At 64.5% G+C, this 56792-nt stretch carries 53 protein-coding genes, 1 tRNA gene, 1 pseudogene and 1 riboswitch (1 of these 56 running past the window's edge); of the genes and pseudogenes, 39 read left to right on the top strand and 16 right to left on the bottom strand.

What is annotated here, in order from left to right:
- From hutH to AvAM_RS07745, 12 genes are all read left to right on the top strand, one after another.
- Positions 1–179, top strand: partial view of a histidine ammonia-lyase gene (gene hutH, locus AvAM_RS07690; RefSeq protein WP_137746510.1) — the 3' portion only. 1360 nt of this gene lie to the left of the window's left edge; only the last 179 of its 1539 coding nucleotides appear in the window; its start codon lies beyond the left edge, outside the window; its stop codon occupies positions 177–179.
- 40 nt (positions 180–219) lie between these two features.
- Positions 220–1944: a urocanate hydratase gene (gene hutU, locus AvAM_RS07695; RefSeq protein ID WP_137746511.1), complete on the top strand. Its 1725-nt coding sequence runs from the start codon at positions 220–222 to the stop codon at positions 1942–1944.
- 76 nt (positions 1945–2020) lie between these two features.
- Complete coding sequence (locus AvAM_RS07700; RefSeq protein ID WP_137746512.1) at positions 2021–2797, top strand: IclR family transcriptional regulator; 777 nt, start codon at positions 2021–2023, stop codon at positions 2795–2797.
- Between the two features lie 32 nt (positions 2798–2829).
- Positions 2830–3579, top strand: a complete 750-nt coding sequence (locus tag AvAM_RS07705; protein ID WP_137746513.1) for a glutamine ABC transporter substrate-binding protein — start codon at positions 2830–2832, stop codon at positions 3577–3579.
- Between the two features lie 26 nt (positions 3580–3605).
- The gene (locus AvAM_RS07710) at positions 3606–4274 is read left to right on the top strand and encodes an amino acid ABC transporter permease (RefSeq protein WP_137746514.1); all 669 of its coding nucleotides are present in this window, start codon (positions 3606–3608) and stop codon (positions 4272–4274) included.
- Positions 4271–5065 (top strand): amino acid ABC transporter ATP-binding protein, encoded by a 795-nt coding sequence (locus AvAM_RS07715; RefSeq protein WP_283202034.1) that lies wholly within the window; start codon positions 4271–4273, stop codon positions 5063–5065. The genes AvAM_RS07710 and AvAM_RS07715 overlap by 4 nt, the downstream gene beginning before the upstream one ends.
- A 61-nt stretch (positions 5066–5126) precedes the next feature.
- Positions 5127–6014, top strand: a complete 888-nt coding sequence (locus AvAM_RS07720) for a phytanoyl-CoA dioxygenase family protein (protein ID WP_137746515.1) — start codon at positions 5127–5129, stop codon at positions 6012–6014.
- A gap of 23 nt (positions 6015–6037) precedes the next feature.
- Positions 6038–6646 (top strand): HutD family protein, encoded by a 609-nt coding sequence (locus AvAM_RS07725; RefSeq protein ID WP_137746581.1) that lies wholly within the window; start codon positions 6038–6040, stop codon positions 6644–6646.
- A gap of 88 nt (positions 6647–6734) precedes the next feature.
- Positions 6735–8012, top strand: a complete 1278-nt coding sequence (hutI, locus tag AvAM_RS07730) for an imidazolonepropionase (protein WP_137746516.1) — start codon at positions 6735–6737, stop codon at positions 8010–8012.
- Positions 8009–9421, top strand: a complete 1413-nt coding sequence (locus AvAM_RS07735; protein WP_137746517.1) for a formimidoylglutamate deiminase — start codon at positions 8009–8011, stop codon at positions 9419–9421. The genes hutI and AvAM_RS07735 overlap by 4 nt, the downstream gene beginning before the upstream one ends.
- A 25-nt stretch (positions 9422–9446) precedes the next feature.
- Positions 9447–10262 carry an N-formylglutamate deformylase gene (hutG, locus tag AvAM_RS07740; RefSeq protein ID WP_137746518.1) on the top strand — a complete coding sequence of 272 codons (816 nt, stop codon included), beginning with the start codon at positions 9447–9449 and terminating at the stop codon, positions 10260–10262.
- Between the two features lie 193 nt (positions 10263–10455).
- A complete protein-coding gene (locus AvAM_RS07745) occupies positions 10456–10659 on the top strand; it encodes a hypothetical protein (RefSeq protein WP_137746519.1) in 204 nt (67 codons plus the stop codon).
- Between the two features lie 125 nt (positions 10660–10784).
- On the opposite strand, the gene asd is transcribed toward AvAM_RS07745, so the two are convergent.
- Positions 10785–11636: an archaetidylserine decarboxylase gene (gene asd / locus AvAM_RS07750; RefSeq protein WP_137746520.1), complete on the bottom strand. Its 852-nt coding sequence runs from the start codon at positions 11634–11636 to the stop codon at positions 10785–10787.
- A 179-nt stretch (positions 11637–11815) separates the two neighbouring features.
- Positions 11816–11905: riboswitch (cyclic di-GMP riboswitch) on the top strand.
- 120 nt (positions 11906–12025) lie between these two features.
- On the opposite strand from asd, the gene AvAM_RS07755 reads away from it, so the two are divergent.
- On the top strand, positions 12026–14398 hold the full coding sequence (locus AvAM_RS07755; RefSeq protein ID WP_137746521.1) for a putative Ig domain-containing protein: 2373 nt from the start codon (positions 12026–12028) through the stop codon (positions 14396–14398).
- Between the two features lie 67 nt (positions 14399–14465).
- On the opposite strand, the gene AvAM_RS07760 is transcribed toward AvAM_RS07755, so the two are convergent.
- The 5 genes from AvAM_RS07760 to AvAM_RS07785 all read right to left on the bottom strand — a co-directional run bounded on the left by AvAM_RS07760 (position 14466) and on the right by AvAM_RS07785 (position 19378).
- Positions 14466–15179, bottom strand: coding sequence for an ABC transporter ATP-binding protein (locus AvAM_RS07760; RefSeq protein ID WP_137746522.1), 714 nt, complete (start codon positions 15177–15179; stop codon positions 14466–14468).
- Positions 15180–15349: 170 nt separating this feature from the next.
- On the bottom strand, positions 15350–16123 hold the full coding sequence (locus tag AvAM_RS07765; protein ID WP_137746523.1) for an ABC transporter ATP-binding protein: 774 nt from the start codon (positions 16121–16123) through the stop codon (positions 15350–15352).
- Positions 16116–17114 (bottom strand): branched-chain amino acid ABC transporter permease, encoded by a 999-nt coding sequence (locus AvAM_RS07770; RefSeq protein WP_137746524.1) that lies wholly within the window; start codon positions 17112–17114, stop codon positions 16116–16118. Before AvAM_RS07770 ends, AvAM_RS07765 begins: the two co-directional genes overlap by 8 nt.
- Complete coding sequence (locus AvAM_RS07775) at positions 17111–17974, bottom strand: branched-chain amino acid ABC transporter permease (RefSeq protein WP_137746525.1); 864 nt, start codon at positions 17972–17974, stop codon at positions 17111–17113. Before AvAM_RS07775 ends, AvAM_RS07770 begins: the two co-directional genes overlap by 4 nt.
- A 216-nt stretch (positions 17975–18190) precedes the next feature.
- Positions 18191–19378, bottom strand: coding sequence for an ABC transporter substrate-binding protein (locus tag AvAM_RS07785; RefSeq protein WP_137746526.1), 1188 nt, complete (start codon positions 19376–19378; stop codon positions 18191–18193).
- A 495-nt stretch (positions 19379–19873) separates the two neighbouring features.
- On the opposite strand from AvAM_RS07785, the gene AvAM_RS07790 reads away from it, so the two are divergent.
- The 4 genes from AvAM_RS07790 (at position 19874) to AvAM_RS07805 (ending at position 22822) form a co-directional block, all read left to right on the top strand.
- Entirely contained in the window at positions 19874–21076 is a 1203-nt protein-coding gene (locus AvAM_RS07790; protein WP_137746527.1) for an HPP family protein, read from the top strand.
- Between the two features lie 229 nt (positions 21077–21305).
- Complete coding sequence (gene infA, locus AvAM_RS07795; protein WP_063460522.1) at positions 21306–21554, top strand: translation initiation factor IF-1; 249 nt, start codon at positions 21306–21308, stop codon at positions 21552–21554.
- Positions 21555–21770: 216 nt separating this feature from the next.
- Positions 21771–21847: transfer RNA gene (locus tag AvAM_RS07800), tRNA-Pro, on the top strand.
- Between the two features lie 162 nt (positions 21848–22009).
- Entirely contained in the window at positions 22010–22822 is an 813-nt protein-coding gene (locus AvAM_RS07805; RefSeq protein ID WP_137746582.1) for a DUF1624 domain-containing protein, read from the top strand.
- A gap of 138 nt (positions 22823–22960) precedes the next feature.
- On the opposite strand, the gene AvAM_RS07810 is transcribed toward AvAM_RS07805, so the two are convergent.
- From AvAM_RS07810 to AvAM_RS07835, 6 genes are all read right to left on the bottom strand, one after another.
- Positions 22961–23746, bottom strand: a complete 786-nt coding sequence (locus tag AvAM_RS07810; protein WP_137746528.1) for a peptidylprolyl isomerase — start codon at positions 23744–23746, stop codon at positions 22961–22963.
- A 69-nt stretch (positions 23747–23815) separates the two neighbouring features.
- Positions 23816–24082, bottom strand: a complete 267-nt coding sequence (locus AvAM_RS07815) for a BolA family transcriptional regulator (RefSeq protein WP_137746529.1) — start codon at positions 24080–24082, stop codon at positions 23816–23818.
- Between the two features lie 14 nt (positions 24083–24096).
- Positions 24097–24636, bottom strand: coding sequence for a septation protein A (locus AvAM_RS07820; RefSeq protein WP_137746530.1), 540 nt, complete (start codon positions 24634–24636; stop codon positions 24097–24099).
- A gap of 23 nt (positions 24637–24659) precedes the next feature.
- Positions 24660–25073, bottom strand: coding sequence for a peptide-methionine (R)-S-oxide reductase MsrB (gene msrB, locus AvAM_RS07825; protein WP_137746531.1), 414 nt, complete (start codon positions 25071–25073; stop codon positions 24660–24662).
- Complete coding sequence (locus AvAM_RS07830) at positions 25070–26554, bottom strand: YdiU family protein (RefSeq protein WP_137746532.1); 1485 nt, start codon at positions 26552–26554, stop codon at positions 25070–25072. The genes msrB and AvAM_RS07830 overlap by 4 nt, the downstream gene beginning before the upstream one ends.
- A 78-nt stretch (positions 26555–26632) precedes the next feature.
- Positions 26633–27685: an AraC family transcriptional regulator gene (locus tag AvAM_RS07835; RefSeq protein ID WP_249368001.1), complete on the bottom strand. Its 1053-nt coding sequence runs from the start codon at positions 27683–27685 to the stop codon at positions 26633–26635.
- 194 nt (positions 27686–27879) lie between these two features.
- Between AvAM_RS07835 and AvAM_RS07840 the strand changes: the two genes are divergently transcribed.
- Positions 27880–29586 carry a carboxylesterase/lipase family protein gene (locus AvAM_RS07840; protein ID WP_137746533.1) on the top strand — a complete coding sequence of 569 codons (1707 nt, stop codon included), beginning with the start codon at positions 27880–27882 and terminating at the stop codon, positions 29584–29586.
- A 34-nt stretch (positions 29587–29620) separates the two neighbouring features.
- Here AvAM_RS07840 and AvAM_RS07845 read toward each other — a convergent pair whose 3' ends face one another.
- Positions 29621–30307: a Crp/Fnr family transcriptional regulator gene (locus AvAM_RS07845; RefSeq protein WP_137746534.1), complete on the bottom strand. Its 687-nt coding sequence runs from the start codon at positions 30305–30307 to the stop codon at positions 29621–29623.
- A gap of 276 nt (positions 30308–30583) precedes the next feature.
- Between AvAM_RS07845 and AvAM_RS07850 the strand changes: the two genes are divergently transcribed.
- From AvAM_RS07850 to AvAM_RS07945, 20 genes are all read left to right on the top strand, one after another.
- Positions 30584–32227 carry a 3-(methylthio)propionyl-CoA ligase gene (locus tag AvAM_RS07850; protein WP_137746535.1) on the top strand — a complete coding sequence of 548 codons (1644 nt, stop codon included), beginning with the start codon at positions 30584–30586 and terminating at the stop codon, positions 32225–32227.
- A gap of 187 nt (positions 32228–32414) precedes the next feature.
- On the top strand, positions 32415–33647 hold the full coding sequence (locus AvAM_RS07855; protein WP_137746536.1) for a branched-chain amino acid ABC transporter substrate-binding protein: 1233 nt from the start codon (positions 32415–32417) through the stop codon (positions 33645–33647).
- A 70-nt stretch (positions 33648–33717) separates the two neighbouring features.
- Complete coding sequence (locus tag AvAM_RS07860) at positions 33718–34671, top strand: branched-chain amino acid ABC transporter permease (protein WP_137746537.1); 954 nt, start codon at positions 33718–33720, stop codon at positions 34669–34671.
- 4 nt (positions 34672–34675) lie between these two features.
- Positions 34676–35998 carry a branched-chain amino acid ABC transporter permease gene (locus AvAM_RS07865; protein ID WP_137746538.1) on the top strand — a complete coding sequence of 441 codons (1323 nt, stop codon included), beginning with the start codon at positions 34676–34678 and terminating at the stop codon, positions 35996–35998.
- A gap of 2 nt (positions 35999–36000) precedes the next feature.
- Positions 36001–36786, top strand: a complete 786-nt coding sequence (locus tag AvAM_RS07870; RefSeq protein ID WP_124514469.1) for an ABC transporter ATP-binding protein — start codon at positions 36001–36003, stop codon at positions 36784–36786.
- 1 nt (position 36787) lies between these two features.
- Positions 36788–37483, top strand: a complete 696-nt coding sequence (locus AvAM_RS07875) for an ABC transporter ATP-binding protein (protein WP_063460507.1) — start codon at positions 36788–36790, stop codon at positions 37481–37483.
- Positions 37484–37673: 190 nt separating this feature from the next.
- A complete protein-coding gene (locus tag AvAM_RS07880; RefSeq protein ID WP_137746539.1) occupies positions 37674–39773 on the top strand; it encodes a 3-hydroxyacyl-CoA dehydrogenase NAD-binding domain-containing protein in 2100 nt (699 codons plus the stop codon).
- Between the two features lie 35 nt (positions 39774–39808).
- Positions 39809–40984 (top strand): acetyl-CoA C-acyltransferase, encoded by a 1176-nt coding sequence (locus tag AvAM_RS07885; RefSeq protein WP_137746540.1) that lies wholly within the window; start codon positions 39809–39811, stop codon positions 40982–40984.
- A gap of 323 nt (positions 40985–41307) precedes the next feature.
- Complete coding sequence (locus AvAM_RS07890) at positions 41308–41781, top strand: hypothetical protein (RefSeq protein ID WP_137746541.1); 474 nt, start codon at positions 41308–41310, stop codon at positions 41779–41781.
- A 48-nt stretch (positions 41782–41829) separates the two neighbouring features.
- Positions 41830–43683: an acyl-CoA dehydrogenase gene (locus AvAM_RS07895; protein WP_137746542.1), complete on the top strand. Its 1854-nt coding sequence runs from the start codon at positions 41830–41832 to the stop codon at positions 43681–43683.
- 2 nt (positions 43684–43685) lie between these two features.
- Entirely contained in the window at positions 43686–43886 is a 201-nt protein-coding gene (locus tag AvAM_RS07900; protein WP_137746543.1) for a hypothetical protein, read from the top strand.
- Positions 43887–44020: 134 nt separating this feature from the next.
- Positions 44021–44812 carry an SDR family oxidoreductase gene (locus AvAM_RS07905; RefSeq protein ID WP_137746544.1) on the top strand — a complete coding sequence of 264 codons (792 nt, stop codon included), beginning with the start codon at positions 44021–44023 and terminating at the stop codon, positions 44810–44812.
- A 156-nt stretch (positions 44813–44968) separates the two neighbouring features.
- The gene (locus AvAM_RS07910; RefSeq protein WP_137746545.1) at positions 44969–45400 is read left to right on the top strand and encodes a PaaI family thioesterase; all 432 of its coding nucleotides are present in this window, start codon (positions 44969–44971) and stop codon (positions 45398–45400) included.
- 97 nt (positions 45401–45497) lie between these two features.
- Positions 45498–46514 (top strand): NADP-dependent oxidoreductase, encoded by a 1017-nt coding sequence (locus AvAM_RS07915; RefSeq protein WP_137746546.1) that lies wholly within the window; start codon positions 45498–45500, stop codon positions 46512–46514.
- Between the two features lie 142 nt (positions 46515–46656).
- A complete protein-coding gene (locus AvAM_RS07920; RefSeq protein WP_137746547.1) occupies positions 46657–47109 on the top strand; it encodes a GNAT family N-acetyltransferase in 453 nt (150 codons plus the stop codon).
- Positions 47110–47152: 43 nt separating this feature from the next.
- Entirely contained in the window at positions 47153–48829 is a 1677-nt protein-coding gene (locus tag AvAM_RS07925) for an isovaleryl-CoA dehydrogenase (protein WP_171012160.1), read from the top strand.
- Positions 48830–48852: 23 nt separating this feature from the next.
- The gene (locus AvAM_RS07930) at positions 48853–49788 is read left to right on the top strand and encodes a glutathione S-transferase family protein (RefSeq protein ID WP_137746548.1); all 936 of its coding nucleotides are present in this window, start codon (positions 48853–48855) and stop codon (positions 49786–49788) included.
- A 255-nt stretch (positions 49789–50043) separates the two neighbouring features.
- Positions 50044–50949 (top strand): SDR family oxidoreductase, encoded by a 906-nt coding sequence (locus tag AvAM_RS07935; RefSeq protein WP_137746549.1) that lies wholly within the window; start codon positions 50044–50046, stop codon positions 50947–50949.
- A 50-nt stretch (positions 50950–50999) separates the two neighbouring features.
- Entirely contained in the window at positions 51000–51590 is a 591-nt protein-coding gene (locus AvAM_RS07940) for a methylated-DNA--[protein]-cysteine S-methyltransferase (protein ID WP_137746550.1), read from the top strand.
- Positions 51591–51803: 213 nt separating this feature from the next.
- Entirely contained in the window at positions 51804–52844 is a 1041-nt protein-coding gene (locus tag AvAM_RS07945) for a diguanylate cyclase (protein WP_137746551.1), read from the top strand.
- 187 nt (positions 52845–53031) lie between these two features.
- On the opposite strand, the gene AvAM_RS07950 is transcribed toward AvAM_RS07945, so the two are convergent.
- Entirely contained in the window at positions 53032–54114 is a 1083-nt protein-coding gene (locus AvAM_RS07950) for a DUF72 domain-containing protein (RefSeq protein ID WP_171012161.1), read from the bottom strand.
- A 62-nt stretch (positions 54115–54176) separates the two neighbouring features.
- Positions 54177–54581, bottom strand: a complete 405-nt coding sequence (locus tag AvAM_RS07955; protein ID WP_137746552.1) for a hypothetical protein — start codon at positions 54579–54581, stop codon at positions 54177–54179.
- A 274-nt stretch (positions 54582–54855) separates the two neighbouring features.
- On the opposite strand from AvAM_RS07955, the gene AvAM_RS07960 reads away from it, so the two are divergent.
- Positions 54856–55896, top strand: a complete 1041-nt coding sequence (locus AvAM_RS07960) for an RHS repeat protein (protein ID WP_137746553.1) — start codon at positions 54856–54858, stop codon at positions 55894–55896.
- 269 nt (positions 55897–56165) lie between these two features.
- Here the strand turns inward: AvAM_RS07960 and AvAM_RS07965 are convergent.
- Positions 56166–56755: pseudogene (locus AvAM_RS07965) on the bottom strand (IS5 family transposase); the annotation flags it as partial.
- Positions 56756–56792: the final 37 nt, after the last annotated feature.

The following is a 56792-nucleotide window of genomic DNA, read 5'->3' on the forward strand; positions in this document are numbered from 1 at the left end:
TCGACCGCACACTGAAATCCTCTCCGCTGATCGAAGCGCAATTCGCCGCCATCCGCGAGCGCGTGGCCTACCTGGAGCAGGACCGTTACCTCGCCCCCGACATCGAAGCCATGCGCGCATGGGCCCAGCAGTCCACCTGGCCTGCAGCGCTCACGCAATGCCTGCCCAGCTTCGCCTGATTTTCTCTACGCATACCCCATTGATTCACAGGAGCCCACCATGAACGCCAACGACGCCATCATCGCCGCCGCCTCCAACACCGACCCCCGCCACGACGCCAGCCGCGTGATCCGCGCGCCGCGCGGCAGCCAGCTCACCTGCAAGAGCTGGCTCACCGAGGCCGCCTACCGCATGATCCAGAACAACCTCGACCCCGAGGTGGCAGAGCGCCCGCATGACCTGGTGGTGTACGGCGGCATCGGCCGCGCCGCACGCAACTGGGAGTGTTTTGACCAGATCCTCGCCTCGCTCAAGGACCTGAATGACGACGAGTCGCTGCTCATCCAGTCCGGTAAGCCCGTGGGCGTGTTCAAGACGCACGCCAACGCACCGCGCGTGCTGCTGGCCAACTCCAACCTTGTGCCCAAGTGGGCCAACTGGGAGCACTTTAGCGAACTGGACCAGAAGGGCCTGTTCATGTACGGCCAGATGACCGCCGGCAGCTGGATTTACATCGGCACGCAGGGCATCGTGCAAGGCACCTACGAGACCTTTGCAGAAGCCGGGCGCCAGCACTTTGGCGGCTCGCTGGCGGGCAAGTGGATTCTCACGGCTGGGCTGGGCGGCATGGGCGGCGCGCAGCCGCTGGCCGCCACCTTTGCGGGTGCGGTGTCGCTCAACATCGAATGCCAGCAAAGCAGCATCGACTTCCGCCTGCGCACGCGATATGTGGACAAGCAGGCGCGTGACATTGATCACGCCATCGAACTCATCCAGCAGCACACAGCCGCCAAGGAGGCCATCTCCATCGCGCTGCTGGGCAACGCGGCCGAGGTGTTGCCCGAGCTGGTCAAGCGTGCCAAGGCGGGTGGCCTGAAGCCCGACCTGGTCACCGACCAGACCTCCGCCCACGACCTCGTCAACGGCTACCTGCCCGCAGGCTGGACGGTGGCGCAGTGGCGCGCCGCGCAGCAGGACGTGGGCCAGCATGAAGTGCTGAAGAAGGCGGCAGCCAAATCCTGCGCCGTGCATGTGCAGGCCATGCTCGACTTCCAGGCCATGGGCATCCCCACGGTGGACTACGGCAACAACATCCGCCAGGTGGCGTTCGACGAAGGCGTGAAGAACGCATTCGACTTCCCCGGCTTTGTGCCCGCCTACATCCGCCCGCTGTTCTGCGAAGGCAAGGGCCCGTTCCGCTGGGTGGCGTTGTCTGGCGACCCAGAAGATATCCGCAAGACCGACGCCAAGATCAAGGAGCTGTTCCCCGAGAACAAACACGTGCACCGCTGGCTCGACATGGCGGGCGAGCGCATCGCTTTCCAGGGTCTGCCCGCACGCATCTGCTGGCTGGGCCTGGGCGAGCGCCACATCGCGGGCCTGGCCTTCAACGAGATGGTGAAAAACGGCGAGCTGAAGGCGCCCATCGTGATTGGCCGCGACCACCTGGACACCGGCAGCGTGTCCAGCCCCAACCGTGAGACCGAAGCCATGAAAGACGGCACCGACGCTGTGAGCGACTGGCCGCTGCTCAACGCGCTGCTCAACACCGCAGGCGGCGCCACCTGGGTCAGCCTGCACCACGGCGGCGGCGTGGGCATGGGCTACTCGCAGCACTCGGGCATGGTCATCGTGGCCGACGGTACGGATGCAGCGGCCGAGCGCCTGGCGCGCGTGCTGGTGAATGACTGCGGCAGCGGCGTGATGCGCCACGCCGACGCGGGTTACGAACTGGCCGTGGAGACGGCCAAGAAGCAGGGCCTGAAGCTGCCTATGGTGAAGTGAGCCGGTGAAAGTGAGGAAATGACAGGGATGTGAAAAAGGGAACTGCATTCCCATTCCGTGGGAATGCAGGGTTTGAATGCCGCAGCAATCCTTTGATACTGAGTCCATGCCCACCCGTGGACCGACCTCCGTTGCCGCCGCTGACCGTGTTCTGCACGTGCTGGCGGTACTGGCGCAGCACGGTCAGCCCATGTCGGCGGCCGAGCTGATGGAGGCCACGGGCCTGGCGCGCAGCACGCTGTACCGGCAACTCGCGCGGCTCAAGCTGTGGGGTTTTGTGCTGGAGAGCAACGGGCACTACGCGCCCGGCCCGCTCAGCCTGCAACTGGCCCTGGGCTTTGACATGGCGTCGCACCTGGTGCACCAGGCACGGCCGGACATGCAGGCGCTGGCCCGCCAGTCCCACGAGAGCGTGGGGCTGGTGGTGGCGGTGAACGACAGCGCGGTCTGCCTGGACATGGTGGACAGTACCCAGGCCCTGCGTTGTTCGTTTGAAAAAGGGCGCAGCGTGCCGCTGCGTGCGGGTGCTTCTGCCAAGTGCCTGCTGGCCCACGTGGCACCTGCTGCACGCAATGCCATTCTGGATCTGCATTACGGAGCAGGCACTGCCGCGCGCCAGGCTGCGCAGACCGAGCTGGAAGGTATTGCCAAGGCGGGCTACGCCGTCAGCTCTGGCGAGGTGGATGCCGGTGTCTGGGGCGTCAGCGTTCCCGTGTTCGGCTCTCCCCGGCAGGCTGCAGGGGCCATCACCCTGATGGCCCCGATCTTGCGAGCCCAAGGGCAAGAGGCCGCGCTCACCGGTATGGCGGTGGTTGCCGCAGCGCGCATCTCCCGCCAGCTCACCCCTCCCTGAATTCCCTCACCCCTCCCCAAGGAGCTTTCCCCATGAACCTTCGTCGCAACCTTCTTCTGGCCAGCCTGGCCGCCGCAGCTTTTTGCACCACGGGTGCACAGGCCCAGGACAACGTCCTGCGTGTGGGCACCGATGCCACGTTCCCACCCATGGAGTTTGTCGAGAACGGCAAGCGCACGGGCTTCGACATCGAGCTGGTGGAGGCGATTGCGAAGACGATGGGCAAGCAGGTCGAGTGGGTGGACATCGACTTCAAGGGCCTGATCCCCGGCCTGATCTCCAAGCGCTTCGACATGGCCGTATCGGCCATCTACATCACCGACGAGCGCAAGAAGGTGGTGGACTTTACCGATTCCTACTACGCCGGTGGCCTGGTGGTGATGGTGAAAGACAACAACACCAGCATTAAGAAGCTGACCGATCTGGACGGCAAGAAAGTCAGCGTGCAGGTAGGCACCAAGTCGGTGGGCTACCTGACCGAAAAATTCCCCAAGGTGCAACGCGTCGAGGTCGAAAAGAACCAGGAGATGTTCAACTTGGTGGACATCGGCCGCGCCGATGCCGCCGTGACCGGCAAACCCGCCGCCTTCCAGTATGTGCGCACCCGCCCAGGCCTGCGTGTGCTCGATGAACAGCTCACCACCGAGGAATACGGCATGGCCTTGCGCAAGGACACGCCCGAGCTGACGAAGGCCGTGAACGGTGCCATCACCAAGCTCAAGGCCGATGGCACCTACGCGGCCATCGTCAAGAAGTGGTTCAGCAACAGCGCTGCCAAGTAAGCCACCCACGGTTGCCGAACTGAGCCATGGAACTCGATTTTTCTCCTGTCTGGGCCGGGGTGCCGCAGCTGCTGGCGGGTGCGCTGGTGACTGTGGAAATCACGGCCGCCTCGCTGCTGCTGGGCTGCGTCATGGGCCTTTTGGTGGGCATTGGCCGCCTGAACCCCAAGCGCCGTGTGGTTTACGCCCTGTGCACTGCCTACGTGGCCGCAATCCGTGGCACGCCGCTGCTGGTGCAGCTGTTCATCCTGTTCTTTGGCCTGCCGCAGTTCGGCGTCTTGCTGCCCGCGTTTGTGTGCGGTGTGATCGGCCTGGGCATCTACTCGGGCGCCTATGTGTCCGAGGTGGTGCGTGGGGCCATCCAGTCCATCGACAAGGGGCAGATGGAGGCTGCGCGCTCTATCGGCATGTCGTCGGGTCTCGCCATGCGCACCGTGGTGCTGCCGCAGGCCGTGGTGCGCATGATTCCGCCGCTGGGCAATGAGTTCATTGCGCTCATCAAGAACTCGGCGCTGGTGTCGCTGCTCACCATCCACGACCTGATGCACGAGGGGCAGAAGATCATCAGCGTGTCATACCGTTCGCTGGAGGTGTACCTCGCGATTGCGGTCGTGTATTTCATCCTCACAGGTGCCACCACGCTGGTGCTGCGCCGGATCGAGTTGCGCCTGCGCGCCGGGGGGATGGTGCAATGAAGAAAGCGTCTGTGATGAATGCGGGGGATGCGTCCACCCAGCCCATGGTGCGGATTCGCGGGCTGCGCAAGGCGTTTGGCAGCCATGTGGTGCTGAACGGCATCGACTTTGACGTGCTGCCGTCGCAGGTGGTGGTGGTCATCGGGCCCAGCGGCTCGGGAAAAAGCACCTTCTTGCGTTGCTGCAACGGCCTGGAGCAGCCCGAGGGCGGCACGGTCGAGATCTGCGGCCGCACGCTGGTGCAGGACGGACGCATGCTGCCCGACCATGACCTCAACGCCCTGCGCGAAGAGGTGGGCATGGTGTTCCAGTCGTTCAACTTGTTTCCGCACCTGTCGGTGCTCGACAACGTCACGCTGGGCCCGCGCAAGCTGCGCGGCCTGTCGCGCAAGGACGCCGAGGAGCGTGCCCAGGCCCTGCTGGCCAAGGTGGGCCTGGCGCACAAGGCCACGGCCATGCCCGCCAGCCTGTCGGGTGGGCAAAAGCAGCGGGTGGCCATCGCCCGCGCGCTGGCCATGGAGCCGCGCGTGATGCTGTTCGACGAGCCCACGTCGGCGCTGGACCCGGAGCTGGTGGGCGAGGTGCTGCAGGTCATGAAGCTGCTGGCCAGCGAAGGCATGACCATGATGGTGGTCACGCACGAAATGGACTTTGCGCGCGAGGTGGGCGATGTGGTGGTCGTGATGGACGGCGGCGGCATCATCGAGGCCGGTGCACCGGCCACCATCTTCACCAACCCCACGCAGGAGCGCACGCGTTCTTTCCTGCAAGCCGTGCTCACGCGCGCCTGAGGCCCGAGGCTGGGAGCGGCGTGGTGCACCATGGTCAACAACTATCAAGGAGACAACCCCGATGCCCCAGCCTTCATCAGCCTTGGACACACCCTTGCAAGCACGCTTTCGGCAGCGTTTGCAGGAGCGCCTGACTGCAGACGACATTGCGCGTTTTGACCGCGATGGCGCCCTCTGCATCAAGCAGCTGCTCACGCCCGATGAAGTCGCACTGCTGCGCGAAGGTATCGACGCCAACCTGGCCGCGCCCAGCCCGCGTGCCAAGGTGGCCAGCCGCCCGGATGACCCGGGCCGGTTCTTCGAGGACTTCTGCAACTGGCAGGACATCCCGCAGTTTGGCCGTTTTGTGCGCGAGACGCCGCTGGCCCTGGCCGCGCAGCGCCTGATGCAGTCGCGCACCGTGCGGCTGTACCACGACCATGTGCTGGTCAAGGAGCCGGGCACGCGCCAGCGCACGCCCTGGCACCAGGACCAGCCCTACTACAACATCGACGGCAAACAGAACATCAGCATGTGGATTCCGGTCGATCCGGTATCCCGCGCTGCGACGCTGGAGTTTGTGGCCGGTTCGCACAAGGGCCCGTGGCTCATGCCGCGCACCTTCATGGACAACCAGGCGAAATGGTTCCCCGAAGGCAGCCTGCAGGACCTGCCCAACGTCGAGGCCGACCGCGATGCCTTCCCCATCGTGGGCTGGGAGATCGAGCCCGGCGACGTGGTGTGCTTCCATATGCTCACGCTGCACGCGGCCGGTGGGGTGGAGGGCCGCAACCGCCGCCGTGTGTTCTCAGTGCGCTTTCTCGGTGATGACACGCGCCATGCGCCCCGGCCCTGGAAGACCTCGCCCGAGTTCCCCGGCCTTGCCGATGAACTGCCCGCCGGGGCTGAGATGAACCACCTGCTGTTCCCGCTGCTGATTGCGGGCGCAGAGCAGACCACGGCCAACTGACGAGGGATACAACGACGATGGCGATGCACTTTTTTGACCTGGCCACCACGCCCAGCATGCCCTGGAAAAACGGCGGCGGCAGCACGCAGGAACTGGCCTGCTGGCCCCCGGGCGCGGACATGAACAGCTTTGAGTGGCGCGTGAGCCTGGCCACGGTGGACCGGCCCGGGCCGTTCTCCGTCTTCCCCGGGATTGACCGCCAGATCATGCTGCTTTCTGGCGACGGTCTGCACCTGCGCAGCCCTGGCTGGGAGCACCGGCTGGAGCCGCGCTGGCAGCCGTTTGCATTCTCGGGCGACGACGCGGTGGACGGCGCCATGCTGGGCGGCACCTCCAAGGACTTCAATCTCATGCAGCGGCGCGGCCAATGGCAGGGCCCGCTGCGGGTGGTGGCCGATGCGCAATCGCCCGGCGGTGCGCCTGCAGGTTTGTGTCTGGTGTTGCAGGGCGACTGGCAGTGGGGGGCACAAGGCGCGGAACCCCGTGCGTTGACAGCGGGGCAGGGCTTTTGGTGGGGGGGCGATGGCGCACCTGTGCCGGGGCGGCTGGAGCCTGTGCAGGCAGCGGGCGCGACCGATGCGCCCGCACTGGTCTGGATCGCTTTGCAGCCCGGTGTCGCTGCAAAAAATTGAATAAAAATGGCCGCTACCGCGCGATAGGTAATCGCTGATAGCTATCATTTGTATAGCATTTAACACGGAGCCCGTGGTGGGCAGGCAGATGCAAGACAAGGACAACAACGGTCACCCCCACGGGGGGGCCGCCAGCGAGAGTGCCGATGGTGTGTGGCTGAATCTGAAGCCCGTGCCCGGCCTCTGGGTGGTCGATGAACCTGTGCCTGAGTGCCAACTGGCCTGCGTGGTGGTGCAGGGCGGCCGCATGGCCTGGGTGGGGCCCGAGGCGCAATTGCCCGCCGCCTACCAGCCACTGCGCCGCCACGACGGACGGGGTGCGCTGGCCACCCCTGGCCTTGTGGACTGCCACACCCACCTGGTCTACGGCGGCCAGCGCGCCAACGAATTCGCCATGCGGCTGGCGGGTGCCACGTATGAAGAAGTGGCCAAGGCAGGTGGCGGCATCGTGTCGTCGGTGAAGGCTACGCGCGCGGCGTCGGAAGACGAACTGTTTGCCCAGGCCGCACCGCGCCTGCAAGCCTTGCTGGCCGAAGGCGTGTGCGCCATCGAGATCAAGTCCGGCTATGGTCTGGCGCTGGAGCATGAGCGCAAACAGCTGCGCGTGGCCCGCCGCCTGGGCGAAGCGTTTGGCGTGACGGTGCGCACCACCTTTTTGGGCGCGCACGCGCTGCCGCCCGAGTACGCAGGCCGCAGCCAAGCCTATGTCGATCTGGTCTGCAACGAGATGCTGCCCGCGCTGGCCGCTGAGGGCCTGGTGGATGCGGTGGACGTGTTCTGCGAACGCATCGCCTTCACGCTGGCCGAGACCGAGCAGGTCTTTCAGGCCGCGCAGAAGCTTGGCATCCCCGTCAAGCTGCATGCGGAGCAACTCTCGGACATGGGAGGCTCGGCACTGGCCGCGCGCTACGGCGCACTGTCGTGCGACCACATCGAACACCTGTCGGCCGACGGCATTGCCGCGATGAAGGCTGCAGGCACGGTGGCCGTGCTGCTGCCCGGCGCCTACTACACGCTGCGCGACACGCACCTGCCGCCCATCGCACAGCTGCGCGATGCGGGTGTGCCCATGGCGGTCTCCACCGACCACAACCCCGGCACCTCGCCCGCGCTCAGCCTGCTGCTCATGGCCAACATGGCCTGCACCTTGTTCCGCCTGACGGTGCCCGAGGCGCTGGCTGGCATCACCATCCATGCGGCACGTGCGCTGGGCCTGCAGGACACGCACGGCCTGATCGCGTCGGGGCGGCCCGCCAACCTTGTGCTGTGGCCGGTGGGCGAGGCAGCCGAGTTGGCCTACTGGTTTGGTCACAAGCCTGCCTGCACCATCGTGCGGCAAGGGCGCATTCACGGAGGCCGGGCATGAACCAGATTTTTGCTGCCGATGTGCTGCTGCCAACCGGCTGGGCGCGCGATGTGCTCATTGCGTGGGACGGGGCAGGGCGCATCACCGCCGTCACGCCCGGTGCGCAGCGGCCTGAAGGCGCAGCCATTGCGCCGGGCCCGGTGGTCCCCGGCATGCCCAACCTGCACTCGCACGCCTTCCAGCGCGCGTTTGCGGGCCTGACCGAATACCGGGGCGAAAGCCAGGACAGCTTCTGGAGCTGGCGCAACCTGATGTACCGCTTTGCCGCGCGCATCACCCCTGAGTCGCTGGAGGCGATTGCCACTTGGCTTTACGTGGAGATGCTGGAGGCGGGCTACACCAGCGTGTGCGAGTTCCACTACGTGCACCACGACCAGGATGGCCGTCCCTATGCCGACGACGCCACGCTGTCGCTGGCACTGCTGCGCGCGGCGCAGCGCGCGGGCATCGGCATCACGCTGCTGCCGGTGCTCTACCAGACCAGCGGCTTCGGCGCCAAGCCGCCGCGTGCCGACCAGGCCCGCTTTATCCGCAGCACGGACAACATGCTCTCTTTGTTGGAGCGCCTGGCGCCCGCTGCGCAGGCGCAAGCGGCCGTTCTGGGCCTGGCTCCGCACTCGCTGCGCGCTGTGCCGCCCGACAGCCTGGCCGCTGCGGTGCAAGGCCTCACGGCGCTGAACCCGCGTGCCCCTATCCACATCCACATCGCCGAGCAGACGCAGGAGGTGGAGGACTGCATTGCCTGGAGCGGCCAGCGCCCCGTGCAGTGGCTGCTGGAGCATGCCCCTGTGGACGAACGCTGGTGCCTGGTGCACGCCACGCACATGACGCAGCAGGAGTACCAGGACGCAGCCCGCACCGGTGCCGTGGCAGGCATCTGCCCCACCACCGAGGCCAATCTGGGTGACGGCATCTTCGACATGCCGCTGTGGCTGCAGCACGGCGGCCGCTGGGGTGTGGGCTCGGACAGCCATGCCTGCGTGAACGCTGCGGAGGAGTTGCTGATGCTGGAATACGGCCAGCGCCTGTCGCTGCGCCAGCGCAATGTGCTGGCCAGCGCCAGCCAGGCCGAGGTGGCCACGGCCATGACCTTGCAGGCGGTGCAGGGCGGGGCGCAGGCGTCCGGCCGTACGGTTGGTGGCCCGGCGGGCCTGGCCTGCTTGGCGGGCTTGGCCGTGGGCCAGCAGGCCGACATGGTGGCGCTCGATGCGCAGCATGTGGCGCTGGCAGGCCTGCCTGGGCCCAGCATGTTGTCGTCCCATGTGTTTGGCAGCCACCGCACGTCGGCCATTGACAGCCTGTGGGTGGGCGGTGTGCAACGCGTGGCAGCGGGGCGCCATGCCTTGCACGACACGGCCGCGCAGGCCTTTGTGGCGGCCCGGTCCACCACCATCGCTGCTGCTGATTGATTCTGTTCTTGCCAATTTTTTTGCCATGACCTACACCGCTCCCCCACCACCGTTCACCTTCCACCAGGGCACACAGCCGCTCCTGGTCTCCATGCCTCACGCGGGCACCTACGTGCCGCCCGCGCTGGCTGCGCGTTTCACCGACGAAGCCCGCCATGTGCCCGACACCGACTGGCACATGGAGCGCCTCTATGCGTTTGCGAAAGACATGGGCGCGTCCATCCTCGTGGCCACGCATTCGCGCTATGTGGTGGACCTGAACCGCCCGCCCGATGGCGCGAGCCTCTACCCTGGCCAGAGCGTCACCGGCCTGTGCCCCGTGGACACGTTTGACGACACGCCCATCTACGCGCAGGGCGATGTGCCCGATGACGCAGAAGTGGCCGCGCGCCGCGGCGCCGTCTGGGCCCCGTACCACGCGCAACTGCGCGCCGAGCTGGACAGCATCCGCGCGCAGCACGGCGTGGCGGTGCTGTGGGACGCACACTCCATCCGCTCGGTGCTGCCGCGCTTCTTTGAGGGCAAGCTGCCCGACCTGAACCTGGGCACGGCCGATGGCGCAAGCTGCGATCCGGCGCTGGCGCAGGAGTTGCTGGTGATTGCCCAATCGGCGCCGGGCTACACCGGCGTGCTCAATGGCCGCTTCAAGGGCGGGCACATCACGCGCCACTATGGCCAACCCGCGCAGAACATCCACGCCGTGCAGCTGGAGATGACCCAGTGCAGCTACATGCAGGAGGCTCTGCCTTTTGACTACCTGCCCGATGTGGCGGCTGGTGTGCAGCCGCACCTGAAGCGCTTGCTGACTGCGGCGCTGGCGTTTGCGGCGGCACGCACCTAAGAGCCTGCTCACGATTCTCTGCAAGGTCGTTACCAGGCTCTCCGGCTGCGCTGCGTGGGCTCCTGATCTTTTGAAGGCGCGGCAGCGCAGTGGGGTGTTTTGGCAGGATGCCGGTGCTAGGATGGTTCACCCGGCCTGACACAGGCCGTGGGGTGTGCCACCCGGCCACCTTTGCGGAAGGAGCCGCACCCTGATGGAATCTGCGGCCTATTACTACATGCCTTTGTTCCGGCCCGGTGCGGTCGTTCACCTGGGCCACCGGCGTGAAACGGTGAGCCACGTGATGCTGCGGCGCAGCGGCTTGATGGTGTACCTGGTGGGGCATGAGGCCCCAGTGCATCCCGACGCACTTCAGCTGGAGCCCAGTGCTTTCCAGCTCAGCCGTGTGCCGGACTAGTGCGGCACGGAATCAGTCCCTGTGCAGCGGTGCTGCATGTTCAACGCGGCTGACAACCCCACAACAGAGACAGATCGCACGCGAAGGGTTTGTGCACCACCCGCCTTTGGCACAAGGCGCCCTGGTCAGCCCGCCGCCCGCCGGGCCATGGCCTCGCCCAACTGGATGGGCCGTGCGGGTGCCCACTGCGGGTTGAACTGCAGCGGCCCTTGGGGGAAGAGCATCACCACGGTGGAGCCGAGCAAAAAGCGCCCCATCTCCTCACCTTTTTGCAGGCGCACCTGGCCGGGCGCGTAGTCCCACTGGCGCAAATTGCCGGGGCGGGGCGGGTTGACCTGGCCGTGCCACACGGTCGCCATGCTGCCCACGATGGTGGCGCCCACCAGCACCAGCACGAAGGGGCCCGTGTCCGATTCAAACACGCAGACCACGCGCTCGTTGCGCGCAAACAGGCCGGGCACGCCGCGCGCGGTGGTGGGGTTGACCGAGAACAGCTCGCCGGGCACATGGATCATGCGCGTCAGCTCCCCCGCGCAAGGCATGTGGATGCGGTGGTAGTCGCGCGGGCTCAGGTACAGCGTGGCGAAGTGGCCGTTTTCAAAGCGCGCACCCAGTGCGGCATCACCCCCCACCAGCGCGGTGGTTGAATACGAATGGCCCTTGGCCTGGAACACCTGGTCCTTGGCGATGGGCCCGAACTGGCTGATGGCACCGTCCACGGGGCAGATCAGGTCGGCATCGGCCAGCGGGCGGGCGCCGTCTTTCAGTGCGCGCGTAAAGAAGTCGTTGAAGCTGGCGTAGCTGGCAATGTCGGGGTTGGCGGCCTCGCCCATGTTCACGTTGTAGCGGCCCACAAACCAGCGGATCACCGAGGTGGTGAGGCCGCCGAGGCGGGCTGATGCGAACTTGCCCGCGAGGGTGGTCAGAGCACGTTTGGGAAGAGCGTATTGGGGCAGTACGGCAAGGCGATCGGACAAAACGTTCTTCCTGAGTCGATGGAGCGAACGATTCTAACGATGGGGGGACTGCGGGCAAACCGGGTTATCAAGGGGGAGTGCGCATGGCGGAGGTGGCTCAGATGGCTCTCGTTTATCAAATGATAAATTTGAAATTGTTATCAAATTTATTGATTTTTTCGTTTCAAACAATTACATTTCTCCCATCAAGGCACACCCGCACGAAAGTCGGGGTCGCAAAGCCACCGGTCTAACCCCTTCTGAATGGGTATGGCAGCGGGGTTGCCACAGTTCCCCGGGGTGTATTACCGGGGAGGCGCGAGAGCGTGCCGGCAATCCTTGCAGGTGTTTGCAGTCCAGGCGGTCTTCGGTGTGTGCGGTATCAATTTCCGCATGTCATGGAGAACAGAATGCCAACACACACTCGCCGTCACCTTTTCGCTCTCAGGCCCCCGCGTGCTCGCTGGGCGTTGCTTTCGGCCATTCCGTTGGTGGTCATGGGGTGCGGTGGCGCTGCCGACACCGAGGGCGCCAGCGACGTGGCCACCACCATCACCACACTGCAAGTGTCTGCCGACGTGTTGCCGCCAGAGGTGGAGGGCATGTGGGCACAGCCCACCTTCCACATTGCGCCAGTGGTGCTGGAGGCTCCTGACGACATGGATGCGCAGGATGCCAACCAGTCTGCGCGGAGTGCTCCCAAGTCGCAGCAGGTGCCGGATATGTTCAAGGCACTGTCCACCCGCCGTCTCACCCCTTCCAGCCTGGAAGAGGTGCAGCAGAGGTCTGCGAACACGTCCTTGGCTATGCCCAAGGCTGCGGCAGCAGCGCCTCTCGCAGGTACCGGCGCGGTCACCACCTATTCGGTCGCTCAGGTCCGGGCGGCCTATGGCTTTGGTGCGTTGCCCGCTGTGGGAGCCAAGCCTTCCGGTGTTCAGGCCGCCCAACTGGGTGCAGGGCAGACGGTGTATGTCGTCGGTGCGAAGCACAACCCTAACGTTGCAGCCGAACTGGCATCGTTCAATCAAAAGTTTGGGTTACCCGCCTGTACGGCAAAGGTTCTGCCGGTGGCCACAGGGTTGCCTTTGGCCGCTGCGTCCCCTGCAGTGGGTTGCGAATTGTGGGTGGCTTACAGCACAGCATCCGGGGGCATTTCTGCTGTGGCGCCTGCCTACGACGCTGGGTGGGCTACGGAAATCGCGTTGGATGTCCAGTGGGTGCATGCGATCGCACCGCTGGCGCGCATAGTTCTCGTTGAAGCGCCGGACGCATCGGTCAACAGCCTGCTGGGAGCCATACGGCTGGCCAACAGCATGGGACCAGGGGTGGTGTCCATGAGCTTTGGGGCGCAGGAGGGTGCGTGGACAGCCTCGGTGGACTCTGCCTTTGCTGCAGCCGGAATGACCTACCTTGCAGCAACGGGCGATTCTGGCGCAGGAGTGAACTGGCCTTCGGTTTCTTCCAATGTCATTGCGGTGGGCGGCACAACGCTGACCTATTCCGGCAGCGGGCCGCGCAGTGAGGTGAGCTGGTCGGGTACCGGTGGCGGTACCAGCGGCTTTGTTGCCGTTCCAGCGTACCAAAAGTCGTCTGTACCGGGTACTGGCTCGCTGGTGCGCCGCACCGTGGCCGATGTGGCCATGAATGCTGACCCTGCCACCGGCCAGTACGTGGCCGTCATGCAGCCAGGAAGCAGCGCAGTGCAATGGATCAGTGCTGGCGGCACCAGCCTGGCAGCGCCCATGTGGGCCGGGCTGGTGGCGGTTGCCAACGCAGGCCGGCAGCAAGCTGCGTTGCCATTAGTGGCTGGCGGGCACGCGTTGCTGTATGGGCAGATTGGCGCAGTGGCGTCGAACTATGCGAGCAGTTTTGCCGACATTCGCCTGGGCAGCCACGGCGTCTGCAGCACCTGCTCGGCGGGGCCTGGGTATGACCAGTTGACAGGTTTGGGCACTCCCAATGCCAGCACGCTGGTGAACTTGCTGGCCGGCGTTGCAGCACCTGCACCTGCGCCGGTAGTCACACCGGCCACCATCAGCGGCACCGTGGGTACGGCACTGACCTTCACCGCGTCGGTCAATGCCCCCAACCCCGTTGCCTTGAGCCTTTCCGGTGCGCCCACCGGAATGTCGATCAGCGCTGCCGGTGTAGTGTCGTGGCCAGCGCCGGTGGCAGGGGCCTACGCCGTCACCGTCGTGGCCAAGGACACCAAGACGGGGCTCACCGGGCAGGGGGTTTACAACATCAATGTGATCGCACCGGTGGCCCCCACTATCGAGAGCGCAAGCATTGCAGGCCGCCCTGGCGTTGCCCTGTCTTTCAAGGCCAATGTCAGCGCAGTCAACCCGGTGGCGTATTCCCTTGCAGGGGCTCCCTCAGGCATGGTCGTCACCGCAGATGGCGTGGTGAGCTGGCCCAAGCCGGTGGCCGGTACTTACAGTGTGACCTTGACCGCGAAGGACACCAAGACGGGCTTGTCGGGCAAGGGTGTCTTCACGGTCAAGATCGCCGCTGCAGGTCCGGTGATCACGGCCGCTGCCATGGTGGGCGTAGCCGGTCAGCCGCTGTCCGGCAGCATCAACATCACATCGCCAGGCGCCACCTCGCTCTCAGTCTCCATCACGGGCGTGCCATTGGGCATGGGCTTTGCTGTGTCTGGAAGCACCATCATGGCCATCTGGCCCAAGCCGGTGGCAGGCAGCTATCAACTGGTGGTCACAGCCAAGGACTCGGCCGGTTTATCCGCCCAACTGAATGTGCCGGTGACAATTCACCTGCGCTAGGAAGCTGAGCTTCCGGAGCCGTCGCAAGGCTCCCGTTTCCAACCCGGAATGCCTGCAACCGGTGCGCTCAAACCCCGAGGTACTGGTCCAGCAGCGCGGGCTGCGCGTGAAGTGCATCCGAGCTGCCTTCAAACACGATCTGCCCCTTCACCAGGATCACGTTGCGGTCGGTGATCTGTGTGACGTGTTTCCAGTTCTTGTCCACGATCACGCTGCTGATGCCGCTGTCCTTGATGAGGCTGCAGATGCGCCAGATCTCGCGTGCGATCAGCGGTGCCAGGCCTTCGGTGGCCTCGTCGAGGATGAGCACGTCGGGGTTGGTCATCAGCGCGCGGCCGATGGTCAGCATCTGCTGCTCGCCACCGCTGAGCTGCTGGCCGCCGTGACCCAGGCGTTCCTTCAGGCGCGGGAAGGTCTCCAGCACACGCTCGTAGGTCCAGTCGCGCTGGCCGCGTGTGCCTGCGCGGGCGGCCATCTGCAGGTTCTCGACCACGCTCAGGTTGCCGAAGATGCCCCGGCCTTCGGGCACATAGGCAATGCCCAGCCGGGCAACCTCGTAAGGCGGCTTGCCCGTCATATCGCGTCCGGCCACGGCCACGCTGCCCGAGCGGGGCTTGACCAGACCCATCAGCGACTTGAGCAGGGTGCTCTTGCCCATGCCGTTGCGGCCCATGAGACCGATGGTTTCGCCCTGGCCCACGGTGAAGTCAATGCCGTGCAGGATGTGGCTGCTGCCGTAGAAGGTGTGGATGCCCTTGGCATCGATCCATGGAGTAGTCATCTCAGTTATCCATAGCGCTGCGCGCCACCTGCAGCGGATGAAACTGGCGCGGCCAAGGCCAGCGCCCCCGTGCAAGGGCCGCCCCGCCGCACCGGGGGCGTCCCCCTCCCAGATTGCGAAGCAATTGGAGAGAGGGGGAAGGCGCGAAGCGACTCAGGGGGTGTTTCATTTCAGTGGTCCTCGCCCAGGTAGGCGGCTTGCACACCCTCGTCAGCGCGCACCTCGGGCGGTGTGCCGTGGGCAATCACCTCGCCGTTGACCATCACGGTGAGCCGGTCGGCCAGCGCAAACACCGCGTCCATGTCGTGCTCCACCAGCATGATGGCGTGCGCGGGCTTGAGGCGCTGCAGCAGGTCCACCATACGCTCGGCCTCGGCCACGCCCATGCCGGCCAGAGGCTCGTCGAGCAGCAGCACCCGGGGCTCGGTGGCCAGGGTCATCGCGATCTCCAGCTGGCGTTGTTCGCCGTGGCTCATGGCCCCGGCTATCGCCATGCGCCGGTCTTTCAAGCCAGATAGCTCGATAGCGCGCTCCAGACGTTCGGTGGTAGCTCTGTTTTTGATAGTGTTGGCGCGCGTGTCCTGCCACCAGCGCAACGGGTTCCAGGGCTGCTGCGCATCGCGCGACTGTGCGGCCAGGCGCACGTTTTCATGCACCGTGAGCGGCAGGAAGATATTGGTCTTTTGGTAGCTGCGGCCCAGGCCCTGGCGCGAGATGCGCTCCGGTGCCCAACCCGTCACATCGGTGCCGCCCAGCAGCACCTGGCCCGAGGTGGGGGGCAGGTCGCCCGAGAGCAGGTTGGTCAGCGTGGACTTGCCCGCGCCGTTGGGGCCGATCACGGCGTGGATCTGGCCGCGCCACAGGTCCACAGAGACGCCATTGACGGCAGCCAGGCCGCCAAAGCGCTTGGTGAGCTGGTGGGCGGAAAGCAGGGCGTCAGCCATGGTCAGAACCCTCCTGCGCCTTGTTTGCACTGCGCTGCCCCAGCATGCCCAGCAGCCCGCGCGGTGCGGCCACTACCACCAGCACGATGAAGCCGCCCATCAGCAGCTGCCAGTGTTTGGTGATGTCCTTGAATACATGCAGCAGATACTCGAAGGCGAAGGCGCCGACGATGGCTCCCGCAAAATTGCCCATGCCGCCCAGGATGATCATCATGATGGCGTGGGCGCTCATGTGAAAACCCATCAGCTCAGGGTTTACGTAGCCGGTCTGCGCCCCCCACAGGTAGCCCGCCAGCCCTGCCAGCGCACCCGCCACGGTAAATGCCGTGAGCTTGTAGCCCTGGGTGCCAAAACCCATGGCGCGCATGCGGTGCTCATTGATGCGGATGCCCGACAGCGCCCGGCCCAGCGGGCTCCAGAGCAGGCGGCGCAGCAACAGGTAAACGATGACCACCAGCGCGAGCGTGAAGTAGTAGAAGGTCTTGCGGCCTTCCAGGTCAAAGGGCAGCCAACCGAAGAGTGAGGCGTCGGGCCGGAAGTTGATGTAGAGCCCGTCTGAGCCGCCCAGCACCTTGTTGTCGAAGAACAGGTAGAACACCATCTGCGCGAACGCCATGGTGACCATGATGAAGTAGATGCCGTGCGTGCGCACCACAAAGAAGCCGATGACCAGTGCCACCAGTGCGGCGCCCGCCACCGCCAGCGGCAGCGTCCACCACAGGCTCACGGGCGCGTCGGCCGGTGTGAGGAAGGCGAGTGCATAGCCTGCCACGCCAAAGTAGGCGGCATGGCCCAGCGACACAAGGCCGGTCACGCCCTGCAGCAGATCCAGGCTCATCGCGAAGATGGCCATGATCATCATGCGCGTGACCATTTGCACGTAGAAGTCGCTGCCCACCACGGGGAACAGCAGCAACGCGGCCAGCCCCAGCGCAAGGGCAAACTGCACGCTGCGCGGCAGCACTTCGATATTGGCGCGAGGGGTGCTCATTGTTTGAAAAGACCTTCAGGTTTCCACAGCAGCACCGCCGCCATCAGCATGTAGACCAGCATCCCGGCCACCTGCGGCAAAAGCACCTTGCCAAATGTATCCACCAAGCCCACCAGCAGCGCCGAGATCAGTGCACCGCGCACCGAGCCGATGCCTCCGATCACCACCACCACAAAACACATGATGAGCACCGATGCGCCCATGTTGGGGTAGACGCTGGACACCGGCGCGGCCACCATGCCGGCGACTGCAGCCAGCCCCACGCCGAGCGCGAACACGATGGCATGGATGAGCTTGATGTTCACGCCCAGCGACTCGGCCATGTCGCGGTTGAATGCACCCGCGCGGATCTTCATGCCCAGGCGGGTCTTGGATATCAGCAGGTACAGGGCCACCGCCAGCGCAATGCACACGCCCGAGATGAACAACCGGTAGACCGGGTAGGAGAGGGTGTCGGTGAGCGGAATCGACCAGTCCAATACCTTGGGGATGGGCACGCCGTGCACATCGTCGCCCCACAGGATGGAGCGCAGTTCCTCGAAGATGTAGATGAGGCCGAAAGTCAGCAGGACCTGGTCCAGGTGGTCGCGGTGGTAGAAGTGGCGAAACAGAAGCCACTCCAGCGCCAGCCCGAACACCACCGACAGCAGCGCGCCACCCACAATGGCCAACGCCAGACTGCCGAAATGCCCCGACAGCGAATACGCGAGGTAAGCCCCCAGCATGTAGAAGCTGCCGTGCGCCAGATTCACCACGCCCATGATCCCGAAGATCAGCGTGAGCCCGGCCGCCAGCATGAACAGCAGCAGGCCGTACTGCACGCTGTTGAGCAACTGGATCAGGAAGGTTGCGAAGTCCATGAATGTGGTGATGTTGGCTGCCACGCGGATGTGATCGGCAGCCACAGATGAAGGGAGTTTTATGGCGGGGGTAAGTCCCCGTGAAGTTGGCAACTGGCGCGGCCTCGTCTAGGGCCGCCGCGCAAGGGCCGCCCCGCCGCGCTGGCGGCGTCCCCCTGCCCGCAGCGCGCAGCGCTGCGAGCGCGGTGGGAAGGCGCGCAGCGCCTCAGGGGGGTGTTACCCCATCCTGCAACCAGCGCCGCTGTCGGCCAGTGCCTTGGCGGCCACGCCGATCACCTTGTTTTCCTTGTTCTCTACCTGGCGCAGGTAGATGTCCTGCACGGGGTTGTGCGACTTGCTCATGGTCCACTTGCCGCGCGGGCTGTCGATGGTGGCGCTCTCCATGGCCTTGATGACGGCCGGCTTGGCAGACAGGTCGCCCTTGACCGCGTTGGCGCCTTGCACCAGCAGCAGGCCGGTGTCGTAGCCCTGCACGGCGTACACATCGGGCTGGCTGCGGAAGGCTTTTGCGTATTCCAGGCGGAACTGCTTGTTGCGTGGTGTGTCCAGCGAGTCGCTGTAGTGCATGGTGGTGACGATGCCGTCGGCAGCGGGGCCGGCCGCATCGAGCACGCCTTCAGTGAGGAAGCCCGAGCCGTACAGCGGGATCTTGTCCTTGAGGCCTGCGGCCGCGTAGTCGCGGATGAACTTGGCTGCACCGCCCCCGGCAAAGAAGCAGGCCACGGCGTCGGGCTTGAGCGCAGCGATCTCGGTCAGCAGCGCCTGGAATTCAACGTTGGGGAAGGGCAGGCCCAGCTCCTTCACGATGGTGCCACCCGCAGCGGTGTAACTCTGCTTGAAGCCTTCGAAGGCCTCGTCGCCAGCAGCGTACTTCCAGGTGATCCACACGGCCTTCTTGTGGCCCTTCTCGACCATGGCCTTGCCCAGTGCGAGCGTGGGCTGCGAGTTGCTGAACGAGGTGCGGAACACGTTGGGCGCGCACAGAGCGCGCGTGGCGGCATGCACGCCCGCGTTGGGAATCAGGTTGAGCACGCCGGTGTCGCGTGCCACTTTCTGGATGCCCATCTGCACGCCGGAGTGCACGGTGCCGATCAGTACATCCACCTTGTCGCGCTGCACCAGCTTGCTGGCGTTTTCCACGCCCTTGCTGGGCTCGGACTCGTCATCCACCTTGAACCACTCGATTTCGCGCCCGCCAAGCTTGCCGCCCTGCTGGTCAATCGCCAGACGCACGCCGTTCTCGATGGCCACGCCCAACTGGGCGAAGGTGCCGGTGTAGGGCAGCATGAAACCCACACGCACTTTGCCGCTTTGGGCGCGCACGATGGAGGGCAGCAGCAGCCCTGTGGATGCTGCGCCCACAAGGGCGGCGCTGCGGCTGATGACAAGGCGGCGGGTGGTCATGGAATGGGTCTCCTTTGTTTAGGCTTAAAGTAATTTACTTCAAGCATTCCGTGGTGAATACCTATGGGTTACCCGTACCGGAAGGGCGGGGTTCCAGCTTGCCAGGTCGAACGCGCCAGCCCGGAGATGGCTCCGCTGGGTGTAATCTGACTACTGGCATGTCTGAGCACTGTCGCAATGTTGATTTGGATATGAACTAAAGTGCATTTTCTATTTTTTTCTGCAGTATAGGTCATGATTTTTGTGCTGTGCAGGCTTGTTGGGGTCGCCGGTATCAGTAGTTTCGAGCATAGGTGAGACTTTTGGGGCCTTGGGCGCTGGATATGGCCGCCGGATGTACTGCTCTGGTGTTGCTGAATGGCGCAGTGGGGACATGCCGGTCCCGGGCCTTGCACAATGGTGACCTCGGCGACACTGGCATATTGCGGAGCGTGGCTTTTCTGGGCCTGCCTGTTTTGCTCTCGCTTGGGTGCGTGGCCGCGCTTCTTTTTGTTCATGTCTTTTTCTGTTCCTCCATCCCCGCCTTCTTCGTCTTCGTCGCAGCCTGCGCATGTCCGCCTGGTGCAGTGGTTGCGCCACTTCTGGCCAGCGCCCCTGGGCATTGATGGCCGCGAAAGGCTGCGCTTTATTGCGGGGGCCATGGTCGGGGTGTTGCTGACCGCGTGGCTGAGCCGTTGGTGGGCGGGCGGCGGTGGTTCGGGCCCCTGGATGGTGGCCTCGCTGGGGGCTAGTGCGGTGCTGGTGTTTGGCATGCCGTCGAGCCCGCTGGCCCAGCCCTGGCCCGTGCTGGGCGGGAGCACTTTGTCGGCCGTGGTGGGCGGACTCTGCTCGGCCCTGATCCCCGACCCGGTGTGGGCGGGGGCGGTGGCCGTGGGGCTGGCCATTGCGCTCATGGTGCCTTTGCGCTGTCTGCACCCGCCGGGTGGTGCCATGGCGCTGTATGTGGTGCTGACGGCAGGTGATGGCTGGCACCTGGCCGCGTTTCCCATTCTGTTCAACGTGCTGGTGTTGCTGGTGGCTGCCGTGGTGTACAACGGGCTGACCGGGCGCCGTTACCCGCACCCGCAGCGTGTGGCGGCCCGCACTGATGTTTCCAAGGGGGCTTTCACCGCATCGGATGTGGATGCAGCGCTGGCGCACTACAACCAGGTGCTGGATGTGAGCCGCGCTGATCTGGAGGGGCTGTTGCATCTGGCGGGGCGCGCGGCCTTCCAGCGGACGCTGGGCGAGGTGCGCTGCGCTGACATCATGTCCCGGCCCCCGCTGGCGGTGGAGGCAGGTGTCTCGCTGAAGGATGCGTGGGCCCTGATGCGTGCCGAGCAGATCAAGGCCCTGCCTGTGGTGGATGCGCAGCGTCTGGTGGTGGGCATCGTGACTGTGGCTGATTTCATGCGCCTGGCCAACCTGGATATGCATGAAGGCCTGGGGCAGCGACTGCGCACGCTGGTCATGGGGCGCGCAGGCCAGCCCCAGAGCGTGGGCGAAATCATGTCGCACCCAGTGCAGGTGGCCCGCGTGGAGCAGCATGCGATGGACCTGGTGCCGCTGTTCTCCCAAGGGGGGCACCACCACATTCCTATCGTGGATGTGGAAGAGCGCTTGGTGGGGGTGATCACACAGACGGATCTGGTGCGGACCCTGGCCCTTGCAGTACAGGGGCGCGACGACCCGCCTGCGGCCCCTGCAACGCGCCGATAGGCACAACAGGGCGCATCGCGGTACAATCGACAGGCTTTGCACAGCGCTTTTGCCTGTCCATTGAAGCCGTCTCCCCCGGCCGTCTGCCTGATCTGCGCCCCGGGTGCAGCGACTCCCACCGCCCGCAATGCACCGTGTGTCGAGCACCGACCACGTCGTAGCTGCCGTGGTGGATGCACCAAGCTTTCAGGCGCTGATCACAGAATTTAGTTTTGAAGAGATAAAGAACATGGCCAAAGAAGAACTCATTGAAATGCAAGGTTCCGTGACGGAAGTCTTGCCCGACTCGCGCTTTCGCGTCACGCTGGACAATGGTCACCAACTGATCGCCTACACGGGCGGCAAGATGCGCAAGCACCACATCCGCATCCTGGCGGGTGACAAGGTGTCCCTGGAAATGTCGCCCTACGACCTGACAAAGGGTCGCATCACCTTCCGCCACCTGGCTGGCCGTGGCCCTGGCCCGAGCAGCCGCTAAGCCATCGTCTGGCTTGATTCGTTGGTTTCATCGGTTTCATTGGTCTTTTTCAGCCTGAAGGGCTGATCCGTTTCTTGTGGTTCTCTCGTTCTCGCACAGCCTTGCCAGAGGCTGTGGACTTTCGGTTTGCTGGGGTGCTTGCCGCTTTTCAAAAAAATGAAAAAAGCAGGCATCGAACCAAAAAACAGGAAATTAGCGGGTTAGAATACGAGCTGTCGGAGCGTAGCGCAGCCTGGTAGCGCATCTGCTTTGGGAGCAGAGGGTCGCGAGTTCGAATCCCGCCGCTCCGACCAATGTTTGAAGGCCTTGCAGCATATGCTGCAAGGCCTTTTTTCTTGCCTGTTGCGGTGCGGGGCAAGCAAGTGACAGGGGTAAACGTCCTTACCATCGGGGCGTCCCGGATGGAGCCGAAGCCTGGGGAGCATCCGTTCAATTGCCGTCTGATCGGTCACGCCATGAAACGTCCTCTGCCCGTCTCCCCATCTTCCGCCTCCAGCCCATGGACGGGCACCCCGACCAACACCGGCCAGCGTTATGACGCGGTGGATGCCCTGCGAGGGTTGGCGATGGTGTGGATGACCGCCTTCCACTTTTGTTTTGACCTGAGCCATTTTGGTTTTTGGCCGCAGAACTTCCGTGTGGACCCGTTCTGGACCACGCAGCGCACCTTCATCGTGAGCCTTTTTCTTTTCTGCGCTGGGCTGGGGCAGGCCATTGCTTGGCAGCAGGGGCAGGGGTGGCAGCGTTTCGGGCGCCGCTGGATGCAGATCGCGGGCTGCGCGCTGTTGGTGACGCTGGGCTCTTTTGTCATGTTTCCGCAGAGCTTCATCTACTTCGGGGTTTTGCACGGTATGGCCGTGATGCTGCTCATTGCCCGGTGCACATCTGGCTGGGGGTGGTGGCTGTGGCTGGCGGGGTTGGTGGCGGTGGCCCTGCCGCCCCTGGCGCAGCATCTGCTTGCTGGCAGTTGGATTGAGGCGGCACCCTGGTTCAACGGCCGGGTCCTCAACTGGCTGGGGTTGGTATCCCGCAAGCCTTTCACTGAAGACTATGTGCCCGTTTTCCCTTGGTTGGGCGTGATGTGGTGGGGGCTGGCTGCAGGCCAGTGGGTGCTGGCCCACCGGCCGGTGCTGCTGTCGCGGCCGCTGCCCGGCATCGTTCGGCCCCTGTCGGTTCTGGGGCGCTGGAGCCTGAGTTACTACATGCTTCACCAACCGGTGATGATTGGACTGTTGATGGCGGTGGCCTGGTGGCTGGGTAGGTCGTAACCGCCACTGGCTCACGGAAAGAACAAGCGGTTCTAGGGAGAACTGCCGGTGGCAGATGATCATTTCCAGCGGGCATAAAAAACGCGGCCTGGGCCGCGTTTTTTCAGGGGCATCCCTGCGGATGCCGGTCTGGCCTGATTACTCGACCTTGGCCTTGGCGCGCAGGTCTTCCTGGAACTTGGCCAGCTTTTGTTGTTGCAGCTGTTGGGCCACCTGGGGCTTGACTTCGTCCAGCTTGGGCAGTTGTGCCTGGCGCACGTCGTCCAGACGGATCACGTGCCAGCCAAACTGGCTCTTCACCGGGGCGTCGGTCATCTTGCCCTTTTCGAGCTTGACCAGGGCTTCAGAAAACTCACCCACGTAGCTGGACGGATTGGCCCAATCCAGATCGCCGCCCTTGGCGCCAGAACCTGGGTCCTTGGATTGCTTCTTGGCGATGTCTTCGAACTTGGCGCCCTTCTTGATGGACGCGATGATGGCCTTGGCGTCGGCTTCCTTTTCCACCAGGATGTGGCTGGCCTTGTATTCCTTGCCGCCATTGGCTGCCACGAATTTGTCGTATTCAGCCTGGATCTCGGCGTCGGTCACCGGGTTGGTCTTTTGGTAGTCGGCGAAGAGTTCGCGAATCAAGATGCTCTGGCGGGCCAGTTCCATCTGGGCCTTGTAGTCGGCCGAAGCTTCCAGGCCGCGCTTTTGGGCTTCCTGCATGAAGATTTCGCGGGCGATCACTTCTTCCTTGATCTGGCCTTCGATATCGGGCGTCACGGGGCGGCCCGAGCGCTCCACCTGCTGCTTGAGCGCCTCAACGCGCTCTTTGGGCACGGCCTTGCCGTTCACGATGGCGACGTTTTGGGCGGAAGCGGGCAGGGCCATCGTGCCCAGCACGGCAGCGGCCACGAGGCCGGACAGGAGCTGTTTCTTCATGCGAAATCCAAAAAATGAGAGGTTGTTTTGTGCCAGCTGAAATCCGGCACGGTGCTATCTGCGGCCGGTTCAGAGAACTTCAATGGCGAGGGCGTGGACGCCTTGGTCAATAAATTCTTGCAGCGAATCATACACAAGGCGATGCTGCGCCACCCGGGGCTTGCCTGTAAACAAAGGTGACGAAATCCGGACCCGAAAATGGGTGCCGAAACCGGTGCCGTTGGCCCCGGCGTGGCCCGCGTGGGCGGCACTTTCGTCCAGCACTTCGAGGCTGGTGGGCACCAGCCGCTGGGCGAGGGTCTGGTGCATCTGCTGGGCTAGGGAAAGATCGGTCATGGGAATCCTTCGGCTCAGGCTGCAGGCTCGTCGCCCTTGAGGTGCGGCGCGATGTAGATGCCCTGGCCTACCAGAAAGACCAGCGGGAAGACGTAGCCCCAGAGCTTGAAGTCCACCCAGGCCTCGGTGCTGAAGTTGACCACCACATAGGCGTTGATGGCGGACATGAAAGCGCAGTAGACAATCCACGCCACATTCAGCCGCAGCCAGACGCGGTCGGGCAGGTCGAGCTGGCTGCCCAGCAGCATCTTGAGGAAGTTCTTCTTCATCGCCCACAGGGCCACGGCCAGCGCCAGGGACATGGCGCCGTACAGCACCGTGGGCTTCCACTTGATGAAACGGTCGTCCTGCAGCACCAGCGTGAGCGTGCCGAACAGCAGGATGAGCACCAGCGTGACCTTGTGCATGGTCTGCAGGCGGCGGTCCATCGCGTAGATCAGGCCCATCTGCACCACGGTAGCCGCCATGAGCACAGCTGTGCCCACGTAGATGCCATAGAACTTGTAGGCCCCGAAGAACAGCAGGATGGGGAAGAAGTCGATCAGGATTTTCATGGAGTCGGGAAAATTCTCGGCGGTCAGCCCTTGTCGGATTCGAAGTCGAGCGACGCAGAGTTCATGCAATAGCGCAGGCCGGTCGGTGCCGGGCCATCTTCAAACACATGGCCCAGATGGGCCCCGCATTGTGCACACACCGTCTCGGTGCGGACCATGCCGTGGCTGCGGTCCACGATTTCGGTGATGGCGCCGGGGATGGCTTCGGAAAAGCTGGGCCAGCCGCAGCCCGCGTCGAACTTGGTGTCCGAATCGAACAGCTTGGCATCGCAGCAGATGCAGCGGTAGCTGCCGTCGGCCCAATGGGTTTGGTACTTGCCGGTGAAGGGGCGTTCGGTGGCGGCATGGCGCGTGACCTGAAAGGCCACGGGCTCAGCCCCCTTCTCGCGCAGCACGGCTTGCCATTCGGCGTCGGTCTTCTGGATGGGATGGGTCATGATGAACAGCTGATCTCGATGGAAGACGCCCAGTCGGGCGGGAAAGCGGCGTAGGCCTCGTGTCCCGGGTGCTCGTCGAAGGGACGCTCCAGCAACCGCTGCAGGGTTTGGAGTTCGCCGAAGTCGCCAAGTTTCGCCGCACGGATGGCCTGTTCGCCCAGGTGGTTACGTAGCACGAACTGGGGGTTGGTTCTAAGCATAAAATGAGCCGCTTCCGCGCGCCCATCATGCTCTGATAGCTCTGAATATGATAGCAACCATGCGTCAAAGGCCGCGCGATCGGCAAACAGGTCGCGCACCGGCTCGAAGTTGTTCTGCCCCACCGCATGCGAGAGGCGGCGCCAGAAGATCGTGTAGTCCACGCCATTTTTGGCAAGCAGCAGCAGGATGCCGTCGATGAGCGCCGCGTCTTGTTCGCGCACAGCTGCCAGCCCCAGCTTGGCGCGCATGCGGGCCATGAACGCCTCTGGGAACACGGTCTTGTAGGATTCCAGCGCCGCCTTGGCCAGCTCTTCGTCGCCGATCAGCGGCAGCAAGGCCTGCGCCAGGCAGAAGAGGTTCCAGTACGCCACATTGGGCTGGCGGTTGTAGGCATAGCGGCCCTGTGTGTCGCTGTGGTTGCACACATGCCCGGGCACGAACGCGTCCAGAAACTGGAACGGGCCGTAGTCGATCGTGAGGCCCAGGATGCTCATGTTGTCGGTATTCATCACCCCATGGCAAAAGCCCACGGCCTGCCACTGGGCCATGAGGCGTGCGGTGCGCTCGCTCACGGCTTGCAGCAGGGCGGCATAGGCATTGCCACTGAAGTCCGGGGTGTCCCGGCATTCGGGGTAATAGCGGCCGATCACGTAGTCTGCGAGCGTCTGCAGCTGGGCCTCTTGGCCGCTGGCGGCAAAGTGCTCAAAGTGGCCAAAGCGCACAAAGCTCGGGGCCACGCGGGTGACGACGGCTGCGGTTTCCACTTCCTCGCGCCGCACCGGCGCAGGCGAGCCGGTGATGCACAGCGCGCGCGAGCTGGGGATACCCAGGCCATGCATGGCCTCGCTGCACAGGAACTCGCGGATGCTGGAGCGCAGCACCGCGCGGCCGTCGCCCATGCGGGAGTAGGGCGTGCGGCCCGCGCCTTTGAGCTGGACTTCGTGGCCGCTGGCTGTCTCGCCCAGCAGGATGGCCCGGCCATCGCCCAGTTGCCCTGCCCAGACGCCAAACTGGTGGCCGCTGTACACGCTGGCCAGGGGGCGCGAGCCCGCCAGCAGTGTGTTGCCAGTGAAAGCCTGCAGCGCTTCATCGCTGCCCAGCCAGGATGTGTCGAGCCCGATCAGGCGGGCCACGTCGGGGCTGGTGCCCACCCAGTGGGGCGCAGGCAGCGGGGTGGGGCGCAGTTCGGTATGGAAGGCGGGGCCCAGGTCGGCAAAAGCGTGGTTCCAGGCCAGGCCCAGGTCGGTGGTGGTCTCGCTGTGGTCGGCGCTCAGATTCATGGCCTCAATTGTCTCGCACCGGGGATGGCACAAGGCGGGCAAGGCCATGCGGCGTTGTTGCTGCGAATCCTCCAGCGCTCAGGAGGTGGGCGCCGCCGCTTCGGATTCCGCCTGCGGCAGTTGCGCGCGGTATTGGCCGGGTGGCATGCCAAACCAGCGCTTGCAGGCGCGAAACAGGTTGCTCTGGTCGGCAAAGCCCAGCAGGTCGGCGATTTCGGCCAGGCTGCGGCGTTCGTCACTCAGGTGCTGGCGTGCGAGTTCGCAGCGGGTGTCATCCAGCAGTTGCTGGTAGCTCACGGACTCGGCCTGCAGGCGCCGCTGCAGGGTGCGGTCAGTGAGGTGCAGGCGTGTGGCAATGTCCTCGCGCCGGGGCTCGCCCAGGTGCAGAACGCGGGCGATTTCGGTGCGCACCCGGGTGCTGGCCAGGGTCTGGCCGAGCTGGCCCAGCTCGGTCTCGACCAGCCGCTCATGCAATGCCCACAGGCTGGGGTTGTGTGTGGGGATGGGGGCCCGCAGGTCGGCTTCCGACAGCAGAAAACGGTTGGCAGGCTGCTCAAAACGCGGCAGCAGCCCAAAGGCTGCTCGGTAGCGGCTGTCCTCGTGCGGTGGTGGCGTGGTGAGGTCCATGGCCAGGGGCACCAGATCGCGCCGGGTCAGCCAGCAGCACAGCGTGAACAGGGTGAGCACCGCAAACTCGATGCGCTGGCGCGGAATGGGCCGGGTGGCGCCAATGTGGCTGAGCGCCAGCCAGTAGCCCTGGCCGCGCGGGTCGCGCTTCATTTCAAAGGTGGTGGCGTCCGAGATCAAGGCCATTTGCCGCTGCAGATGCTCAAAACCGATCAGCAGGTTGGGGCCGGAGGCCAGCGCGTAGCCCACCAGGTCCACATTGCCGTAGCGCGACGCCAGATCGCGCGCCAGGCCCAGGCCAGGCTGGCCGTAGCGGGTGGCTGCAGCTTCCCACAGGCGGCTCACGCGGTCCACGTCCACGCGCGTCTGTGTCTGTGGCTGCTGCTGCAAGGCCTGCAGATCGATGCCTGCCTCGGCGCACAGCTCGACCGCTGGCAACCCCTCAGCGGCAAACATGTCTGCGATGCCGCGCACCCAGGCAGCAGAGCTGGTGCGCTGTGTCATGGGTGGCTCATGGGTGGTGCGCCCGCTCAGGGTTTACGCGGGGATGGTGTTCTGAAGTCACTGTTTTGGCGTGGTTGCGATAGTGGGCTGGCGGCGAAGCATTTACACAATCGTCGCCGAGGTCGGGCCCTGCCGCAAGTGTGACGCTTCGCTGAGGTGCGACCCATTCCTAAAAACCCCAAAGGAGACAAGACATGATCAATTTGCGCAAGCGTGTGCCGTGGCTCGGTGCCGCAGTGGCTGTGTTGGCATTGGCTGGTTGTGGTGGTGGTTCGGGCTCTGCACCCGAGGTGCGCGAGACGGTGTATGGCACCGTGCGGGGCGTGGACGATGGTGCTGTCACAGGCACCTATGCCTGGAAGGGGCTGCCATTTGCCCAACCCCCGGTGGGTGACCTGCGCTGGCAGCCGCCTGTGGAGCCCGCCGCCTGGACCGGCGAGCGCAATGCCACGCGCTTTGGCAATGCCTGCCTGCAGATGGGGCGCCTGTACGGGCCGGGTGCCAACAACCGGTTTGATGACACCATCGGCCAGACCCTGGGCACGCCGGTGGGCCAGGAAGACTGTCTCACCCTCAACATCTGGCGCCCTGCCAACACGCAAGACAAGCTGCCCGTGTTGTTGTTCCTGCATGGCGGCAGCGCCATCTCGGGCTACACCGCAGACCCGGTGTACGACGGTGCCGCGCTGGCGCGCAAAGCGAATGCCGTCGTGGTCACGGCCAACTACCGGCTCGATGTGCTGGGCTTCTTCCAGCTACCGCAACTGCAAAGCGGCAGCCAAACGTACACGGGCAACTATGCCCTGCTGGACAACGTCGCAGCCCTGCGCTTCATCCAGCGCAACATCGCCAAATTTGGCGGCGATGCGGGCAACGTGACGTTGATGGGGCAGTCTGCGGGCGCCATCAATGCGCTGGCGCTGCTGACGGCGCCGCAGGCTGCAGGCCTGTTTCACAAGATCGTGCCCATCAGCGGGGGCATCTCGCTGGCGAGCAACCTGCCTGCGGGCTCCATCCCCACGCTCAATCCAGCGTCCAAATACGCCGCCCAGTCGGGGGCACTGCTGGCCGCCCTGGCACTCGCCGACGGCCTCGCGCCCGACGCCGCGGCCGCAGCGGCGCTGGTGGCGGGCTGGACGCCTGCCCAAACCGCAAGCTACCTGCGTGGCAAGGACGGCCGTGTGCTGCTGCAAACCGTGCTGCAGAAGGGGCTGACGGGCTCCGGGCCGATTCCGGATGGTGTGGTGGTGCCTGCCAATCCGATTGCCGAGATAGCGGCTGGCCACTACCACAAGGTGCCAGTGTTGTCAGGCTACACCCTGGACGAGGCCAAGCTTTTTGCACCGTTTCTCGCGCTGCTGGGGGGCAAGCCGGGCCTGAAGATCAGCGATGCCGAGCGTTTTGCGATGACGCAGGGTTTCAATCCAGACGCGCCGACCACGCTTTCGGTGGCCGACATCATCGACCCGTCCTACCTGCCAGTCACTGCGCCCACCACAGGCTACAACGCACGCATGAAGCTGCTGGGCAGCGTGTTTTTTGAGCCCAGCCGTGACAACCTGCTGGGCACATTGCGTGCCCAGCAAACCGAGGTGTGGAGCTACCAGTTCAACTGGGCCCAGCAGCCTGCGCCTTGGGCGGATGTGTATGGGGCGGCGCATGGCTTCGACCTGCCTTTCGTGTTTGGCAACTTCGGCCCCTCGTTGCTGGCCAAGGCGGCCAACAGCACCGCCAACCAGCCGGGGCGCCAGGCGCTCTCGGGCGTTATGATGGACAGCGTGCGCGCCTTTGTGCACACCGGCAACCCCAACCATGCAGGCCTGGGCCAGGAGTGGCAACCTTGGCCCCGCAAGTTCATCTTCGATGCTGATCAGAAGGCCGTACGCCTGAGTGTTCAGTGAAGACCCGGCGTCTGATGTTGTCTGGCATCCCTCTTCATGCTGCAGCCGTGGCCGTGAGGTATGCCCCCAATGCCTCGTCGTCCACGATGGCCACCTTGCCGAAATCCAGCGACACGATGCCCAGCTCTTCCAGCGCGCGCAGCACGCGGTTCACCGTCTGTCGCGACAGGCCCACCAGTTGGCCCAGCTCGTCCTGCGTGAGGTTGAGCCGGCGTGTGCTGCGCCAGAACAGGCGGCTCAGGTACAGCGCCACGCGGTGCTCGGGCGACTGCGTGCGGCCTGCCTCGATGATGGTCATGGCCTGTCCAAGCCGCATGTTCAGGTGCAGAACCAGAAACTGGTTGAACGCCAGGCTGCTTTCACGCAGCGTTGCAAACAGGGGCAGCGGCAGGCACAACAGCGTGGTGGGCCGCAGTGCCACCACGTTGTACTTGCGCGGCTCGGGCTTCATGGCCGAGCCTTCTCCAAACCACTCGCCATCGGGCACGCCGATGAACGCCGACGACCGTCCTTTGCTGGCAGGGCTTTGCAGCATCACCAGGCCCGACAACACGGCATGCCAGCCCTCTACCGCACTGCCTGCGGGCATCATGACGGCTCCCTTGTCGCCCTGCACGGCAAACACCTCATTGCGCAGGCGTTCCTGCAGCGCGACAGGAACGCTGGCAAACCAGGGCTGGGCCGAAATGAAACGCGGAGCAGGAGGGAGGGTGCTGAGCATGTGCGCGATTGTCGCTGCACCGTGGCACAGGGTTCAGGGTTATCCCTTGGGCTTTGTCAACGGGACGACAGGTGTTGGCAGCGGCGCATGGGCGGCGCACACTGGCGGCCTGCCGTGGGGCGTTGGGGGTTGTGCAGCCACGCTGTTGGTGAGGCGTGCAGTGCCTGGGGCGCTGGCGGGTTCCGAAAGCCTCGTTACATGACTTTGGAGACACCTCAGGCCCGTGCCTCGCGCTACCATGATCTTTCCCTTCACTACAACATCCAAGGAGCACCCATGCTGGGTCTGATGCAGAGTCAACCGTTGCTGATCTCGTCGCTGATCGAGTTCGCAGAACGCCACCATGGCGACGCCGAGATCGTCTCCCGGCGGGTAGAGGGTGACATTCATCGCTACACCTACCGCGACCTGGCGGCACGCTCACGCCGCCTGGCCAATGCGCTGGACGATCTGCAACTGCAGTTCAGCGACCGCGTGGCCACGCTGGCCTGGAACGGCTACCGCCACATGGAGATGTACTTCGGTGTTTCCGGCTCGGGCCGTGTGCTGCACACGGTCAATCCGCGCCTGCACCCCGATCAGATCGCCTGGATCGTTAACCACGCCGAAGACCAGGTGCTGTGCTTCGATCTCACCTTCCTGCCCCTGGTGCAGGCCGTGCACGCCAAGTGCCCCACTGTGAAGAAATGGGTGGCTTTGTGCGATGCCGACAAGCTGCCTGCAGACTCTGGTGTTCCCGGCCTGTCGAGCTACGAAGATTGGATTGGCGCCCATTCGACCGACTACGCCTGGCCCGAGTTCGACGAGAACTCGGCATCGAGCATGTGCTACACCAGCGGCACCACGGGCAACCCCAAGGCGGCGCTGTACAGCCACCGCTCCACCACGCTGCACGCCTATGCGGCTGCGCTGCCCGACGTGATGTGCCTCTCGGCCCGCGACTCCGTGCTGCCGGTGGTGCCCATGTTCCACGTCAACGCCTGGGGCATTCCGTATTCGGCCGCGCTCACGGGTTGCAAGCTGGTGTTTCCAGGTCCGGCGATGGACGGCAAGTCGATCTACGAACTCATCGAAGGTGAGAAGGTTACCTACGCTGCAGGTGTGCCCACCGTGTGGCAGATGATGCTGGGCCACATGAAGCCTGCGGGGCTCAAGTTCTCCACGCTGCGCCGCACGGTCATCGGTGGATCGGCTTGCCCCCCCGCCATGATCCATGCGTTCAAGGAAGACTACGGTGTAGAGGTGCTGCACGCCTGGGGCATGACCGAAATGAGCCCGCTGGGCACGCTGTGCACGCTCAAGAACAAGCACCTGGCCATGTCCAAGGATGAGCAGATGAAGGTCCTGCAAAAGCAGGGCCGTGCGATCTATGGCGTGGACATGAAGATCGTGGGTGGCGACGGCAACGAGTTGCCCTGGGATGGCAAGACCTATGGCGATCTGTTGGTCAAAGGCCCGTGGATTGTGGGCAGCTATTTCAAGGGCGAGGGCGGCAATCCGCTCATCAAGGACGCGCAAGGTCGGGGCTGGTTCCCCACGGGCGACGTGGCGACCATCGATGCCGACGGCTTCATGCAGATCACCGACCGCAGCAAGGACGTGATCAAGTCGGGCGGCGAGTGGATCAGCTCCATCGACATCGAGAACATCGCCATGGCGCATCCTGCGATTGCCATGGCAGCCTGTGTGGGCATGCCGCACCCCAAGTGGGACGAACGCCCCATCGTGGCGGTGGTCAAGCGCCCTGGCACCGAAGTCACACGCGATGAGCTGCTGGCGTTTTATGAGGGCAAAACCGCCAAGTGGCAGATCCCGGATGACGTGGTGTTTGTGGATGCCATTCCGCTCGGTGCCACCGGCAAGATGCTCAAGACCAAACTGCGCGAGCAGCTCAAGGATTACAAGCTTCCGGGCCTGTGATCAGGGAGGGGCAATGCATGGGCGCGCATCGCTTGCGAAGGCCTTTTTTTGCACTGCCCCAGGCTGGTGCGCGCTCGGGGGAGCGCAGCGCCAGTCACGTGTGCGACGCTGGTAGGGGCAATCCCTGAGCATCGCTTTGTTGCAACGCGGTACGCTGCGTTGTGTCGATTCACTAGGAGACAAAACCATGAAATTTGCTATTAAGGCTGTAGCAGCCTCGGTAATCTTGGCGGCCGCTGGCGGGGCCTTCGCTCAAAAGGGCGAGACAGTGAAGATCGCTTGGCTGGACCCCCTTTCGGGCCTGATGGCAGCCGTCGGAACGAACCAGCTCAAGAGCTTCCAGTTCATCTCCGAAGAGTTCAACAAGAAGAACGCCGCAGGCGTCAAATTCGAGATCATCGGAATCGACAACAAACTCAGCCCACAAGAGACCACCAGCGCCCTGCGCTCGGCCATGGACCAGGGCGCACGCTACGTGGTGCAAGGCAACGGCTCTGGCCCTGCGCTTGCCATCATGGACGCGCTGGAAAAGCACAACGCACGCAATCCCGGCAAGGAAGTCCTGTTCCTGAACTACGCCGCCGTGGATCCCGATCTCACCAACAGCAAGTGCAGCTACTGGCACTTCCGCCTGGATGCAGACACGTCCATGAAGATGGAAGCGCTGACGACCTACATGAAGGACCTGCCCGAGGTCAAGAAGGTCTACCTGATCAACCAGAACTACTCGCACGGCCACCAGGTCTCGAAGTTCGCCAAGGAAATGATGCAGCGCAAGCGCCCCGATGTGCAGTTTGTCGGCGACGACCTGCACCCTCTGGCCCAGGTGCGCGACTTTGCCCCGTACATCGCCAAGATCAAGGCATCGGGTGCCGACAGCGTGATCACCGGCAACTGGGGTTCTGACCTCGCGCTGCTGATCAAGGCCGCCAATGATGCAGGCCTGAACAACGTCAATTTCTACACCTACTACGGCTCCGTCACCGGCAGTCCCACGGCCATGGGATCGGCCGCCGCAGGCCGCGTGTACATGGTGGCCTATGCCCACATGAACTTGCCCGGCGAGCTGAACAAGATCGTGCTGGACTACAAGAAAAAGTTCAACGACGACATGTACACAGGCGCCGTGTACCACGCGTTCACGATGCTGTCGGAAGGCTTTGCCAAGGCCAAGTCCACCGACCCCGTCAAGGTGGCTGCTGCGTTTGAAGGCATGAAGTTCAAGAGCTTCAACGGTGAAGTCGAAATGCGCAAGACCGACCACCAGCTGCAGCAGGGCCTGTTCATCTCCAAGTGGGAAAAGGCGGGTGGCAAGTACCCGATCGACTCCGAGAACACCGGCTACACCTTTGTGCCCGTGAAGTACTACGAGCCCTATGTGGCCAGCACGCCCACGTCGTGCCAGATGAAGCGCCCGTAACTCCTGCGTGACCGCTTCGAGGCCCGACCTGGCTCGGGCCTTTTTTTTACCCCTGCAGTGAAAAATTCCAATGAATCCTGAGTTTTTCGTGATCTCTTTGCTGAACGGAGTGAGCTACGGGCTCCTGCTGTTCATGCTGAGTTCCGGCCTCACGCTGATCTTCAGCATGATGGGCGTGCTCAACTTCGCACACACCAGCTTCTACATGCTGGGTGCGTACTTTGCGTTCACCATCTCCGGGGTGGTGGGCTTCTGGCCAGCGCTGGTGATCTCTCCACTGGTGGTGTTTGTGCTGGGTGCGGCGTTCGAGCGCTATTGCCTGCGCCGCGTGCACAAGTTTGGCCATGTGCCGGAGCTGCTGGTCACCTTCGGGCTCTCCTACCTCATTCTGGAAGTGGTGCAACTGGTGTGGGGCCGTTCCACCGTGCCCTACGGCCTGCCAGAGCAACTGCAGGGGCCCCTGTTTTCGTTGTACGGCACGCAGTTCCCCAAGTCGCGTTCGTTCGTGATGCTGGTGGCCCTGCTGATGCTGGTGTCCGTGTGGCTGCTGCTGACTCGCACGCGCATTGGCCTGGTGATTCAGGCGGCGCTCAAATACCCCGAGATGGTCGAGGCGCTCGGCCACAACGTGCCGCGTGTGTTCATGCTGGTGTTTGGCGGTGGCGCTGCCCTAGCCGGCCTGGCCGGTGTGATCGGCGGCAACACCTACGTCACCGAGCCCGCGATGGCGGCCTCGGTCGGCTCCATCATCTTCGTGGTGGTGGTGGTGGGAGGCATGGGTTCTCTGGCGGGGGCGTTCATCGCCTCGCTGCTGATCGGGGTGGTGCAGACCTTTGCGGTGGCGCTCGACTACTCGATGATCCACGTGTTCAAGGCCGTGGGCGTGGCGGTGACGGACCAGACCTTCGGCTACCCGCTGCTCAAGCTCACGATCTCCCAGGTGGCGCCCATCCTGCCGTACCTGTTCCTTGTGCTGATTCTGATCTTCCGCCCCAAGGGCTTGCTGGGTACGCGGGAGGATTGATGCCATGAATTCGACTACCAACACTGTCTCCAGTGCCACCGCGCACTACCGGTTCAAGCCCTGGAATGTGGGGAGGATCGTCATCTGGTCGCTGTTTGCGATTGCCTTGATTGTGGCGCCCATGCTGTTTCGCAGCAGCCTGGCGCTGACCATGCTCTCGCAGATCGGCTACCTCATCATCATCTGCCTGTCCTACAACATGTTGCTGGGGCAGGGCGGCATGCTGAGCTTCGGCCATGCGGTGTACACCGGCCTGGGCTCGTTCATTGCCATCCATGCCATGAACATGGCTGGCAAGGGCAGCTTCCACATCCCGCTGGTGCTGATCCCTCTGGTGGGTGGGCTGGCCGGGGCCTTTTTCGCCATCATCCTGGGCTTCGTGACCACCAAGAAGTCGGGCACGACGTTTGCCATGATCACGCTGGGCATTGGCGAGCTGGTCGCGTCGATGGCCCTGATGTTCCCCGAGTTCTTCGGTGGCGAAGGGGGCATCACCACCGACCGGGTGTACGGCAAGGCCTTCTTCGGCCTGAATTTTGGCTCGGGCATGCAGGTGTACTACCTGATCGCCGCCTACTGCTTCGTGTGCACGGCAGCGATGTTTGCCTTCACCGGCACGCCGCTGGGCCGCATCCTGAACGCCGTGCGCGACAACCCCGAGCGTGTGGAGTTCATTGGCTACAACACGCAGCGGGTGCGCTACTTCGCCTTCATCATCGCGGGCTTTTTCGCCGGTATCGGCGGAGGCCTGGCCACGATCAACTTCGAGATCGTGACCGGTGCCGACAGCCTGAATGTGGTGCGCTCCGGCGGCTACCTGCTGTTCACCTTCCTGGGCGGGGCCACGTTCTTCTTTGGTCCGATCATCGGCGCCGTGCTGCTGGTGCTGGCCTCGGTGTTGCTTTCCGAGTTGTCCAAAGCCTGGCTGCTGTACCTGGGCCTGGTGTTCCTGTTCATGGTGATGTACGCCCCCGGCGGCGTGGCCAGCCTGATCATGATGAACCTGCGCCTGGCCAAGTTCGGCAAGCTGCGCCAGTTGTGGACTTCGTATCTGGCGCTGGGTGGCACGGCCCTGGTGGGCGTGCTGGGCGCGGCCTGCATGATCGAAATGACCTACCACCTGCAGCTCAATGCAGCGCTCGGGTCAGAGCTCTCGTTCCTGGGCGCCACGCTCAACGCCAAAGGCTTCACCAGCTGGTTTGGCGCCGTGTTCGTGATGGTGACGGGCTTCGCCTTGTTCGAGATGTGCCGACGCCAGTTTGTGCGCCAATGGGGCCGTATCCAGGAAGAAATAGAACATGAAATCAAGCGCGGGGAGGCTCTGTAACCATGGCGGCTGACAACGCAACCTATGCGCTCGAACTGCGCGACTTGCGCAAGAGTTTTGGCAAGACCGAGATCATCCGTGGCGCCAACTTGGCGGTGGCGCCGGGCGAACGTGTGGCCATCATCGGTCCCAACGGTGCGGGCAAGTCCACGCTGTTCAATCTGATCAGCGGGCGCTTTGCGCCCACCAGCGGAGACGTGATCCTGAACGGCCAGCGCATCAACGGCATGGCGCCGTACGAGATCAATCGGCGCGGCCTCTCGCGCAGTTTCCAGATCACCAACATCTTCCCCAAGCTGTCGGTGTTCGAGAACCTGCGCTGTGGCGTGCTCTGGAGCATGGGCTACAAGTACACGTTCCTGCGCTTCCTGTCGAACCTGCACGATGCCAACGAGCGCGCCAAGCAGCTCATGGAGATGATCAAGCTCGACAAGAAGCGCGACACGCTGGCGATGAACCTCACGTATGCCGAGCAGCGCGCGCTGGAGATCGGCATCACCATCGCGGGCGGCGCCAATGTGATCCTGCTGGACGAACCCACCGCAGGCATGAGCAAGACCGAAACCACGCGTTTCATTCACCTCATCAAGGAAGTGACCGAAGGCCGCACGCTGCTCACGGTGGAGCACGACATGGGCGTGGTGTTTGGCCTGGCCGACAAGATCGCCGTGGTGGTCTATGGCGAGGTGATTGCCTTTGACACACCGGACAAGGTGCGCGCCAACCAGCGCGTGCAAGAGGCCTATCTGGGCTCGGTGGTTGCGGACGAGCAGGGGGCGGGACACTGACATGCTGAAAATCGAGAATCTCCACGCCTACTACGGCAAGAGCCATGTGCTGCATGGCGTGACCTTCGACGTGCAACCCGGTGAAATCGTGGCCCTGCTGGGGCGCAATGGCTCCGGCCGCTCCACCACTGCCAAGGCCATCATGGGCCTGGTGGACTGGGAAGGCACGCTCAACTGGAAGGGGCAGGACCTCAATGGCAAGAAGGCCTACGAAATCGCCCACCTGGGGGTGGGCTACGTGCCCGAAAGCCGCGATGTGTTCCCCAACCTCACGGTGCACCAGAACCTGATGCTCGGCCAGAAGGGCAGTGGCAAGAACAGCCGCTGGTCTTTTGACGACATGTACGACATGTTCCCCCGCCTCAAGGAGCGCCAGCACACCGAGGCGGGCGTGATGTCCGGCGGCGAGCAGCAGATGCTGACCCTGTGCCGCACGCTGATGGGTGACCCTGACCTCATCATCATCGACGAGCCCACCGAAGGCCTCGCGCCCAAGATCGTGGAGCTGGTGGGGCAGTACCTGCAGACCATCAAGTCGCGCGGCATCTCGGTGCTGCTGATTGAGCAGAAACTGACCATCGCCATGAAGATCTCGGACCGTGCGCTGGTCATGGGGCATGGCTCGATCGTGTTCCAGGGCACACCGGACAGTTTGCGGGCCGACAACTACATCCGCAAGGAATGGCTTGAAGTCTGACGATTTCTGAAAAACCATGGCTAAAAGAGGCGCCCGATAGCTGAAGGCGCCTCTTTTTTTGCGCTACCAAATGTTGCACTGCAAACCCCCTTGTCCCGCCCGGGACAAATTGACACGCCAAATGGGTTTGAAGTCTCTACAATAAAAACGCACGATCGTTCTTTTTCACTTTCCAAGGAACAACAGCACCATGACCGCTGAATACAAAGTCCACGGCTCCGTTGCCGTGATCACCATGGCCAACCCTCCCGTCAACGGACTCGGTCTGGCGACCCGCCAGGGCATCGTGGACGGCCTTGGCCGTGCCAATGCCGATGCAGCGGTCACGTCCATCGTGATCACCGGTGCCGGTGGTGCGTTCTCTGGCGGCGCCGACATCAAGGAGTTCGGCACCGACAAGTCGCTGCAAGAGCCCAATCTGCTGTCGGTGATTGCCGCCATCGAAAACTCGGCCAAGCCCGTCGTGGCCGCCATGCACAGCGTCGCCATGGGCGGAGGGCTGGAACTGGCCCTGGGCTGCCACTACCGCATTGCGGCGCCTGGCTGCTCGATTGCACTACCAGAAGTCAAGCTGGGCCTGATCCCCGGCGCAGGTGGCACGCAGCGCCTGCCGCGCGTGATCGGTGTCGAGGCCGCGCTCAATCTCATCGTGAGCGGCGAGCCCGTCAAGAGCGAAATGATTGGCGCCGTGCCCGGCCAGAAGCTGTTTGACAAGATGGCCGCGTCGGCCGAGTCGCTGGCTACCGAAGCCCTGGCGTTTGCACAAAGCGTGGCCGATGCTCGCCCGCTGCCCCTGGTGCGCAACTTCCCCTGCAAGCACCCCGAAGGCGATGCGTACTTCCAGTTCGCACGCAACATGGTCAAGGGCATGGCCAAGAACTTCCCCGCGCCCGCCAAGTGCGTGGACGCGGTCGAAGCTGCCACCAAGAAGAAGTTTGCCGAAGGCATGCTGGTCGAGCGCGAGATCTTCATCAACCTGATGTGGACGCCCGAGTCGCGCGCGCTGCGCCACCTGTTCATGGCAGAGCGTGCCGCCAGCAAGATCCCTGATGTGGCCTCCGACACCCCCAAGCGCGATATCAAGGTGGTCGGCGTGATCGGCGCTGGCACCATGGGTGGCGGCATCTCCATGAACTTCCTGAACGCGGGCATCCCCGTCAAGATCCTGGAGATGAAGCAGGAAGCCCTGGACCGTGGCGTGGCCACGATCAAGAAGAACTACGAAGCCCAGGTCAAGAAGGGCAAGCTCAAGCAGGACAAGTACGAGCAGCGCATGGCTCTGCTGAGCACCACGCTGAGCTACGACGACTTCAAGGACTGCGACCTGATCATCGAAGCCGTGTTCGAAGAAATGGGCGTCAAGGAAGCCGTGTTCAAGCAGCTCGACGCTGTGGCCAAGCCCGGCGCCATCCTGGCCTCCAACACCTCCACGCTCGATGTGGACAAGATCGCCGCTTTCACCAAGCGTCCGCAGGACGTGGTGGGCATGCACTTCTTCAGCCCCGCCAACGTGATGAAGCTGCTGGAAGTAGTGCGCGGCAAGGAAACCGCCAAGGACGTGCTGGCCACCGTGATGGCCATCGGCAAGAAGATCAAGAAGACCTCGGTGGTCTCGGGCGTGTGCGATGGTTTCATCGGCAACCGCATGATCGAGCAGTACAGCCGCCAGGCCGGCTTCCTGCTGGACGAAGGCTGCACGCCCCAGCAGGTGGACAAGGCCATCGAGAAGTTTGGCTTTGCCATGGGCCCGTTCCGCATGGGCGACCTCGCTGGCAACGACATCGGCTGGGCCATTCGCAAGCGCCGTTCCGTGGAGCGTGCCGACATGAAGTACAGCCGCACCGCCGACAAGCTGTGTGAACTGGGCCGCTTCGGCCAGAAGACCGGCGCAGGCTGGTACGACTACCAGGCCGGCAAGCGCGATGCGATCCCGAGCGATCTGGTCAACAAGATGATCGAGGACCACCGCAAGGAACTGGGCATCACGCCGCGCAAGATTTCAGACGAAGAAATCGTGCAGCGCCTGGTGTTCGCCCTGGTCAACGAAGGCGCGCACATCCTGGAAGACGGCATTGCCAGCAAGTCCGGCGACATCGACATGGTGTACCTGACCGGCTACGGCTTCCCCATCCACCGTGGCGGCCCCATGCACTACGCCAGTGAAGTGGGTCTGTTCAACGTGGTGCAGGCCATGGACCGTTTTGCCAAGAACCCGCTGGATGACGCAGCGTTCTGGAAGCCCGCTCCGCTGCTGGCCAAGCTGGCCGCCGAAGGCAAGGCCTTCCAGTAAGCCGCATCCACAGACACCGAATCAAAGGAATTCACATGACCTCCGCAGTGATTGTTTCCACCGCCCGCACGCCACTCGCCAAGAGCTGGAAGGGTTCGTTCAACATGACGCACGGCGCCACCCTGGGCGGCCATGCCGTGCAGCACGCCGTACAGCGCGCTGGCATCGACGGTGCTGACGTCGATGACGTCATCATGGGCTGCGCCACGCCCGAAGGCGCCACCGGCAGCAACATCGCTCGCCAGATCGCGCTGAAGGCGGGCCTGCCCATCACGGCATCGGGCGTGACCGTCAACCGCTTCTGTTCGTCGGGCCTGCAGACCATTGCCATGGCTGCCCAGCGCATCATCGCGGGCGAGGCCGATGTGTTCGTGGCCGGTGGTGTGGAAAGCATTTCTTGCGTGCAGCAAGAGATGAACCTGCACATGATCCAGGACCTGGCGCTGGCCAAGCAAAAGCCCGAGATCTACTGGAGCATGCTGCAGACCGCCGAACAAGTAGCCAAGCGCTACAACATCGGCCGCGAAGCCATGGACGAATACGGCGCAGGCAGCCAGCAAAAGGCCTGTGCTGCGCAGGCGGCCGGCCTGTTCGACGCCGAAATCGCTCCCATCACCGTGACGGCTGGTGTGGCCGACAAGACGCTGGGCCTGATCACCAAGCAAGTCACGGTGAGCAAGGACGAAGGCACCCGCGAAGGCACGACGGTGGAGGCCATCAGTGGCCTGCGCTCGGCATTGCCTGGTGGCCTGATCTCGGCGGGCAACGCCAGCCAGTTCAGTGACGGTGCTGGTGCCTGCGTGCTGACCAGCGAAGACTACGCCAGTAAAAAGGGCCTCAAACCCCTGGGCCGTTTCCTGGGCTTTGCGGTGGCAGGCTGCGAGCCCGACGAAATGGGCATCGGCCCCGTGTTTGCCGTGCCCAAGGTGCTCAAGAAGTTGGGCCTCAAGGTCGAGGACATCGACCTGTGGGAGCTGAATGAGGCCTTTGCCGTGCAGGTGCTGTACTGCCGCGACAAGCTGGGCATCCCGGCCGATCGTCTGAACGTGAACGGCGGCGCCATCGCCCTGGGCCACCCCTACGGTGTATCGGGCCAGCGCCTCACGGGCCACGCGCTCATCGAAGGCAAGCGCCGTGGCGCCAAGAAGGTGTGCGTGACCATGTGCATCGGCGGTGGCATGGGCGCTGCAGGCATTTTTGAAGTGTTCTGACCACTGCAGCGCCTGAGCACGCCACCGCCCAGCGCACTGGAGAGGCCTCGCCCGAGGCCTGCACGGTGCAATAGGGGTAGTGCGTGCTGGGTGCTGCCGAAGGGTTGGCGGCCAGGGGCTCCTGTGTGGCCGCCGGTAGGCATGTGACTGCGGCCCGGTGCCGTGATGGAGGGAGGGAAGGGCGGCAGGCTACAAATTGTTGCCTTGTGGAAATCGTCCGGTGCCTGCGGGCAGCGGTGGCGCGGGCAGAATCCGCCGCGGCCGCTGGCCTGCGCGGAGCTGGTTCACGCTCCACTCCTTTCCTTCCCCAAACGGTACATCCCATGCGTTGCACGTCTTCCCTTCGTTTTTTTGCTGCACTGTCGGTGCTTGCCGTGGCCTGCGGTGCCCATGCCCAGAGCTTCAAGCTCCAGCTGCCGCTGGAGTCCGATCCGGACGTGGTGCTGCAGGAGGTCGTGGTCGATGCCAAGCAGACCCGCGTCACGCTGCTGGTGAAGAACAGCACCAACGAGGCGTTCGAGGCCTGCGCGCAGCCCACGGGCTCGCCCGATGCGTTCACCCTCAAGGACCTGGGCAGCGGCACGGTGCTGCAGCAGCAGTCCATCAGCGGGCTAACGCTGTGCAATGTGAAGATGGATGTGGTCAAGCCCGGCCGCAGCAAGTTTCTCAAGATCACTTTCCCGCCGCTCCCTGCAGCTGCCACGCGCCTGCAGCTTGGAGAGGCCAGCTGCCAGCCCAGGCCCGATTCGGACATGGAGTTCTGGTGTTTCAAGAACATCGTGCTGCCCGCACGCTGACCTTCGCATCGCGCAGGAGGCCGGGTATGCAGCATCCAAGGAGACCTCATGACCCTGCGTTCCACGCTCGACTTCCTGCTCTACGACTGGCTTGATGCCCAGTCGCTCACCGTCCGCGAGCGCTTTGCGGACCATTCGCGCGAGACCTTCGATGCGGTGCTCGACACCTGCGAGCGCATCGCGCGCGAGAAATACGCGCCCTTCAACCGCACGGTCGATACCGAAGAGCCGCATTTCGACGGTGAAAAGGTGATCCTGCCCCAGGCGACCTACGAGGCCCGCAAGGCCTACGCAGAATCCGGCCTGCTGTCGGCCGCGCAGGACTACGAGATCGGCGGCATGCAGTTGCCCTACGCGGTAGAGGCTGCGGCCAACAGCTTCTTTGCGGTGGCGTCGATCAGCATCGGCTCCAACCTGCTCACCTCGGGCAATGCCAACCTGCTGATGGCGCACGGCACGGCGTTGCAAAAAGAGGTGTTCGCACTCAATGAATTCAACGGCCGCTGGTCGGGCACCATGTGCCTGTCGGAGCCGCAGGCGGGCTCGTCGCTGTCGGACGTGGCCACGCGCGCCGTGCCGGATGGCGGCGACTTCGAATCCGACCCACTGGGCCCACGCTACCGCCTCACGGGCAACAAGATGTGGATCAGCTCGGGCGACCATGAGCTGACCGAGAACATCGTGCACCTGGTGCTGGCCAAGATCCCCGGGGCGGACGGCAAGCTGGTGCCGGGCACGCGCGGCATCTCGCTGTTCATCGTGCCCAAGAAGATGGTGGATGCGCAGGGCCAGCTCACCGGCGTGCGCAACGATGTGGCATTGGCGGGCCTGAACCACAAGCTGGGCTGGCGCGGCACCACCAACACGCTGCTGAATTTTGGCGAAGGCAAGTTCCCGGTGGGCGGGCAGGCCGGCGCCGTGGGCTACCTGGTGGGCCAGCCGGGCAAGGGCCTGGCCTGCATGTTCCACATGATGAACGAGGCCCGCATCGGCATCGGCATGGCCGCCACCATGCTGGGCCTGGCGGGCTACTACGCCAGCCTGGACTACGCCAAGAACCGCCCCCAGGGCCGCCCGGTGCAGGGCCCGAAAGATGGCGCCGCGGCCGTGGTCAAGGACGCCGCGCAGCCCCAGGTGCGCATCATTGAGCACGCGGATGTCAAGCGCATGCTGCTGGCCCAGAAGTCGTATGGCGAAGGCGCGCTGGCGCTCAACCTGTTCTGCGCGAAGCTGGTGGACGAGCAGCACACGGGCGACGCGGCAGCGGCCGACGAGGCGCGGTTGCTGCTCGAAGTGCTTACCCCCATCGCCAAGAGCTGGCCCAGCGAGTTCTGCCTGGAGGCCAATTCGCTGGCCATCCAGATCCACGGCGGCTATGGCTACACGCGCGACTTTCCGGTGGAGCAGTACTGGCGCGACAACCGCCTGAACATGATCCACGAAGGCACGCACGGCATTCAGGCCATGGACCTGCTGGGCCGCAAGGTGCTGATGGAAGGCGGGCGCGGCCTGCAACTGCTGGCCGGGCGCATCAACGCCACCATCGAGCGCGCGATCCAGGTGCCATCGCTGGCGGCGCATGCCAATGCGCTGGGCGCCGCCCTGCAGCAGGTGGGCGCTGCCACCAAGGCCGCCTGGGCCACGGGCCAGCCCGCCGATGCGCTGGCCAATGCCGTGCCCTACATGCAAGCCTTTGGCCACACGGTGCTGGCCTGGGTGTGGCTGGACCTGGCCCTGGCCACGCTGGCCCAGGATGCCGCGCTGGCCCAGCCCGCGAGCGTCGGTCGCATGGGCGCGATGCGCTACTTCTTCCACTACGAGCTGCCGAAAATCGGCGCCTGGCTGCAGGTGGTGAGCACACGCGATGCGACCTGCGCCAGCTTTCCCGAGGACGCTTTCTGACCATGGCTGCGCCCCATACATTGCAGCGCATGCACAAGCTGATCTGGGTGCTGATCTACGGCGGCCTGCTCACGCTGGTGCTGGGCCTGGCCACAGAGCGCTCTGATGCCGCGCTGGGCTGGAGCCTGGTGCTGGGCGGTGGCCTGGCGGCCGCCGTGGGCGTGGTGCTGATTGCCGTGCGCGCGCGCCTGAAGACAGACTGACCACGCCGCCCGGGCCGGGCCGACACGGGGGCGACACAATGGCCCCGCGTTGCGCCGCACAATTGGCGCTGGATACCAACGGGCGCCACGGGCGACCGATACCGAAAATAATCCGATACACCCAAGGAGACACCATGACACGCACCATCCAACAACTGTTTGACCTGACCGGCAAGACCGCCCTTGTGACGGGCGGCTCGCGCGGCCTGGGCCTGCAACTGGCCCACGCGTTGGGCGAGGCAGGCGCCAAGATCGTGCTCAGCTCGCGCAAGGCATCCGACCTGGAAGAAGCCGCTGCCGACCTGAAGGCCGCCGGCATCGAAGCCAGCTGGATCGCCGCTGACTGCGCCAAGGAAGAAGACATCCGCCGCCTGGCCGACGAGACTTTGCAACGCCTGGGCCATGTGGACATCCTGGTCAACAACGCTGGCGCGGCCTGGGGCGCCCCGGCCGAGGACCACCCCGTGGACGCGTGGGACAAGGTGATGAACCTGAACGTGCGCGGCTATTTCATCCTCTCCCAGCACATCGCCAAGCACAGCATGATCGGCCGCCGCAGCGGCAGCATCATCAACGTGGCGTCCATCGCCGGCCTGGGCGGCAACCCCAAGGGCATGAACACCATCGCCTACAACACCTCCAAGGGCGCGGTGATCAACTTCACCCGCGCGCTGGCGGCCGAATGGGGCGCATACAACATCCGTGTCAATGCGATCTGCCCCGGCTTCTTCCCCAGCAAGATGACGGTCGGCACCCTGAAGGCTATGGGCGAAGAGGCGCTGGCCGCGCATGCCCCGCTGGGCCGCCTGGGCGACGACGAAGACCTGAAGGGCCTGTGCGCGCTGTACGCTTCGGATGCGGGCAAGCACATCACCGGCCAGTGGCTGGCGGTGGATGGGGGTGTGAGCATCGTTACGGGGGGGTGAACATCCCCCTGAGCGGCTGCGCCGCTTCCCCCTTCTCTCGAATCGCTGCGCGATTCGAGAGAAGGGGGACGACGCAATCGCTGCGGGGCGGCCCTTGCTCTGCGTCCCTCGCCTGGGCTGCGCCAGTTGCGACCTACTTTTCCAAAGGAACAAACCTTGATCAGTTTCGGTGTCGAAATCCCCTTTGTCAGCCACCTCGGCTTCACGCTGCACCGCATGGAGAAGGGCGAGTCCGAGCTGCGGTACGAGGCCAAGCCCGAGCACCTCAACTCGTTCGACGTGACCCACGGCGGCGCGTCGATGACGCTGCTGGATGTGACCATGGCCACCGCTGCGCGCAGTGAGACGCCGGACATGGGCGTGGTCACCATCGAGATGAAGACCAGCTTCATGCAACCCGCGCGCGGGCCGCTGGTGGCCAAGGGGCGGCTGATCCACCGCACCGCCACCATGGCGTTTACCGAGGGCACGGTGTACGACGCGCAGGGCCGCATCTGCAGCCACGCCACCGGCACGTTCAAGTACGTGCGGCGCCTGCCGGTGGACAACCGCAGCACCAACGGGCTCAAGGTGATTTCCACCGATTGAGCCCGTTTTTTTTGAATAAAAAATGGCCGTTTCCGCGCAATGGATAAGCGCTGATAGCTATTAAATTGATAGTGTTTTCACCTTGAAGGAGCCTCCCATGCCACGCAATCAACAAATCGTTCTCGACAACCGCCCCCACGGCGAGGCCGTGGCCAGCAACTTCAAGCTGGTGGCGGTGGACACCCCCGCGCTCAAGGATGGCGAAGTGCTGGTGCGCCACCACTTCCTGAGCCTGGACCCCTACATGCGCGGCCGCATGAACGAGAGCAAGAGCTACGCCGCATCGCAAGCGCTGGGCGAAGTCATGATCGGCGGCACCGTGGGCGAGGTGGCCGAAAGCAACCACCCCAAGTACGCCGTGGGCGACAAGGTGGTGGGCATGGGCGGCTGGCAGGAATACAGCGTGGTCAATGCCGAGCAGCCCGGAGCGCTGCGCAAGGTCGATACCACCCATGTGCCGCTGTCGCACTACCTGGGCGCGGTCGGCATGCCGGGCGTGACGGCCTGGTATGGCCTGGTCAAGATCATCGCGCCCAAGGAGGGCGACACCGTGGTGGTGAGTGCTGCCACCGGCGCCGTGGGCAGCGCGTTTGCAGCCCTCGCCAAGGCCCGTGGCTGCCGCGCGGTGGGCATTGCGGGTGGTGCCGACAAGTGCAAGTACGCGGTGGAAGAACTGGGCTTTGACGCCTGCATCGACTACAAGGAACACAGCGATGTGAAGGCCATGTCCAAGGCCCTGAAAGAAGCCTGCCCCAACGGCATTGATGGGTACTTCGAGAACGTGGGCGGCTGGATCATGGACGCCGTGATGCTGCGCATGAACGCCTTCAGCCGCATCGCCCTGTGCGGCATGATCGCGGGCTACGACGGTGCGCCGCTGCCCATGGCCAACCCCGCGCTCATGCTCATCAACCGCATGAAGGTTGAGGGCTTCATCGTGAGCGAACACATGGAAGTCTGGCCCGACGCGCTCAAGGAGCTGGGCACGCTGGTGGGCACCGGCAAGCTGCGCCCGCGCGAAACCATTGCCCAAGGCATCGCTGCCGCGCCCGAGGCCTTCCTGGGCCTGCTCAAGGGCAAGAACTTTGGCAAGCAACTGGTCAAGCTGGTATGAAGCCCCCCCTGAGCCGCTTCGCGTCTTCCCCCCCAGGGGGGACGCCGCCAGTGCGGCGGGGCGGCCCTTGCACGGCGGCCCTGGCCTGGTTCGCGCCAGTTGCGCAGGCCTTGCTGAATGACCCTCTGCGAGGAATGCGCCAATGATGCTCCGTTGGGTTTGGGCCCGCTTCGACGACCTGGGCGTGCATGCGCTGCATGACGCCCTGGCGCTGCGCTGCAAGGTGTTCATCCTGGAGCAGGGCCCCTACCAGGACCCGGACGGGGCGGACAAGCAGTCCTACCACCTGCTGGGCTACGACGAGGCCGGGGTGGCGCAGGCCTGCCTGCGCGTGGTGGACCCGGGCGTGAACTACCCCGAGCCCTCCATTGGCCGCGTGGTCACTGCCCGGGAGGCGCGTGGCAATGGCACGGGCCGAGCGCTGATGCAGGAGGGCATTGTCCGCTGCAGCCAGGTATGGCCGGGCCGGGGCATCCGCATCAGTGCGCAGGCGCACCTGCAGGGCTTTTACGGCAGCCTGGGTTTTGAGGCTGTCTCGGACGAGTACCTGGAAGACGATATCCCCCACATCGAAATGCTGAGGCGCGCGGACTGACGGATTTCACCGCCCCGCGCACCCCGCTTGTGAAGGAGCCGACATGACCTTGCCGACCGTATCCCTGGCGCGTACCCATGATGTCTTCAACCAGAGCACGCCGTGGGCGGATGTGAACCTGTTCACCACCAACCAGCCTTTGCAGGATGCGCTGCGTTTGCATGCCCCCGGCTTGCCGCTGGCGGGCCTCACGGCGCTGGGCGCCGAGATGGGTTCGGCCGAGATGCTGACCCACGCTCGCCTGGCCAACACCTACCAGCCGCAGCTGCGCACGCACGACCGCTTTGGCCACCGCACCGATGTGGTGGAGTTCCACCCCAGCTACCACGCGCTCATCGGCGCCGCGCTGCGCCACGGGCTGCACGCCACGCCCTGGTCGCGCCAGGACACGGGCCATGCGCACATCGAGCGGGCGGCAGGCTTCATGCTGTTCACCGAGGCCGAGCCATCGGTGCTGTGCCCGGTGTCGATGAGCTACGCCGTGACCCCGGCGCTGCGAGGCAATGCGGCCGTGTGGGCGGACTGGAGCAAGGGTTTGGCCCACACGCAGTACGACCCGCGCCTGGCGCTGTTCTCGCAGAAATCCGCGCTCACCATGGGCATGGGCATGACCGAGAAGCAGGGCGGATCGGACGTGCGCGCCAACACCACGCAGGCTGTGCCGGATGGCGACGATGCCTGGGGCGCGCGCTACCGCATCACCGGCCACAAGTGGTTCTTCTCGGCGCCCATGTGCGATGCGTTCCTGATCCTGGCGCAGGCGCCCGGCGGGCTCACCTGTTTCTTCCTGCCGCGTGTGTTGCCTGATGGTGGCGAAGGTGCGGTCAACACCATCCGCATCCAGCGCCTGAAAGACAAGCTGGGCAACCACGCCAACGCCAGCTCCGAGGTCGAGTTCATCGACGCGATGGCCTGGCGTGTGGGCGAGGAGGGCCGGGGCGTGGCGCAGATCCTGGAGATGGGCACCATGACGCGCCTGGACTGCGCCCTGGGCACCAGCGGCCTCATGCGCCAGGCGCTCAGCATTGCGCTGCACCACACGCGCCAGCGCTCGGCCTTTGGCAAGAAGCTCATCGAGCAACCGCTGATGCGCAATGTGCTGGCCGATCTTGCTCTTGAAAGTGAAGCGGCTACCGCACTGTCCATAAGGCTTGCGAGTGCGTTTGACAACAAAGACAAGAGTGAACATGAGGCCGTGATGGCCCGCCTGCTCACGCCCGTGGCCAAGTTCTGGGTGTGCAAACGCGGCAGCGTGTTTGCGCAAGAAGCCATGGAATGCCTGGGCGGCAACGGTTATGTGGAAGAGGGCGGCGAAGGCACCATGGCCCGCATCTACCGCGAGATGCCGCTCAATTCCATCTGGGAAGGCGCGGGCAACATCATGGCGCTGGACCTGCTGCGCGCCGTGCGCCGCGCCGACACTGCCGCGGCCCTGGCCGACGAACTGGCCCCCGCACGCGGCGCGCACCCGGCGCTGGACCGCATGGCCAGTGCGCTGCCCTTGCGTGTCGATGCGATGACGACGGAAGCCGAGGCCCGCCGCCTGGCGCAGGACGTGGCCCTGGCCGTGCAGGCCGCGCTGCTGTACCGCAGCGCGCCTGCCAGTGTGTTTGGCGCCTTCTGCGATTCGCGCCTGGGCGGCGACTGGGGCTACAGCTTCGGCACGCTGGGGGCGGGCGTGGACCTTGATCCCTTGCTGGACCGCGCCTTGCCCGCCTGACCCTATTATTTCGGAGACCCACGATGTCCCACCTCATCCTGCACCACTACCCCTCGTCCCCCTTCTCGGAAAAAATCCGCCTTGCACTGGGCTACAAACAACTGGCCTGGAAGTCCGTGATCATCCCCAGCATTGCGCCCAAGCCCGATGTGGTGGCGCTCACGGGCGGCTACCGCAAGACACCGTTTTTGCAGATCGGTGCCGACATCTATTGCGACTCGGCCCTGATCTGCGATGTGCTGGAGCACGAGCAGCCCGAGCCCGTGCTGTACCCGCCGCACCTGAAGGGGGTGGCGCGCGTGTTTGCGCAGTGGGCCGACAGCACGCTGTTCTGGGCCGCCATGGCCTACAACCTGCAGCCCAAGGGCGCGGCGGCCATGTTTGCCAACCTGCCGCCCGGCGCCGCGCAGGCCTTTGGTGAAGACCGCCGCGAGATGAGCGCAGGCATGCAGCGCCTGCGCCCGGCAGACGCCACCGCCGCCTACCGCTCGTACCTGCGCCGCATTGCCCACATGGCCGAAGAGCACGACTTTCTGTTTGGCGCCGAGCCCTGCCTGGCCGACTTCGCGGCCTACCACCCGCTGTGGTTCACGCGCCAGTGTGTGCCCGTGATGGCCGACATCTTTGCCGCCACGCCCGCCGTGCTGGAGTGGATGGACCGCATGGCCGCCCTGGGCCATGGCCGCATGGAGAAGTTCAGCGCGCAGGACGCCATCACCGTGGCTGCTGGCATGGACCCGTTGCCTTTGGCGGACGATGTGTTCCAGGACGAGCACGGCATCCCCCTGGGCACGCAGGTCGCCATCTCTGCCGAGAGCTTTGGCACCGAGCCCACCGAGGGCGAGCTGATCGCCGCCACCCGCACGCGCTACACGCTGCGCCGCACCGACCCGCGCGCGGGCACCGTGCACGTGCACTTCCCCCGCATCGGGTACGTGCTGCGTGCTGTGAAGGCCTGAACGGCGACGCTGCGCGACATCTTTGACGGGGTGCTGCTAGCCAAACCCGTCCCGGTCACCTCACCTCCGCCCGTTCGGGCTGAGCCTGTCGAAGCCAGGGTGAGCCTCGCGAGCACCCTTCGACCAACTCAGGGCGAACGGTTGGGGTGGTGAGGACGACGGGGCCATGAAGACTCGGTGACCGCACGGATGCACAGACCCATTCCCGACCTCTGAACTTTCAAAAAACACACACCATTTCAAGGAGACAGAAAAATGATCGACAACTTTGCTGGCAAAACCGCTGTCCTCACCGGCGCAGGCTCGGGCTTTGGCCTGGAATGCGCGCGCATTGGCGCCCGCCTGGGCATGAACCTGGTGCTGGTCGATGTGCAGCAGGACGCGCTTGACGCCGCAGCCGCCGAGGCACAGGCCGCAGGTGTGCAGGTGCTGGCGCGCAAGGTGGACGTGTCGAACGCCGCCCAGATGGAGCAACTCGCCGCCGATGTACAGCAGCGCTTTGGCGCGCCGCATCTGGTCTTCAACAACGCAGGCGTGGGTGCGGGCGGCCTGGTGTGGGAGAACTCGGTCAAGGACTGGGAATGGGTGCTGGGCGTGAACCTGATGGGCGTGGTGCACGGCGTGCGCCTGTTCACGCCCATGATGCTGGCGGCTGCCAAGGCCGACCCGGCCTGGCGTGGCCACATCATCAACACCGCCAGCATGGCCGGGCTGCTGAATGCACCCAACATGGGCATCTACAACGTGAGCAAACATGCCGTGGTGGCACTGTCCGAAACGCTGCACCAGGATTTGTCGCTCGTCACCGATCAGGTCACGGCCAGCGTGTTGTGCCCGTTCTTCGTGCCCACCGGCATCAGCCAGAGCCACCGCAACCGCCCGGGCGACCTGCCCGCCGAGAAGCCCACCAAGAGCCAGCTCATCGGCCAGGCCATGAGCGACAAGGCCGTGGGCAGCGGCAAGGTGACTGCGGCCCAAGTGGCGCAGAAGGTGTTCGACGCCGCCGCCCAGGGCCAGTTCTACATCTACAGCCACCCCAAGGCCATTGCCTCGGTGCAGACACGCATGGAAGACGTGATGCTGGGCCGCAACCCCACCGACCCGTTTGCAGGCAAGCCCGAGGTGGGTGCGCAGCTGCGTGCAGCTTTGAGGGCTGAATAGGCACCCTCCGCGCTATCCATATGCCTTTTGTGCTATTAAATATGTAGCTTATGCCAGTGCAGGCACCCACCCCCCTTGGAGAGCAGCATGCAGCCAGTGGCTACGCGCTGTTCCCCACGGCCATCGGCCACTGCGGCATAGCGTGGCAGGGCGCGCTGCTGGTGGGCGTGCAGCTGCCCGAGGACACGGGCGAGGCTCAGACACGCGCGCGCATGCAGCGCCGGTTTCCGCAACTGGCCGAATGCGCCATGCCGCCCCAGGTTGCTGCCTGGGCCGCGCGCGTGGTGGCCACGCTGCAGGGCGCGCGCGACGACCTGTGCGACGTGCCTCTGGCCCTTGATACCGTGCCGCCCTTCAACGCCCGCGTGTACGCACTGGCCCGCCGCATCCCGCCTGGCAAGACCATGACCTATGGCGAGATGGCGGCGCAACTGGGTGAGCCCGGCGCCGCCCGTGCCGTGGGCCAGGCCCTGGGCCACAACCCGTTTGCACCCGTGGTGCCCTGCCACCGCATCCTGGCCGCCAACGGCAAAACAGGTGGCTTCTCTGCCGGTGGCGGTGCGGCCACCAAGATGCGCATGCTCGACATCGAGGGCGCCTTTGCCCACGACACCCTGGCACTGTTTGCGCCCAGGGACTGACCTTGAACAGGCTCTCAGGCCCCGCAAGCGCGGGGGCTGGAGCAGGGAAGTTCCGTAGTTTCTGTCGTCTGGGGTGGGTGTTACATTCAAACGAAGGTCTTTGAAAGCGCCTGCCACTGCGGGGACCATGTGCGCCCCACGCGTCGGTGCAATGCTTTTGAGGCTTCAACGCCTTCCCTGCACCCAACGAAGACCCGACAAGGACACCAACGCATGTCACCAGAACGCGAGCGCCTCGCCCGCATGCTCTTTGACGAGTACATCGGGATGTACGCCGCACGCGACCAGCGGTTGCTGGACCGCTTCAGCGAGAACTTCAGCGGCTTTTCGGGCAGCAGCGACAAGCTGGTCAAGACCCGTGCCGACTGGATCGAGACCACGCGGCAAGATTTTCTGCAGGTGCCCCAGCCCATCGTGATCGAGATGCTGGACCTGTTCACCCAGGACCTGGGCGCGGACCTGCTGGCCGCCACTGCCTTCTTCCACATCCACCTGCCCATCCCCGATGCACTTTTTGCGCGGGAGACGGCGCGCAAGGTCGTGCTGTTCCGGCGCGAAGGGAGGCAGGGTGGCGGTGAGGGCGATTGGAAGATCGCACATGTGAGCGTCTCCATCCCCTTCGGCACAGCCCATGGCGACGAGGTCTACCCCATCGAAGAAGTGCGCCAGCGCAACCGCGAGCTGGAGGCGCTGGTGGCCGAGCGCACCCAGGCCCTGGCCCAGGTCAACCACCGCCTGGAGCTGCTGAGCAATACCGACGGCCTCACCGGCATTGCCAACCGCCGCCACTTCGACGACGCGCTCGCGCACGAATGGGCGCGCGCCCAGCGGGCCGCTGCGCCCCTCGGCCTCATCCTGCTGGATGTGGACGTGTTCAAGCACTTCAACGACCACTATGGCCACCTGGCCGGAGACACCTGCCTGCGCGCCCTGGCCACCACGCTCGCCCAGGTGGGCGCACGGCGCGAGGGCGAGCTGGCCGCCCGTTTTGGCGGCGAAGAGTTTGTGGTGCTGCTGCCCGGCTCCGACCTGGGCGCCGCTGCCGAGGTGGCGCGCCATATTCAGGCAGCGATCCACCAACTGGCATTGCCCCACGAAGGCGCACCGCACGGCATCGTCACCGTGAGCTTTGGCGTGGCCAGCCTGCAGCCCCAGCGCGACCAGCTGCCCGAAGAGCTGGTGCGCCGCGCCGACCGCGCCATGTACCGCGCCAAGCAGGACGGGCGCAACCGGATCGAGCTGGCGACTGTTTGATGCGCTGGCACCTCGTGACGCCTCTTGACGTGTCTTTGCGCTCACTGAGCAGGCGCATAAACCGTTCGGGCTGAGACTGTCGAAGCGCAGCGCAGGGCTTCGACGGGCTCAGCCCGAACGGTGTTGGATCAGTGAGTACGAATCCGTAAGCCGCGTTTGGGCTCTGAACCCGTGCAACTGGCAGTGCCTACCGCGCCCCCAGCTTCACGACCTCTTCCGCCACCCCCCGCACTGTCAGCGGCGCGCTGCCCTCGGCATGGTTGCTGATGGTCACCAGCGCGTTCTGTCCCCGGCCCGTGATGCCCGCAATCACCGCTGCCAGCGCCGCCCGCGTTTCCAGGTCCGGGTGGTGCAGCCGGTCGTAGGGTTCGTACAGCCGCTCGGCGTCTTCATAGCCATAAGGGCCATGCACCGGGTTCAGGTTCCAGCGACACACCAGGGGGCCGGGCCACAGCGCACGCAGCATGGGCAGCTGGGCCTGCAGGGGCGGCATCTTGGCGTGCAGGCCCAGGCAGTAGGTGGCGCACGCCTCGCGCAGCACGGCGGCAAAGTCGGGGGTCAGCCATTCGGGGTCGCGCACCTCCACCGCAATCACGCCATCGGGGGCCATCGGCGCGAGGGCTGGCAAGGCGAGCAGCATGGTGCGCAGGCGCTCCAGCAGCAGGGGCATGCGGTCCAGCTGTGCCAGGGGCAGGGGGCTGAGCTGAAACACCAGCGCCCCCAGCTTGTGCCCCAGACCTTGCAGCGCGGGCTCTACAAACTCGCTGCGTGCCAGCTCTGGGCTCAAGAACGCCGGGTTGGGCTGGCGGCCCCGGCCGTCCTCGCTGCGCACCAGCGCATCCGTCACCACGCTGGGCGCCTTCACCACAAACCGGAAGTCGTCGGGCACCTGCGACGCATAGCGCTCAAACTGGCTTGCCGTGAGCGGGCGGTAAAAGCTGCGGTCAATGCTCACCGTACGCATCAGCGGGTGCTGCGCATACACAGCCAGTCCTTGTTTGGAGAGCTGTGCGTCGGAGTGTTCCCCCTCCCACACGAGCCCTTTCCAGCCGGGGTAGGTCCACGACGAGGTGCCCAGCCGAAGCCGCGCAGGCAGGGCGGTGGCCAGGGCCTTCAATGCCTCGTCGGCAGCGATGGGGGCCACCACGCCAGACCGCTTGCGCCGCGCGGGAGCCTCGGCCTCCGGGGTGGGTTTTGGGGTGGACGCCTGCGCCGCAACATCTCCCACAGGGGGCTTGGGCAGCGCGTCACTAAACAGGTCGTCTTGCATGCGCAGTCAGTCAATCAGTCCGTCGGGCGTGAGGCCGGTGGGGCGTCGTGTGGCCGATGCCTTTAGAAGCCGCCAAACAACCCTCCTTCGTCAAGCAGGTCAAACGTGATCTGCGGCTGCGCATCCATGCTCTTCTTGATCGCCGCCGGAATGGCCTGCCGCGTCTTGCGGCACAGCCCCGGCTGCTCATGCACGAGGATCGCAATGCCACGCAGGCTGCGCACCTCATGCGGGCTTTGGGTGATCGACAGGCGAATGCCCAGCTGCTGCTCCATGCGCTCCTGCATCCTGCGCAGGTCTGCCAGGCTGCCCAGGTTCTCCAGCCGCTCCAGCATCTTTTTCTCTTCGGTGCGCGTGAGCATCAGGATGCGCACGTCGCCGCCCGGCGTCTGCAGCAAAGCATCCCGGTCGCAGACGCAGGTGCCGGGGGGGCATTCGGTGCGGATGGGGAAGGGGGGGAGGGACATGGGACGGTGCTGCGGGTAGGAGCAGTGCATTCTAGGGAGTCCCATGTGCCGGTGTAGCGAAACCGCACGCTCACTTGCTCAGCGGGGCAACCCTGATCGCCTACGCTGACGACTGCACCAGTCTGAGTTGTAACGCCAGCTCACTGCCACCGACTTCAGCAGCTACCAGTACGACGCGGCGGGGCGCATCCAGACCCTCACGCAAAAACTCTGGCGCCCGGCCAACACCAACCCCCAGGCCAGCACCATCAGCCAGGCTACCAGCACCTGGACGGTGCAATACAGCCCGGCAGGCCGCATCACCGGCTTTACCAAAACCACGGCGGCCAACGCCCCCGTGGATGCGGCCACCTTCTCGTACGACGCCAACGGCAACCGCACCGCCAGCACCCGCGACGTGGCAGCCAGCACCACCAGCCGCACCTACGGCGGCGACGCCAGCCACAACCGCCTGCTGGGCTTTGAGCAGACAGTCACCGCAGGCAGCAACAGCGCCAGCACCAGCGTCACCTACCAATACAACAGCGCAGGCGACCTGCTGGGCGACGGCCTGACCAGCTACTGCTACGACAGCGAAGGCCGCATGGAAAGCGCCCGCACCGGCCAGGGCGAAGACGCGCCCACCACCAAATACGCACACAACGGCCTGGGCCAGCGCGTGTTCAAGACGGAGCCGCTGTACAGCAACACCCAAAGCCGCGACAGCAAAAAGAACCTGAACAATCTGTTGGCTGATGAAGACGACAAGGAGACCCAGGCAGAACCCATCGGCCTGATCCAGCAAATCCTGAACTTCTTCAGCAAACTCTGGAGCCCCGGCACCAGCGACGCAGAAAAGCTGGGCTACAGCTACATCTACGCAGAAGACGGCAGCCTGCTGGGCGAATACGGCTCGGGCGGCAGCAACAGCACCGGCACAGCGCAATACATCTATTTACCCACCGCCAGCGGCCCCATGCCCATAGCGGCAGTGATCAAAGGCCAAACCTACGCCGTCCACAGCGACCACCTGAACACCCCCCGCAAACTCACCCAGCCCGACGGCCAAGTGGCCTGGAAATGGGCGTACAGTGCGTTTGGAGACGAACAGCCGACCATCGGGGCCAAGCGGTTCACCAGCGAGAGCACCAACCCGACCACGGGCGCCACCAGCATCCCGGAGGTCACGTTCAACCTGCGGTATCGGGGGCAGTACTTTGACCCCGAGATCAAGCTGCACTACAACTACTTCCGCAGCTACAGCCTGACGATGGGCTGGAGTTATACGCAAGGTGATCCGATTGGGCTGGATGGGGGAATCGATTTGCCTATGTGAAGATGAAGGGCGATCCGTTGCGGCTGAGCGATCCAAAAGGCTTGAATCCCAGCTTTGCTGGTGCTGGTCGGTATAGGAGCCCTCAGTTTTGCTATCTGCCAAGCGGATCTGAACTGCCGCCAAAATATGCAACAACTGGCTCAGCAGTGCGTCGATTCGGTCGGTCGGCTCAAGGGTTGGATGTTCAGTGATGGGGCAGATACCAAACCACCTCTATCGGACTACAAAGATGCCTTGGGCAAGGTCCATGATGAGGTTGGAAAGCAGCGATTACTGCTGGTGCCTCGCACGCTGTGCACCAACCCAGACTCGGCGTCCGCCCTGATGTGGGCCTTCATACCAAAGTACCACTCGTTGCCCTTCTTGCTTTGGTGCATCTCGGGGTCTCGTGCCTTGCCTTCGTTCTTGGTGGATGTTAGCGCTGCAATCAGCGTGGCATCCACTACCGTGCCTGCCTTGAGTTGCAGCCCTTTGGCTTGCAGCAGGGCATTGACAGTGGCAAGGATCTGATCTGCCAGGTTGTGGCGCTTCAGAAGATGCCAAAAGCGCAGGATGCTCGATTCACTGGGAATGTGTTCGTCCCAGTGTGACAGGCCCGCAAAGTCCCGAAAGGTGGGCACGTCGTGCAAGGCTTCTTCCATGGCCGGGTCGCTGAGCTTGAACCATTGCTGCATGAGTGGATGCGCAGCAGGGGCTGCACCGCAAAAGGTTGCTGGCCCCGGCGCCCGCTCTCTGGGGCGTAGGGTTCTATCAGCGAAACCAATTCGGCCCAGGGGACCACCAACTCCATGGCATCTAGAAATTCGCGCTTGCGAGTGCGCTTGACGGTGTTGCTTAAGCCCAGGCTGCGTTGCTTCATGCGCGGATTGTTCCGCTCCTGTATGCACAGCTCGCAG

It is taken from the genome of Acidovorax sp. NB1, from assembly GCF_005405905.1.
In the GTDB taxonomy this organism is placed as follows: Bacteria; Pseudomonadota; Gammaproteobacteria; order Burkholderiales; family Burkholderiaceae_C; genus Acidovorax.

Coding starts and splice junctions, on each gene's coding strand:
- AvAM_RS07880 (WP_137746539.1), top strand. CDS start 37,674: ATGACCGCTGAATACAAAGTCCACGGCTCCGTTGCCGTGATCACCATG.
- AvAM_RS07815 (WP_137746529.1), bottom strand. CDS start 24,082: ATGACCGATCTTTCCCTAGCCCAGCAGATGCACCAGACCCTCGCCCAG.
- AvAM_RS07760 (WP_137746522.1), bottom strand. CDS start 15,179: ATGACTACTCCATGGATCGATGCCAAGGGCATCCACACCTTCTACGGC.
- AvAM_RS07805 (WP_137746582.1), top strand. CDS start 22,010: ATGAAACGTCCTCTGCCCGTCTCCCCATCTTCCGCCTCCAGCCCATGG.
- AvAM_RS07850 (WP_137746535.1), top strand. CDS start 30,584: ATGCTGGGTCTGATGCAGAGTCAACCGTTGCTGATCTCGTCGCTGATC.
- AvAM_RS07775 (WP_137746525.1), bottom strand. CDS start 17,974: ATGGACTTCGCAACCTTCCTGATCCAGTTGCTCAACAGCGTGCAGTAC.
- AvAM_RS07865 (WP_137746538.1), top strand. CDS start 34,676: ATGAATTCGACTACCAACACTGTCTCCAGTGCCACCGCGCACTACCGG.
- AvAM_RS07720 (WP_137746515.1), top strand. CDS start 5,127: ATGCCCCAGCCTTCATCAGCCTTGGACACACCCTTGCAAGCACGCTTT.
- AvAM_RS07895 (WP_137746542.1), top strand. CDS start 41,830: ATGACCCTGCGTTCCACGCTCGACTTCCTGCTCTACGACTGGCTTGAT.
- AvAM_RS07890 (WP_137746541.1), top strand. CDS start 41,308: ATGCGTTGCACGTCTTCCCTTCGTTTTTTTGCTGCACTGTCGGTGCTT.
- AvAM_RS07935 (WP_137746549.1), top strand. CDS start 50,044: ATGATCGACAACTTTGCTGGCAAAACCGCTGTCCTCACCGGCGCAGGC.
- AvAM_RS07820 (WP_137746530.1), bottom strand. CDS start 24,636: ATGAAAATCCTGATCGACTTCTTCCCCATCCTGCTGTTCTTCGGGGCC.
- AvAM_RS07925 (WP_171012160.1), top strand. CDS start 47,153: ATGACCTTGCCGACCGTATCCCTGGCGCGTACCCATGATGTCTTCAAC.
- AvAM_RS07735 (WP_137746517.1), top strand. CDS start 8,009: ATGAACCAGATTTTTGCTGCCGATGTGCTGCTGCCAACCGGCTGGGCG.
- AvAM_RS07845 (WP_137746534.1), bottom strand. CDS start 30,307: ATGCTCAGCACCCTCCCTCCTGCTCCGCGTTTCATTTCGGCCCAGCCC.
- AvAM_RS07955 (WP_137746552.1), bottom strand. CDS start 54,581: ATGTCCCTCCCCCCCTTCCCCATCCGCACCGAATGCCCCCCCGGCACC.
- AvAM_RS07835 (WP_249368001.1), bottom strand. CDS start 27,685: ATGACACAGCGCACCAGCTCTGCTGCCTGGGTGCGCGGCATCGCAGAC.
- AvAM_RS07790 (WP_137746527.1), top strand. CDS start 19,874: ATGTCTTTTTCTGTTCCTCCATCCCCGCCTTCTTCGTCTTCGTCGCAG.
- AvAM_RS07785 (WP_137746526.1), bottom strand. CDS start 19,378: ATGACCACCCGCCGCCTTGTCATCAGCCGCAGCGCCGCCCTTGTGGGC.
- hutG (WP_137746518.1), top strand. CDS start 9,447: ATGACCTACACCGCTCCCCCACCACCGTTCACCTTCCACCAGGGCACA.
- AvAM_RS07725 (WP_137746581.1), top strand. CDS start 6,038: ATGCACTTTTTTGACCTGGCCACCACGCCCAGCATGCCCTGGAAAAAC.
- AvAM_RS07945 (WP_137746551.1), top strand. CDS start 51,804: ATGTCACCAGAACGCGAGCGCCTCGCCCGCATGCTCTTTGACGAGTAC.
- AvAM_RS07770 (WP_137746524.1), bottom strand. CDS start 17,114: ATGAGCACCCCTCGCGCCAATATCGAAGTGCTGCCGCGCAGCGTGCAG.
- AvAM_RS07755 (WP_137746521.1), top strand. CDS start 12,026: ATGCCAACACACACTCGCCGTCACCTTTTCGCTCTCAGGCCCCCGCGT.
- AvAM_RS07830 (WP_137746532.1), bottom strand. CDS start 26,554: ATGAATCTGAGCGCCGACCACAGCGAGACCACCACCGACCTGGGCCTG.
- AvAM_RS07870 (WP_124514469.1), top strand. CDS start 36,001: ATGGCGGCTGACAACGCAACCTATGCGCTCGAACTGCGCGACTTGCGC.
- AvAM_RS07900 (WP_137746543.1), top strand. CDS start 43,686: ATGGCTGCGCCCCATACATTGCAGCGCATGCACAAGCTGATCTGGGTG.
- AvAM_RS07715 (WP_283202034.1), top strand. CDS start 4,271: ATGAAGAAAGCGTCTGTGATGAATGCGGGGGATGCGTCCACCCAGCCC.
- AvAM_RS07860 (WP_137746537.1), top strand. CDS start 33,718: ATGAATCCTGAGTTTTTCGTGATCTCTTTGCTGAACGGAGTGAGCTAC.
- AvAM_RS07950 (WP_171012161.1), bottom strand. CDS start 54,114: ATGCAAGACGACCTGTTTAGTGACGCGCTGCCCAAGCCCCCTGTGGGA.
- hutI (WP_137746516.1), top strand. CDS start 6,735: ATGCAAGACAAGGACAACAACGGTCACCCCCACGGGGGGGCCGCCAGC.
- AvAM_RS07765 (WP_137746523.1), bottom strand. CDS start 16,123: ATGGCTGACGCCCTGCTTTCCGCCCACCAGCTCACCAAGCGCTTTGGC.
- AvAM_RS07700 (WP_137746512.1), top strand. CDS start 2,021: ATGCCGCAGCAATCCTTTGATACTGAGTCCATGCCCACCCGTGGACCG.
- AvAM_RS07915 (WP_137746546.1), top strand. CDS start 45,498: ATGCCACGCAATCAACAAATCGTTCTCGACAACCGCCCCCACGGCGAG.
- AvAM_RS07705 (WP_137746513.1), top strand. CDS start 2,830: ATGAACCTTCGTCGCAACCTTCTTCTGGCCAGCCTGGCCGCCGCAGCT.
- AvAM_RS07710 (WP_137746514.1), top strand. CDS start 3,606: ATGGAACTCGATTTTTCTCCTGTCTGGGCCGGGGTGCCGCAGCTGCTG.
- AvAM_RS07885 (WP_137746540.1), top strand. CDS start 39,809: ATGACCTCCGCAGTGATTGTTTCCACCGCCCGCACGCCACTCGCCAAG.
- infA (WP_063460522.1), top strand. CDS start 21,306: ATGGCCAAAGAAGAACTCATTGAAATGCAAGGTTCCGTGACGGAAGTC.
- AvAM_RS07745 (WP_137746519.1), top strand. CDS start 10,456: ATGGAATCTGCGGCCTATTACTACATGCCTTTGTTCCGGCCCGGTGCG.
- AvAM_RS07840 (WP_137746533.1), top strand. CDS start 27,880: ATGATCAATTTGCGCAAGCGTGTGCCGTGGCTCGGTGCCGCAGTGGCT.
- msrB (WP_137746531.1), bottom strand. CDS start 25,073: ATGACCCATCCCATCCAGAAGACCGACGCCGAATGGCAAGCCGTGCTG.
- AvAM_RS07810 (WP_137746528.1), bottom strand. CDS start 23,746: ATGAAGAAACAGCTCCTGTCCGGCCTCGTGGCCGCTGCCGTGCTGGGC.
- AvAM_RS07930 (WP_137746548.1), top strand. CDS start 48,853: ATGTCCCACCTCATCCTGCACCACTACCCCTCGTCCCCCTTCTCGGAA.
- AvAM_RS07905 (WP_137746544.1), top strand. CDS start 44,021: ATGACACGCACCATCCAACAACTGTTTGACCTGACCGGCAAGACCGCC.
- AvAM_RS07940 (WP_137746550.1), top strand. CDS start 51,000: ATGCCAGTGCAGGCACCCACCCCCCTTGGAGAGCAGCATGCAGCCAGT.
- AvAM_RS07875 (WP_063460507.1), top strand. CDS start 36,788: ATGCTGAAAATCGAGAATCTCCACGCCTACTACGGCAAGAGCCATGTG.
- AvAM_RS07855 (WP_137746536.1), top strand. CDS start 32,415: ATGAAATTTGCTATTAAGGCTGTAGCAGCCTCGGTAATCTTGGCGGCC.
- AvAM_RS07920 (WP_137746547.1), top strand. CDS start 46,657: ATGATGCTCCGTTGGGTTTGGGCCCGCTTCGACGACCTGGGCGTGCAT.
- hutU (WP_137746511.1), top strand. CDS start 220: ATGAACGCCAACGACGCCATCATCGCCGCCGCCTCCAACACCGACCCC.